The following is a 48,581-nucleotide window of genomic DNA, read 5'->3' as shown; positions in this document are numbered from 1 at the left end:
AGGAGTTCTGAACTGACGGGCTTGCTCAGATAAGTCGTGAACCCGGCGGAGACGATTGCATCGTGGTCCTGCGTGCCGAATCCGGTTAAGGCGATCACAGGCAAGCTCGCGAGCCGGGTATCGCGCCGAAGGGCACGAACGAAGCCCACTCCATCGAGGACGGGCATCTTGATATCGCAGACTACGAGGTCCGGCGAGCTTTCCACCAATTTCTCCAGCGCATCGGCACCGTTTTGCGCTTCAATGACGGTGTAGCCCCAGCCGCGAACCATTTCGGACAAGAGATCGCGATTGGCGTCATCATCCTCAGCGATCATGATCGTGGGCACCAGGGTATCTCGTGATTAATTCGCGTTCGTTCCCGAAAAGTAGCACGTCTGCGCTGGAATGCAAGAAGGTTGTAGGCCGATTGGCCTGAACCATCCGGTCGGCGGATGTGCAAGCAAAGCGTCAAACCGGCGCGGCATGCATCGGCTATCGCCGGCGGTTTTTCTCCGCGCGTGCTTGTTTGAGACCTCGACGAAGATTCTGCAGTAAATCGCTATCACTTCCCTGTGTGATGTGGATTGCTTCGCGGGCTCCCGATTCTTTGCCAAGCCACCTGCCGAGTTCGTCAGGTGCGGCTGTCATGTAGCGGCCCTTACGTTGAACCGGCATTCCTTCTTTTGCCCAACGCTGAGCCACGACAACTGACTGGCCCAGGAATTTCGCAATCGCAGCCCAGCCGGTCAGCACTGCTGGTTCGGGTGCTGCTCTCTTCTTCGCCATCCAAATCGCTGTTATAGCAGAATTGCCTACCTATTTCGGGACGATCCACTTCAATGGCAGGCCTTGTGGTCGAAGACTTCGGCCATGGTTTCGTGAAGCGGCGGTTTGGGTGCTGTCTAAAGATCAGCTCTGTTGATGGCTTAGAAAACCCGCAGTAGAACACGCGGCATTCCTGACAATCATAGCTGTTGGCGGTGTTTGGCAACGTGTTGGTGCACTGAAAATGTTTTCGCGCGAAAAACTTTTCACTTCACCTTGCTATAGAAATCCGAGCCAAGCTCAGTTCTACACGATTGTTTTTTTTATTGAGCTTTCCTGCTAGAGCCTATACATCCCAGCACTTAACACTGTCTTAATGAGCGGGACAAAAACGGATTTAAGAGGGGGAGGCGATTTGGACCTCAGGCTGCATTGCGTTCGCCAGGTCCATTTTTTTCCGCGCGCGCTCTAGATGCATGCAAGAAGCTCTTGGTGGACATCACCAGGTCTTCCGAAACTGACATGCTCGTGCTCGTTGAGACTTGCGCGTTGATGTTCGCCCGTTTATGGAGGAGCCGATGCCCGTTCGAGCACGTAAGCGAGACTTTGTCCAAAAGCTATTCGATGACTCCACCCCTGGCCCATTCCGTGTGCATGCAGCTCCAGCAGTAATCGTTGCGCTGCTCTGCCTTGTGTTGAGTGCAGCGCAAATGTTTGCGCAAGCTAGCCTCGTGGGACAATGGCAGACCCTTCCTGCCACCATGCCGATCAATCCAGTTCATGTTGCGCTGCTGCGGACCGGCAAGATTCTCGTGGTTTCCGGATCGGGAAATGTGGCCTCGAACACCAATTATCAAGCCGGAGTTTGGGATCCGGCTACCGGCACAGTAACGACTCAGCCCCTCGCTTGGGACATGTTCTGCAATGGCATGGTCATTCTCTCCGACGGCCGCCCTTTCGTAGTGGGCGGCACGCTGGCATATGATCCGTTTCATGGTTACGCGAAGACTGCTGCCTACGATCCGTCAACTGGACAGTTCAACGATCTTCAGACCATGGCGCACGGACGCTGGTACCCGACGGTTACAACATTAGGTGACGGCACGGTGATGGCCTTTTCGGGACTCAATGAGTCCGGCCCAACCAACACGGCGGTCGAGATCTACACCATGGGCTCTGGTTGGAGCCCGGAGTTTCCATCTGGCTGGACTCCTCCTTTGTATCCGCGCCTTCACTTGCTGCCCAACGGAAACGTCTTCTATTCCGGTCCAACCAACCGCTCGATGATGTTCGATACAGGAACACATCTTTGGTCTTTCGTGGCAGCGACGAACTATGCTTCGGGGCGCACGTACGGCTCTTCTGTGCTGCTGCCGCTCACGCCGGCAAACGGATATCGGCCGCGAATCATGATCTTTGGCGGAGGAAACCCCGCAACGGCGACCACCGAGGTCATTGACCTTTCGGCGGCCGTACCGGCCTGGCAGATGGGACCCCCCATGTCGCAGCCGCGCATTGAGATGAATGCGGTGCTTCTGCCCACAGGCAAGGTGCTGACGCTTGGCGGGTCCACGAACGATGAAGACGCCACCACCGCCAGCTTGAACGCCGATCTCTTCGACGCTGATGGAGGAAGCATGACCTCGGCAGGTCAGAATGTATTCCCGAGGCTTTACCACTCAGTGGCGATTTTGCTGCCCGATGCACGCGTCTGGGTAGCAGGTGGCAATCCGCAGCGCGGAACTTATGAGCCGCACATGGAGATTTATTCTCCCGCTTACCTCTTTGCGCCTGACGGTTCGCCGGCGGCGCGTCCCACGATCAGCAATGTTTCTCCGGGAGTGATCAGCTATGGAAGTACCTTTCAAGTGCAAACTCCGGATGCCGCATCCATTACTTCGGCTGTGCTGATGCGCGCTGGAGCAGTAACCCATGCATTCGATATGGAGCAAAGGGTCGTGGGAGTGTCGTTCACTGCTGGAAGCGGCGTCTTGAATGTCACGGCGCCTCCAAATGGAAATACCGCTCCTCCGGGGTACTACCTCCTGTTCCTGCTGAACGCTGCGGGAGTGCCCTCCGTCGGCGCCTTCGTGCAAGTATCAGCCGCAGCTCAGCAGGACTTTTCGCTTTCGGCCAATCCGGCAACACAGACTGTGGTGGCAGGCATGAGCACAACGTACACAGTTAACGTCAGTCCGGCTGCAGGCTTCAGTGGGTCAGTGACCATGAGCGTGAGCGGCTTGCCCGCGGGCACGACGGCGAGCTTCAGTCCGCAGGCCGTTTCAGGTGCAGGTTCGAGCACGCTGACTGTGAGCACCAGCCTGTTGACGCCGCTGGGGAACTATCCCCTGACGATCACGGGAGTGAGCGGAGGAACCTCTCACTCGGCAAACGTTAATCTGATGGTAATAGGAGCTCCCCCGCCGCTCATCGGGAACTGATGGCAATGACATTCGTCGCGAACTGATGGATAGCTGATCGACTCGCGTCCCAAACTTGATCGACAATACAGCCAACTATTTTGTTCCCGCAAGGGCTATTGCTACGTCGTGCAGGTAGCTGGCGAATGTTTTCAAGCCGTCCACACTTGTACGTTCATCGTTTCCATGAACACGGCGCGCATCGTCATCCGTCTTGGGCGTGCTAATGCCATATGCCTGCACGCCTTTGGCGCGAAGCTGGGCTGAATCGGTTGCGCCTGTCAGCATGTCGGGAAGCGTTATTGCTTGCGGGAACATCTTGTGCGCGGTGCTTTCCATCGCGTGATAAAGGTCCGTATCGAGTCGGGATGGCACTCCGGCTGGTCGGTCATTGCCAGAGATCCTTTTGATCTCGATCGCCGGATCATTCACAACTTTGTTCATCTGCTCGATCAAAGCGGAAATGTCCTCGTCAGGCAGAGCGCGGACGTCAAGGGTTGCTTCGGCCTCGGCCGGGATCACATTGGTACGGAATCCTCCTTTGATAATCGTCGGCACAATCGAGGTGCGGAGCTTGGAGTACTCCGTCGGGTACTTTTGTTGCAATTTGTTCTGTGTTTCCCCGCTGTCTAAATTCGCCAGCAGCGCCTTCAGTTCCGGTTCAGCTATTTGCGACCGCTTCTGGAAATATGCGCGAGTTGTGTCGTTAAGCCGCATTGGAGTTTGCCAAGTTCCCAATTTGGCAATAGCGGCGGAGAGATGGACTACCGGATTGTCGGGCCTGGGAATAGATCCATGTCCGCTGCTTCCGTGAGCCGTCACAGTCATGCCGCGAGGGACCTTTTCTGTTGTCGCGAGCGCGACGTAATCGACGGCGCCGTTCTGGATATGGATCGCGCCGCCTTCGTTGATCACATATTCGCAGTCGATCTTGTCCCAGTGATTCTCGATCATGTACTCGATTCCATATTTTGGCGTCCCTTCTTCGCCTGCTTCAGCCAGAAGAATAATGTCGCGATCGAGCTGAACCTTTTCGCGATGGAGTCGAAGAAACACGGCGATGTTCGCTGCCAGCATGCCCTTGTCGTCGCTCGCGCCGCGACCATAGATGTATCCGTCTTTGATGATTCCTGCGAAGGGATCCACGGTCCACTTGTCGCGTTCAACTCCCACCACATCGAGGTGAGCCATCAGCATCAGGGGACGTGCCTTGCCGGTTCCTTTGAGCCGGGCCACGAGATTGCCGCGTCCCCCAGCTGATTCGAAGATCTCTGAGGAAATACCTTCTGCGGTCAGCAATCCTTTTATATATTGCGCCGCCTGGGTCTCATTGCCCGGCGGATTGCTGGTGTTGATCTTGATCAGGTTCACCAGGATGTCAGCGGGTTCAGAACTGGAGACGACCGCCTGCGCCCAACTTAGCGAAGTAGAGAGAGCTAGAGAAATAAGGACCGCTAACCGATTTCCGTTTACGAACATACGTTCCTTTGCTGAAAGAATGGTAATCTTCGCTGGGAATATACCAAAAATGGCGGCGATGATCTGGTGTGCGTGACAGGTTGACGCTGGTGTTTCGCCATGCGCGAATACGCTGTGCGATGAAGGTTTTAAATCGCGTAACAATTGACAAACTCCGCTCTAGCCGCGACAATGTCGAATCAGTGAAGTTGCATAAGCTCATCCCGTCCCCGCTCCCGTGCACCCCGCCGGTGTACCTGCGTCCGCGGGATTGGAATGAGCGCTCTCACGAATAGTTAATTAAACGCACTTATCTCCAAAGCCCACGGTCGCAAGACCGTGGGCTTTTTGTTTTTAGCCACTTCAGGAAGGAATCATGAATAGCAAAACAGAACTCATCAACCTTCGTCACCGGCTACGCCGGGCCAGGACGATCGTGGTCAAGCTTGGCACGAAAGTTCTCCTGCAGCCGGATGGCAGTGTGGCGACAGAAATAGTGAAGGAGCTGGTGAAGTCCATCGCCACGTTGCGAATGAGTGGACGACGCGTTCTGCTGGTCACCTCCGGCGCTATCGGCATTGGTTCCAAGCGTCTCAATGTCACTTCAGACATGGTGCCGGTATGCGCCGCTGCCGGCCAGAGCGCGCTTACGGCGCTTTATCACATGGAGTTTGGAAATCTCGGAATTGCCGCCGCCCAAGTGCTGGTTACCGATGAGGACTTCACAGATTCCGAGCGACACAAACGACTCCGCGAAACGCTGAACTATCTCACTGGCCTCGGTGTAGTTCCCATCATCAACGAGAACCATCTTGCCACCCATTCGGCGGAGACCGCGACTGAGCAACGCGTCTTTTCCGAAAACGATATGTTGGCATCCCTTGTAGCCGAGACTACGCGAGCCGATTTGCTTGTGCTGCTGACCGACGTTGATGGAGTTTATGCGGAGCATCCGAGCGGCGGGCGAGCGGCGCTCATTCCGGAGATCATGGGAGCTCCGCGCGAGATCGGATTGAATGAACAGATCAATGAATTAAGCCGTGGAGGCATCCGGGCAAAGCTCCACGCCGTCTCCAGAGCCATTGAGAACACGCGCCTCTTCGCAGTGATTGCCAACGGACGTACCCCCGAAGTCCTGGAGCAAATCGTGGGAGGACACCAGATTGGAACTCTGATCGCTCCTGCGGAGGTGCAGTGATGTCTTCGATTATCCAACAGGCAATTCGCGCGAAGAAAGCTTCCCGGCTGCTCGCCGTGCTTGATTCAGCCACTAAGAACGACGCCCTGCATCGAATGGCTGGCGTTCTCGAACACTCTTCCGATGTTCTTTTGAGCCTAAATCGGGAAGATGTGAACGATGCGTGCGAACAGCCTCTCGCCTCAGCCGCTTTGGCCCGCATGACGTTGACTCCGGAAAAACTACAACAAATGGCAGTCGGGCTGCGAGCAGTAGCGGCTCTGGAAGATCCGGTGGGAAAGACTCTCCTTCGCTCTGAACTCGACGACGGTCTTGAACTGAAGAAGATTACGAGTCCCTTCGGAGTGATCGCAGCGATCGTCGAAGCGCGACCTGACGCCGTAACCCAGCTTTGCGCGCTCGCACTGAAGTCGGGCAATGCGCTCATGATCAAGGCCGGCGCTGAGATCAGGCGCACTACGAGCGCAATCCTCGCGGCGTTCGTGAAAGCGCTCGAGTCAACGGCGATTCCAGCAAACGTATTCACAAATGTTGAAGGACGAGAGGCGACCCACGAACTTCTCGCGCTGCAGGATTATGTAGACCTCGTCGTGCCGCGTGGCAGTGCCGAACTGGTCCGCTTCGTTTTCGCCAACACGCGAATTCCGGTTATCGGACACGCTGAAGGCGTGTGTCACATATACGTTGAGAGCTCGGCAAATCAGGAGATGGCGATTTCCTTGATTCTCGATGCCAAGACGCAGGCTCCAGCAACCTGCAATGCTGTCGAAACAGTACTCGTGGACCAGGCAATCGCAGGTGAATTCCTGCCAACGCTGTTCGAGAGACTGCGATCTGCTGGAGTGAAAGTGCGCGGCTGCGCAGCAACTCGGGCTATCTGTGGACCCGATGTTGAGCTGGTAGACGCGACGGAATGGCACACCGAGTATGGAGATTTGACACTCGCCATGCGCATTGTGCCCGGCATCGATACGGCTATCGAGCACATAGAAAAATTCGGCTCACACCATACCGACTGCATTGTCACAGAAGATCAGCAAGCGGCAAGCTGTTTTCTGCGCAGCGTGGATTCAGCGGGAGTGTTCCACAATGTTTCCACCAGACTCGCCGACGGATATCGCTATGGCTTCGGTGCCGAAGTGGGAATCGCGACCGGCAAGCTGCATGCCCGCGGACCTGTGGGCCTGGAAGGGCTGGTTACGTACAAATATGTGTTATCAGGAAGTGGACAGTGCGTGAAGGAATACGTCGGACCGAATGCCCGCCGGTTCACGCATGAGGCGGCTGAGAGCAGCGTGATGGCTTAGGCGCCGGCTGCGATCCGATCTTGATTGCGTGGTTCCGGCCGCCTCGGCCGGATTGAGGAGTGCAATTTTCGTAACCGTTTACTCTGGCGAGAGATGACCCAGGAAATCCGAAAGCGCGAATTGCGTTGTTGCCGACCAAAGGCCAGGCCGCGGGCGGCCGGAACCACGTAACCCAAACGCCTAAATCGCTATTCGTCCGCTGCGTATGCCAATGCTCACCGCCTCAGTGCGCGAGGCTGCTCCGAGCTTTCCCAGAATAGAACTGATGTGAAACTTTACGGTGTGGGTCGAGATGTTCAGTCGTGACGATATTTCCTTGTTCGACAAACCCTCGGCGAGCATCGTGAGCACCTGTTGCTCCCGCTCAGTGAGCTCTTCCGGAGAAATTGCTGCACCCGGAGAATCAGAATCCTCCCGGTTCAACTTGGGATCAATGACATGCAAACCATCCTGCATGGCGCGAAGAGCAGATTGGAAGCGAGCCGGAGAAATGTCGAGTGAGACGACTCCCGCCACGCCGGCGCGCAGCAAACGGGAAACTGTGCCGCGTGGCGGAGCTTTACCGGTCCAGATTACGCAGGCGCATCCTCCTGATGGATTCAGCAGACTCAGAGCTTCAGTCGACGAAGGCAGCGGCGTTGAAGAATCCAACGCGATGAGAAGCACGTCAGACCGGTCGCTTTCGGCGCTCAGTTGTGCCCCGGAGCGTCGCGCAAGAGCCTCAATTTGTGCGCGCAAAGGCTCAGAACCGGCGCTAATCATTACCTTAAGCGGCGTTTTTAGCTGCGGTAGCGTCGTTTTGCGCGGCCAATCTGTTACAAAAGCAGTCCGCATTTGCTCTTTATTGATGTTTTAACGGCGCGGGCGGTCCGCCAAATTCACTTTAACGGACGCCAATTGGCCTCCGCGCACGTATCCAAGATCGACGGAATCGCCGCGTTTGGCCTTGTTAAGCATGCGCTGGACGTCCTCAATCCCGCTCACTGACTGCGAATTAATGCTGATAATGAGGTCTCCGAGCGTAATTCCGGCTCCTGCACTCGGGCTTTCTGGCTCAACTTGCATGACCATTAAGGCCGAGTCGTGCGCGATTTGTAGCTTCTTGGAGAGCTCCTGAGGCACCGAAACCGCCTGCATAGCCAGTCCTAGATACGGCCGAAACACGCCTCCGTGTTCCACAATCTCGCTCACAACGCGCTCGATAGTGGCAGCAGGCACAGTTATTGTCGCCGCACGAGCCAACGCAGAGGTGTTCATACCCAGCACTCGGCCGCGCGAATCGACCAGTGCACTGCCCGATTGGCCGGGATAAAGCGTTACATCGGGGCGCAAAAGCGTGTCTATCCTGCCCCCACGCCACGTTTGCCAAGGCGCTCCGAGGCGCGCAATGATGCCCGCAGCGGCTGCTAAGTCGCCCAGAGTCGAGCGTCCAACCGCCAAAACAAGCTGCCCGACGCGAAGTTTGCTGGCGTCGGAAAGCAGCTCCGGAGCGGCGGAATCGCGATTATCGAGCTTTAGAACGGCAACATCGGTGCCCGGATCGCGCCCTAAGAACATCGCTTTGTGCCGCGATTCGCCGCCAAAGGTGACCTCAACATCCTCAGTACGGCGCAGCATGTGACTGGCTGTAACCACGATTCCAGGCCGCCAAACAATACCGCTGCCCGCGACACGGCGTCCGCCATGCACTGCGACGATAAACTTGCCGCTCTGTTCCGCTATTTCTGCGAATTGATTCGAAAGGGTTTCCCACGCGCTATGCACTGCAACTGTCATATAACCTCAATCCACTTGAAGTATGGCGCGGAGGTGAGATGTGACACATCAGCCAAATGGGCAGGATAGTTGGCTGATTAAACCTGGAGCGCAAAACTAGTTCGTCTGACTCCTCCGGTGCGCAAAAACCCAAAACTTGTAACCGATGAAGTTGAAGCCCAGCGAAAACGCCGTCCCCACGAGCGCAGCGAATGAGGGCCATGCCTTCGCGTGGATTCCCCATCTGGGATGCAAATAGGTTGCGACAAACGACGAGGTGCCGACATTGACTACCGCACCCAACACACTGATGAACAGGAACTGAGCGCCTTCGACGATGTGATGCTTGTCGGTCACACGCCGAAAGGTCCACGATCGGTTCATCCAATAGCTATTCAGTACCGCGCAGACAAACGCGATGGTCTTGAACGCTGCGAACATCGCTCCCGTTTCTCCGGTGTGTGTGACGAAGATAAGAATGTTTAGAACGCAAAGATCGACGACGGTGTTAAAGATTCCGACTACTCCGAATCGAAAGATCTGGACGATGTGGGATCGAGGACTTGCAAGCCGGCGTTGCGGAGGATCCAAGGTGATCATATTGTCGGACGAACGAGTCACCTGGTCTCCTGATATTTCTTATTTTTTGTGAAACTCATCTGTTTCCATTCTAGCCAAGAACTTCAGTCACCTCTCGGCTGTGGAGTTACTCCAGTTTGTTGTGGCTGAAACTGAGGTACTGGCTGTGTGATTACGTCGTTGCCTCGAACCGCATAGGGAGCGTGAGGCATATGAGTTACGTTTCCGCTCTCGGCGTCTCCGATGCTGATTCCCAGAGTGTCAAGCAGGCGGCCGGTCACTACATCGAGGTTCAATTTCGATTGCTCATACGCCGACATGGCGTTCACCAGATTGGATTCTGCGGTCGAGACGTTCGAGATTTGTGTGAGCACGTTGTATGTTGTGCTCAAACCTTGCGCCAGCTTCTTCTGCTCAGCTTCGAGACTTTGGGTTGCGAAGTCTCGCGCCTTCAGAGCTGCATCGACGGCAGCGCGATTCTGCTGCACGGAGAATTGCGCGTTGCGTACGGCGATGGCGATTGTATTTTGCACCTGCTGCAGCCGGACTTGCGCCTGACGATATTCCAGTTCAGAACGAACCTGATCCGCCTGCGCGGCGCGATTGCGAATGGGAATGTCCACCGAGAATCCAACAAAATAAGTCGGATGGCTCACAGTCGCGGTGAGCGCGTCTTGATAGCCGCCGTTTGTCGCTGTAGTAATCGGCGAAGTTGAGCTGAAGTTGGGATTCAGCGCGCCTGCGAGTCCATTACCCCCATAGTTCCCCACAAGATCCACCGTGGGCAACAACGCATTGCGGGCCGACCGCTTGCTGATCGTGCGATTGGTGAGATCGATACGCGCCTGCGCCAATTCGGGACGCCTGGTGAGCGCGTCGTTGATCAGGTCCTGAGTCGGAAGCACGGGCTCAGCGGCAGGAAGCTGCATCCTGTCCGTGGGAATCACTCCAGCACTTGCAATCACTGGATCGTTTTCATTTCGGGTGATCGCGTTTTTCATGAGCAGCTGCTGCAGCTGGAGGTTCGTCTGCGATGTAATAAGGGCTTCCTGGCTGGCGGCAACCTGCGCCTGCGCGTTCACGATCTCGATCTGCGCGATCGTTCCCGCCTGTACCTGCTTGCGGTTGTTCGCCTCCAACTGCTGAGCCGACGCGACCGCACGCTCTTTGGCTTTCACATCCTCAAATGCCGTCACCAATTCCCAGTACAGTGTCTCTATCTGGGTGACGCTGAAGATCACTTGCTGGCGAAAAGCCTCATCGGCGATCTCACGATTATTTTTCGCAATAGTCATGAAGCGGCGGTTGGCAGCAAGTCCAAATCCTTCGAGCAAATGCTGCCGCAATTGGAACAGGAAGTTGGAATTGAGCTGGGGAACCAGAAACGTGCGCGTACTGTTTGTCGTTACACGCGAATTGTTGAAGGTGACATTGAACAGAGTGCCGGTTGGAAAGCCTTGCTGATATCCGAAATTCACAGTTCCGGTGTTTTGAAGAAGCGCGGGAACGCCTGAAGTAACGGTATTCGACTGGGGAATGTCGCTGTGCTGTATCCCTAGAGTCGATGTGAGAGCAGGATCGAAGGAATCGATTGCTGGTCCAACGCCGAGTGTCGACGAGACCAGGCCCCCGGTCCCGGTTCCTGCTCCGCCGGCAGCAGTCACTGTGCCGCCGGCGCCGCCGCCAGCGGCGCCCCCTCCAAGCCCACCGATGCCTGCCCCGGGAGTGCCTTGCACGATTCCTGTGTTTACGCCTCGAACGTTGGCCCCGGACTTTGTGCGGAGGATGTCGGTATCGGCGATAGGAAGGTTATATCTCGCGATGACCAAATCCAGGTTGTTCTCAAGTGCAAGGGCCATGGCATCGTCGAGCGACAGCATTATGTTCCCATTTTGAACCAAGCCGTTCAGGCGTACCGAGTTCGTCAAATTTGGCTCCGCCACTGTCCGTGACTTGTACGGAGCGAGCACATTCGGGAATATCTGCGCTCCATGAGTGATATCGTCGGTGTCCGGCTGTTCAGGCCACGCTCTCGAACAAAGCACCAGAGCAACTGCCAGCGACATCAAGAAAGCGCGCTGAAGAGAATGAGTGAGGTGGTACATCTGCTGTCCTCCGAAAGACTTTGGGGCGCGAACTGCGCAAGAGAGCACCCTGGGGCATTCTGCATTGCCCGGCGTGACACGAGCAAACCAGGGCTCAGGAAAACGATACAAAACGTGTGGCTGGACTTATGTAAAGGTTTGTAGCGTGCAACGGGAATCGAGTTTGAGTTGCCGGGTCGAACAGTTTCTGCGAAAAGGGGACGCCTTCAGACGAGCCGTCCCCTTCAAAAGGAGCTCCGATTCATCGAACAGCGCAAACTATGCTGCTAAAGGTGCACTTCGTCGCCAATCTTGCCGGTCAGGCTGAGCGATCGGCACGCTGGCGGGCCATGGCTCTTCCACTCCAATCAATGCGAATGCGCTTCCGAGAAGAGCCATATTCTTGGCAAATTGAATCATCTCCGTTTGGCGCTGCTGCGGATCCTGCTGTTTCCAGAAATTGTGCATCACGGGCGACACTCCCGCAAGAAAACCTGCAATCGCCATCCCTCCCATTTTGGGCTTTATACCGAGAAGGAGACTGGCTCCGCCGAAGATCAACGCAGCTCCAGTTGCCGCCACCGCTACCTCCGGCGCAGGAACATTCTTGGCTTTAGCGTATTGGGCAAGGTTTCGTCTCTCCTTGAAGTGATTAATACCGTTGTATAGAAAGAAGCCTCCGAAGAGTAACCGTCCAATCAGGAATGGAGTTTTCATCGCTCTCTCCTCCGAGAATCTGATTCAGGGCGATTGGATTCGATAGAAGAGGACAGGGTGGTCTTGCACTTGAAATGGGAGGAGCGTCGATTTCCGGTGGAGCAGAGCTTTAGGGAGAGGCATCGGCCTCAGCCGTGCCGCTGAGAGAACCGTGTATCGGGCTTTAGCCCTGAGGTAATACTGTCGTGGGCAGATGCGAATTCGCTGCGCACCGCACACCAGCGGCTAAAGCCGGAAGTATTTCAGCGATGACTGACGGCACGGCTGAAGCCGATGTGCGGACTACTGCGGAGGAATGCCGGGGCCAGAAGGCTGCTTCTGCGGCGGCGTGGAATTGTGCTGCGCGTTCGCTACAGCTACCCCAACCGCAGCTCCCGCCGCGACCGAAGCCACAGCAATCAGCACAGTTCGCAGGATGCTCGTTCCTGCTTGAACGCCAACATTCGTTCCCGCAGCCAATCCTGCCCGGCTGATGGCTGTTTGCTGGATCGATTGCTGAATTGCCTGTTGCGTTACCGTGCTCACCGGACCAACACCGGTTGTCGTCACCTCGACCTGCTGCCCGGCATTTACATTCACTGATTGCGATTGATTCGGAGCTCCGCCAGCTCCGTTCAGCGGCGTGATCTGTACCACACCGCTAAACACGATCAGCGTTGTGCGCTCGGCAGTCGCGATCAGAAGAAAGTCGGTTCCGATCACGCCTGCCACCGAAGTCGGCGTGCGCACTTCGAATTTAGAATTCGGTTGTGTCAGCTTGACTACCTGGCTGCGCAGACGTCCAAAGAGCAGCTCCAGAGTGGTTTGTTGCGCAGCCGCGTTGTGTTGAACCACACGCATCTGGCTGTTCGAGCCCAGACTCAGAATGGAACCATCGAGAAGGTTCAATCGCAGACGCCCAGAATTGTTGGTCTGCAACTGGTCGTTCCACTGCACTTGATCGCGAACATTGAGTCCAGCTCCGTTGCGAGTCGCGGCCTGATCGAGTGCTGTTACATTACCGGCGGACTGCCCGGAGCTTCCCGCCTGGCAGAAACCCGGCAAGGGAGAGAGCAGGAAACAGAGCGCCACCGCGATGGCACGGTAAGAGTTACTTCTCAGCTGCATGCAATGGATCATCAATCTTGCCTCGTTTGCACTGCACTACTGAACAGTCAGATTTACGGTTGTAGAAGCCTGCATTCCGCTGGCGTTGCCCACCACGATCACGGTGTAAGTGCCCTGCGGAGCAGGCGTGGGCGTGGTGGAGCGACTCATGCCACCGCCGCCTCCGCCGCAGCTCGCCCAGACGCCAGTGCAGGCAACAATCATGCCAAGCCACAGCATGGAGCTACGCCGGCGTCGTGGAGACCGGAATCCAACCAGCACAATCGCCGGCACCATACCAATCCACGTGGCCAGCATCCAAGGCGAACTCGGACGCAGTAGCGACGCCGTGGTAGTCCGTGTGATCGTGAGCGTCGCGGTGGTTGTCGTTCCCACCGCGCCTAGCGTGATACTCGGCGGAGTGAAGGAGCACGCTAGTCCGGGCGGCAGATTCGCGCAGGAGAGAACCAGCGTGTGTCCGGCAGCCGCCGCATTGGGAGCGAAGGAGACGGTGAATGTGGCCGATTGCCCCGTGGCCAGAGATGCACTCTGGGGCGAGGTTGCGATATTACCTGCGTTCCCTAATCCTGCCACGTTCAATCCGGAGCCCGAGATAGCTAGGCCAAAGACGGTTCCGCTCGGTGTTCCCGAATTGAACTTAGCCAGCTGTTTTCCCGAATTGAGATCAAAGCGGTAGATATTCGAACTGCAGTAATCGCCGGCCCAGAACGAGGTGCCGTCCTGGTCGAGGGTGATCGAGTACAGGCACTGATCGCCCGGAGCCGTATAGGTCATCACCTGCTGGCCCGAAGCGTTGAAGCGAATGATGTCGCTCAGGTCGGCAACGATGACGCCTCCATCGGGAAGAATGCGCAACATCAGCGCCTTCTTCAGCCCGGTGGCAAACGCCGCCAGCTGCTGATCGCGGCAGACGTCGTAGCGCAGGATCGAGGATCCCTCCGAGGTGTAGAGCAGCGTGCAATTGTCGGCGGAGAGATCGATGTCGTCGCTGCCTTGTCCCTCATTAGTGACGGTGAACGTCGTCAGAAGCTTGCCGCTCGAATCGAACTTCAGAATCTGATGTGAACAACCTTGCTGCCCGACATAAGCATTGCCGGCGCCGTCAAAGACAATCGTCTCCGGCTGGCAGTTAAAGCCGCCTCCGAAGGTTCCGAGCAGCGTTCCGGTCTTCGGATCGAACTTGCTGATGTTGCCGGCAGTGAAGTCCGTTGCATACAGGGTTCCGGCTTTATCGAATCCCATTCCGGAAACCGTGCCGCCGAGACCAGTACTGAGTGTCTGCGTTAACGTTCCGTCCGCTGCGAATCGCTTGATCGTACCCGGACTGATTCCAACGAATACGCCTTGCGGGAAGTTGTTTACCGTAACCGTCACAGTCTGTGACGCGGAGCCGGAGAGCCCCAGCGCGTCGGTTGCGGTGACCTTCACGGTAAACGTGCCCGCTGCGTTGTAGGTGTGGGTGCCGCTAGCAGCGTTGACGGTGGTGGCATCGCCGAAGTCAAGAACAGTGGTGGAGATATTGTTCTCGGCATCGACGCAATTACCAGTCGCGGTAATTGGCAGGGGAACTATGCCGCTCGTCGGATTAACAGTGAGCGTGCAGCTAGGCGCAGTGTTGCTACCAACCGTGACGCTTTGCGTTGCCGTACTTTTCTGGCCAACCGCATCGGTTCCAGTGAGCGTCACCGTAAATGTTCCCGCATTGGTATAGGTATGCGGCCCGCTCGGGGAGGTTTGTGTGGTGCCGTCTCCGAAGTCGAGCAGCGTGCTCGAGAGAGCTTTCTCAGGATCACTGCAACTGCCGGTTGCCGTGACGGGCAATGGCGCGAGGCCGCTCGTTGGAGCGACCGAAAGCGTGCAGGCAGGCGGTTGATTCACTGCGACTGTGACCGTTTGAGTTGCCGAACCGGAGAGGCCGTTAATGTCTGTCGCAGTTACTTTGACGGTGAATGTGCCAGCGGAATTGTACCTGTGAGTTCCGCTGGATCCATTCTGGGAAGCGGAGCCGTCGCCGAAATCAAGCGTTGTGCTTGCTATCGGGCTGGTGCCAGCCGTGCAGCTGCCGGTTGCAGTTACGTCGAGTGGAGCAGGACCACTGTTCGGTGCGACTGTAAGAATGCAAGCCGGCGCGACCGCTGGGGTCACCGTCACAATTTGTGTCACCGTGCTGGAGAGACCGCTTGTGTCTATCGCAGTGAGTTTTACCGTGAACGTGCCGGCGGTCGTGTATTTGTGAGTTACGCTCGCTCCACTTTGTGCGGCTGAGCCGTCGCCGAAATCAAGGGTTGTGCCCGCTATCGGACGCGAGCCCGGAGTGCAGTTGCCAGTCGCGGTTACGCTGAGCGGAGCGGCGCCGCTGTTGGGTATGACGCTCAGCGTGCAAGCGGGCGCTTGCGCTGGGCCTACAGTTACGCTCTGAGTCGCCGATCCCGAGAGAGCATTGCCGTCTGTGGCAGTGACGGTGACTGTAAACGTTCCAGGTGAATTGTAGACATGCGAACCGCTGGCTCCGCTTTGGGCCCCGGAGCCATCTCCAAAATCAATCGTAGAACTCGCAATTGGACTAGTTCCGGCGATGCAGTTGCCGGTGGCAGTCACGGTCAAAGGTGCAGGACCGCCAATTGGAAGAACGCTGAGCGTACAGGCCGGCGGCTGAACTGGAGTAACGGTGATCGTCTGCGTTACCGGCTGACTCGACGCGCCGGTGTTGTCGATCGATGTCAGCGTCGCGTTAAACGTTCCAGGCGATGTATAGGTGTGGCTTCCATTGAAGAGGCAGTTGCCGTCGCAGTTCAACTGAGTGGCCGCGGTACCGTCTCCCCAATCAATCGAGGCGGAGCTTACGCTACCGTCAGAATCCGAGCAGCTAGCGATGACACTCACTGCTAGTGAGGCGACACCGCTGGTTGGATTAATCGATAGTGAGCAAGTCGGCGGCTGATTTGGCTGGCTAACGTTCACTACTTGCGTGGCTGTGTTGTTGGCCAAGTTCGGATCAGATTCAATGCCGGAAACGTTTGCAGTGGCCCTGATCGTTCCCGAGTTGCTGGGCAACATGGTGAAGCTAGCCGAGGCCGCCTGACCATTAGCGGGAAGAGTGCCGATCGGACAGCTGATGTCTGTACCCTGGCCCGTGCTCATCGATGTGCACGTGTTCGGAGACAAGCTCACGACTGTGCTGTTCGGTATCGAGGCCGTGAGCGTGACGCCGGTGGCGTTGAGCGGGCCGGCATTGCTGACGTTCACAGAGTACGTAACGTTGGCGCCGGAGCTAGCCGTATCAGGCGCGCTCAGGGTGATTCCCAAATCGGCACCGCCGGAAAGCGCCTGGCCGAAGACCGCGATGCCTCCGATGCCTTGCGTAAACACCCTGGAAATTGCGGCAGGGCCAAGTTCAGTGGGGTAGCCACTTCCGTTCATCACAGCGCCGGTCTGGATGTTGATGCGGTAGAGCCTTCCCGTGAACTCGTCGTTTGTCCAGAAGCTTTGGCCGTCCGGATCGAGATTCAAGTTCTGGAAGATCGGTTCACTGCTGGGAATTGTGTAGGTCTGAAGGATATTGCCGTTCTGATCAATTCTCACCACGCGGTCGGTATCGGCAACAAGCAGGGATTCGTCGGGCAGCTCGCGAAGCGCAAACGCGCCATGGAGCGTTGTAATTATGTCCGGATGCTGCACCTGCTCGCCAAGGTCGTACTCCTGAACGGTTGATCTTCCGGTTGTGTAGGCGACGGTGTCGGCCGAGTCGAGCAACTCAATCCAACTGACCCCGTTGAAGCTGAAAGAGTCCGTAAAGGCTGGATAGAAAGTCGCAGTCGGGACGGTCTGCGGCGTCGCTCCCTGAGGAATCTGGAGGAACGTGGGAAACACCAATCCCCCGTCGCCTGTGAATCCTGGCTGTCCCACCAGAACGTCTCCGGAAGGTTGGACGAGTAGCGACCAAGGTATCTGGTAGTTCGTCCCGAAAAGAACCGGTCCTGTGCCGTTGACCGCGAACTGCTCTACATGGCTGAACCGAGAGTCAGCCAGATACAGATTTCCAGCAGCATCGAAGGTAAGCCCCTGACCTTGACCACTCGCGTCGCCAGAGCTAAGGACTTGCACGGTGTTGCCGGTTTTCGGATCGATCACGAAGACCATTCCGAAGTCTGTGCTTAGGAAGACTTGTCCCTGTGCAAACTGCTGAGCTGGGCCGGTAAAGACCGCGCCTAGTACCACCGTCTGCCCAGAGGCACCTATTGTGCAGGTGTTCTTGTTATAAGGCGAGCATTCGCCACCCAACCAACCTACGAATGTTGTCGTGCTGTCGCCTACTGCAGCAGTCAAGTTAACCGCCGTCTGCTGCCCTGCGGGGTACTGGATGGAACAGCTGTCGGGATTGGAAGCCGTACCGTTCACAATCTTGCAGTTCAGCTTCGCGCCATCACTCACAGTTGCGTTTCCGCTGCCCAGTCCCACTATCGTGATAGTCGTGGGTTGCGGATCAGGTGGGGGCGGCGGTGGCGGCGGCGTTCCAGTGAAGGTTGCGGACACGCTCTGGTCTTGATCCATCGTCAGTTGGCAAATCGGCCCGTTAGCTTTCGGGCAGCCGGTCCACGCTACGAAGTTGAAACCGGCATCGGGAGATGCGACCAGAGTTAACTGGGTACCGGTCGGATAGGAGCTCGTGCAGGAGGAACCCTGGCTGTTTGATTGGCACTCAATTTGGAAGAATGGCTCCTCCAAAACGGTTCCACCCGGAGTAAAGCTGTTGGCCGGAGGAGTTAGTGTAACGACCAGTTGGTTTGTCGTCGGTGTGGCCGTACCGGTCAGTGTGTAAGTGAGGTTTGGGTTTACGGGATCGTTTGTAGTGAAGGTAAGTGTGGCCGTAAACGTGCCGCTCGCGTCCGCGGGGGGCGCAAACTCCAAAGAAATGTAACAGAGCCCACTGAAACGGCCTTCTGGCGGCGGGACAACATTGTTCCCATTTCGGGAACAAGACGGAGTGGCTGTGAAGCTGTTCGTCTGATCGCCCGTCACTGCAAGATTGCTGATGACGAGATCATCAACCCCGGAATTCTGGACGGAGATATACTCCGAACTGATATTGCCGTCCAGAGTAATGGGGAATGCAATCGTGCTGCCACTGCCTGAAGACTGGAAAAACGAGCCGATCGGCGCGAGATTTATCTTGCGAATGCGATTACTTCCCGAATCGGCAATAAATAAGTCGTGTACGTTCTGAGAGCTGCTGAAGACCGTCAACCCGGTGTTCTGGATCATGGCCTGATTTGCCGGCCCACCATCACCTGAAAATCCGCCGTTCAGGTTGTTCACATCCCCGGCGACCGTGCTTACCGCGTGAGTAAAAGCATCCACGCGGCGAACCACATTGTCGAAACCGCCGCCGATGTAAAGGTTCCCGAGATTATCGACCGCAACCTCTGCGGGAGCCTCCATGGAGGCGTCGCGAGGATTTTCGAAGAAGAGTCCATCTCCACCGAAGGTGGGCAGACCATTGAATGCATAGGTTGAGATCGATTGGGAAATTACCCCGTCATTGGAAGTGGTGCTGATCTGGCGAATCACGTTGTCGCCGCTGTCCGCCACAAACAAGTCGGTTGTTTGCGCGTCAGGAGAGAAGATCGCAAGCCCTTGGGGAGCATTTAACAGGGCCAAAACTGGTGATCCGCTATTGCAATTACCCGAACTGTAGTCGCTGCAGGCCTGACCGGGAGTTCCTGCGAATGTGTTTATCGTCCCGGTTGTATCGACAACGCGAACAGTGTGCAGATCCTTGTCGGAGATGTAGATGTTTCCGCCCGCGTCTACAGCTATGCCTACGGGTATGTCAAGACTCGCATTAATTGCCGGACCATCATCGCCGCAGCTTGGAAATCCGGGTCCCGGCTGGCACTGGACTCCGTTTCCTGCTACCGTCGCGATCTGCCCAGCCGGAATTGGAATGTTCGCGACCGTAATGTCAGCATCCTGGTTGTTGACCACGCGCACGACCGCGGCTTTGGAATCGACGATGTAGTAGTTTCCCTGAGCGTCAACGGCAACTCCTTCGGGTTTAACAAATCGAGCTGACGTCGCCGGCCCACCGTCGCCGTTGCAATTGGGTTGCGCGCAATTCTTCGTAGCACCGCCGAACCCGGCCCCGACCACGGTGCTGATGTTGCCTTTTGTGTCGATACTTCGCAGACGTTCTCCGGCAGTTTCCGATGCCAAAACGTTCTCGTTCGCATCCACCGCAAGGTTCTGCACAAAGCCCAGAACTGCACTCGTGGCAGCCCGGCCATCCCCCCCTGAGCCGCCACCGGCGAGATTCGCGATCGTCGCGTTCGCCGCGCTGACAACGCGAACGCGCATGTTGAAGGTGTCGGCGATGACGATGTTGTTGTTCGAATCAACAAACACGCCTTCAGGAAAATCAAAAAATGCTCTGGCTGCCGGCAGGCCGTCACCGCATCCCGGCTCGTTGCTGCAGATCGTTCCGATTCCAGCTACGGTCGTGATGACGTGGTTCGCTGATGTATCCACCTTGCGGATAGCCGGATTTCCCGAATCGGTGATGTAGAGATTGCCAGCAAAGTCGACTGCTAGTCCCGTCGGGCGGTCGATCTGCGCTGAAGTGGCTGGACCCCCATCCCCGTTCTGACCCGGAACGCCCGGCGCGTTCAATGTGCCGGCATAGGTGCTGATGTTCCGCGATGCATCCACTTTGCAGACGATATCGAGCGAAGTATCAGAGACGAAGAGATTCCCGGAACCATCTATGGCGACGCCCGTGGGCTTTAGTAGAAGTGCTCTTGACGCGGCATTACCGCTGTTGCAACCGAACCCCACATCAGCACCAGGATTCGTTCCGGCATACGTGATGATCACCTGCGTAGTCGCGTCGACGCGCCGTACTACTGCGTTTCCCGTATCCGCGATAAACAAAGTTCCATTGCCATCGACGGCCACGCCGGTCGGAGTATTCAGGCGAGCATTGGTCGCCGCGCCGCCATCACCGCCATAAGCACCAAAATAAGGGTCCTCGCTTCCGGCAACCGTAGTGATGATGTGAGACGACGCGTCTACACGGCGAATTCTCTCGTTGTTCTGGTCGGAGATAAAAAGGTTGTCGTTCTTATCGATCGCCAGGCCGGTTGGGAAATTGAGTTGCGCCTGGGCGGCTGCGCCGCCGTCGCCGGAAAAGCCCGCTATTCCGGTTCCAGCGTAAGCGGTCAACGCGCCGCTCGTGTCTACCACGAACACCGTATTCAGTGCCGGAACAGCGATGTAGGTGTTTCCGGAGCTATCCCTCACCGCAGAAGTAGGTTGCGGCAGGTAAGCATTGGTCGCAAGGTTGGGCTGTGGGCCACCGCCGGCGATGGTGTTGATGGTATTTACATTTACTTGTCCCGCGGCACAAAGAGTGGCCAGCGACACGACAACCAAAAGCCTGAGCGTTCGTCGCATTCTTCGATTTCCCTGGAATGTCAGTCTCGGCAACGCAGGTGAGGCAAAGCGTTGTTATTAATGGAGTTACTTGCTGCCGGGCTTTTGGGGGGAAGAGGCGCGGCGGCGTGATCCAGCAACTCAGCATTGCATAGTACGACAATTCACGCCAAAGCTAGTGTTGAAAAGTTGTTAAATAGCGAAAAATGAACCCCAGCTTCATTCCAAGATCGGGAGCGCCTACCCGGGGCGAATATTTGACAGATTCGCTATATATTCGCTATACTGCAACCCGTAGAAGCGCACGCATAGCAGGTAATACCAGTCGGCCGCAGCAGTTGCTGTGCATGCGCCTCAGTCCGCGAGGCTTTGTTGTATTCGGGCCGTCAAGTTATGCCTCTCACAAAAGTGAAGAGGTTCCAGGAGATCTTTCTTATGAGCGCCGTCGATCTACTCGCAAAACGCATTCCACCCAAATCAGCCAATCATTCCGCAGAGTCTGCCTCCCGGTGCGCTGGTAATCCCTTCCAGGAATCGATGCTTCGACTACTGCAAACGCCGGCTCCGCCGCTGGAAGATCCGGACGATATTGCGATCGATCCGCCGCCTGCGATTGATCCGCAGAAGCTCGCCGACATTCCAAAGATCGGGTCCTTGGGCGAGGGTGTCGAACTGTTTCAAGCCCTTAACCGGAATATCGAGCTGCTCGAAGGACTCGACGAGCTCAGGTATCGCGCGCAGAAGCTCGACTATCTGAAGAAGGCCAATGAGGCAAAACGCTGCGACCATCTCAAGGCCAATGGCGTTCGCTGCGGATCGCCGGCGCTTGCGGGAAAGGAGCACTGCTTCTTCCACGCTCAGTTTCACAACGCGGAATATACGCTGCCTTTGATCGAGGACAAGCGCACTCTGCAGCTCGCCTACATGGACTTGGCAAAAGGTGTGAGCATGAAGACGATCTCCATCGACCACGGCAGGCTTTTGCTGCAAATTCTGCAAAGTGCAGGCAAAAATCTGCCCGACATCGATTGGCAGGATGGCTACCAGGAATGATCGGATGGGATACCGCATGCGATCCTTAGGGATCCGGATGCGATATCGGCAGGGATCGGATGGGATTTTCAGGGATCTTATGGGATTTTGAGCCTTCTCTTCGAGGAGGACTCGGGGAGTGAACAGCCAGGAGCGCGACGGCTGCTAAAATGAAGGACAACTCTGCCCAAAGGGCAGATACGACTGCTTTTTGGCGCGGAGAGGTGCGTGAGCGGTTGAAACGAGCCGCCTCGAAAGCGGCCATACCTGAAAGGGTATCGGGGGTTCGAATCCCTCCCTCTCCGCCAGACACTTCCCTTCTCCCCGCTTCCCTGATATTCCATCAAGTGGCTATTTACTTGGGTTGGTGGATCTGGCTCCAGCCATACCTCGGCAACATTTGTCGCAGCGGAGTCTGGATCGATTTCGTGAGCAGATCCTTACCGAAGCAGCTCTTCCAGCTCGATCGACTGATCGGTCTTGTCGTCGCGATACTTCACGATCACCGGAGTGTAGAGCGAGAGCCCCCATTCCTGTCCTTTGCCGCGAGTGACCGCGCGTGATCCGGGGACCACGACAGCTCCTTCGGGAATTTCCAGAGGTTTTGTAGAGGAAGAGCGAAGAACATTGCCTTTTATCAGGTCATATACGGGAGTTGAGCGAGTGAGGATCGTGCCTGCGCCGAGTACAGCGCGATTGCGAACGAGGGTGCCTTCGTAGATTCCACAATTGCCGCCGACGAGCACATCATCTTCGATAATCACAGGCGAGGCATTCACCGGCTCGAGCACTCCGCCTACTTGCGCGGCTGCGCTCAAATGCACTCTCTTCCCAATCTGGGCACAGGAGCCAACCAGGGCATGAGAGTCGACCATCGTGCACTCATCGACGTAGGCTCCGGCATTGATGAACATCGGAGGCATGCAAATCACCGAGGGCGCCACATAGGCGCCGCAACGAACCGAGGATCCGCCCGGAACCAGGCGAACGCGGTCCGAAGCTTCGAATTTGCGGGGAGGATAGGTGATCTTGTCCACGAACGAGAGGGCTCCTGACTGCCACTCATGCAGGGTGCCGATCCTGAATCCGACAAGAATGCCCTGCTTTACCCAGGTGTTTACGTGCCACTGGCCATCTCTTTTTTCGGCTGCGCGTATGTCACCATGGCTAAGCGCTTCGCGGAAGCGTTCGAAGGTTGCGTGCGCCAGCGGAACTTCGTGAGCACGCGATCCGGCTTCGAAGAGCCGCTCGATTTCTTCCTTCATGTTGGCAGTTGACGTTGAGCTATGGGACATTTGCAGTGGAGTATAAACGCGAAGCGCTCCCAGATCGTGGGCTGACGGCGCCTGAACAGAGACAGAATGGATTTTTCTAAATTAGCTCCGCTGCTTGGCCGCACTCTGGTGATTGTTGCCCATCCTGATGACGAGACCATTACCTGTGGCGGGCTCCTTCAGCGCATGCGCGATCCTTGCGTGGTCTTCGCTACCGATGGTGCACCGGAAGATGCTTATTTTTGGAGCCGCTTTGGCTCGCGCGAACGCTACGCTGCGATCCGTGAACAAGAAGCGCAGGCAGCGCTGGCGGCCGTAGGGGTAGACAATTTCGAATTTCTTTCCAAACACTCGGAGAGTCCGCTGGTTGACCAGCTTCTCTATCGAGCCTTGCCGGCTGCGTTCGCCGCGCTGTCGCAAATCGTAGAGCGTCGCAGGCCGGAGTGCCTGCTGACCCTCGCTTATGAGGGTGGACACCCGGATCACGACTCAGTCAGCTTTCTTGGCGCGCAATTGGGGCGCGCGTTTTCTGTCCCGATATGGGAGGCGCCTCTGTATCACCGGAACTCCGAAGGCGGAGGAGTGTATCAGCGCTTCGTGGAGGAACACGGAGAGATAGTGGACTGTGTGGTTGGTGGCGCGGAGCTCCAGGCGAAGAAGAGCATGCTGAGTTGCTACAAATCTCAGTTCGATGCGCTTCCTTCGTTCAATGCGGAGCTTGAGCGTTTTCGGCCGCAGGTCAACTACGAGTATTCTCGCCGTCCCCATCCGGGAAAACTTAATTATGAGCATTGGCAGTGGCCGATGACAGCCGACGATGTGAGCAACGCCTTTGTTGCCTTTTCGAAAGTTGCCGCTTCCCGGAAATGAACAGAACGACGACTCACACGGGAAACTCCTTTCGCGTGCTGTACATTGCCTATCCCCTATTGCCAGTCTCAGAGCACAGCGCTGGCGGCGCCGAACAAGTGCTCTGGACGCTTGAACGGGAGTTGCATGCCCGCGGATTCAAAACCACGGTCGCTGCCTCGGCTGGTTCGCAAGTCGCAGGCGAGTTGTTTGCGACCGGCGATCCCGCCGAATCGGTCAATCAATTTGAGGCGCGGCTGCAGGAACAAACGCAGAGGATCCAAGAATGGCTGCGCTCCGGAGCCGCAGCGCACTTCGATCTCGTGCACGACATGAGCGGTTGCTTCTGGCAGCACGCGGCAGGCATTGAACTGCCTGTGTTAGCCACTCTGCATCTTCCCCGCTCGTTATATAAGCAGGTTAACTTTGCGCAGATTCCAACCAACGTTGTCTTCAACTGCGTTTCCCAAAATCAAACATCGGAGTTCGAGGACATCGCTGACCGCGTGATTGGCGTGGCCCAGAACGGTATTGCGCTCGATCGGTTTCCTCCAGCGCCTGTGACGCAGCGCGATTATCTGCTGTGGCTCGGTCGCATTTGCGAGGAGAAAGGAACGCACACCGCTCTCGACGTGGCCTACGCAGCGGGAGAAAGGCTGATCATCGCCGGAATGGTTTATCCATTTCTGTATCACCAGAAATATTTTGCGCGCGAGGTGATTCCGCGATTGAAGCGAGCGGGCAGCTTGGGAAAGTATATTGAGCGTCCAAGCTTCGCAGAAAAAATCGACCTGATTCGCAACGCCAGGGCACTGCTGATTACCAGCGACATCAGCGAAACCAGTTCCATGGTGGCGATGGAAGCAGCTGCCTGCGGTACACCGGTCCTCGCCCTTCGCCGTGGCGCGCTGCCCCAGATCATCCGCGAGAGAGTCACGGGCTTCTTAGCGGACTCTGTTGAGGAAATGGTCAACACGATTCCCAAAACGGTAGCGTTGGATCGCGCGCGCTGCAGACGATACGCTGAAGAAAATTACTCTGCGGAAAGGATGGCGGATTGCTACCAGTCTCTCTATTCACGGGTAATGGCGAGAACAAGGTGAATCTGGATCTGGTGGATCCACGTCAGCGCGCGGCTAATCTTTCCGCGTGCAAACCCACCTCGGCGGCAATCTTCTCCAGCTTCTTTCGCGTTTCTGCAGTTACCTGGAGCATCGGCAAGCGGTAGCTTTCTTCGATGCGTCCCATCATTGCGAGCACACACTTCACGGGCATGGGATTGGATTCCAAGAAGAGGCCCTGCATCAGTGGAAGATATCTGCGGTGCAGTTTCCGCGCACTGACCCAATCACCATCCAGCGCCGCTTGTGTCATTTTGGAAAGTTCCGCAGGAATAACGTTCGATGCGACTGAGATGATCCCTCGCCCACCAAGGGAGATGACGGGCAGTGTGACGGCATCGTCACCGGAGAACACGATGAAATCGTCCGGAACTACGTTCAACACTTCGGCGATCTGAGTCATGCTCCCGCTAGCTTCTTTTACAGCGATGATGTTCGGAATCCTTGCCAGCCGCGCGAGCGTAGCCGGTTCAATATTCGCGGCTGTTCTTCCCGGAACGTTGTAGAGCACCACCGGCTTCTCCACGGCTTCAGCGATCGCCTTGAAGTGCTGATATTGGCCTTCCTGCGTGGGCTTGTTGTAGTACGGCGACGCGGTAAGAATCGCGTCTACGCCTGAACGTGAAGCAACGGTGCGCGCTCGTTCGACTGCTTCGGCGGTGGCGTTGGAAGTTGCGCCTGCAACGACCGGCACGCGGCGATCAGCGACTTCAATCGTGATGTCGATGACGCGCAACCACTCATCACGATTAAGAGTTGGAGTCTCTCCTGTAGTTCCGCACGGCACAAGGAAATGCACGCCCGAGCCGATCTGCCATTCGAGCAGCGACCGCAATGCTGGTTCGTCGATGGCGCCGTCTCGGCGGAAAGGCGTCACCAGAGCGGTGCCACAACCGCGAAGTTTCATGTTTACAGCATAACGCCAACAAGCGCGTGCTTGGCCAGCAATTGCACGGCAGCTTTCTTCCGCTCACTTCGTCCCCGGAGATGCCGAACTTGCTTCCGCCCTCAAACGCTTGCGTTCGCGGCGAGTCCATTGATAGAGCAGCTCTACGTCAGCATCGCTGAGCTTTGCCTCTGAATGCAGAAGAAGGTATTGCGGGAGCGGCATTTTGCGATTCCGAACCATAGGTCCAATCTGGGACAAAATGTCCTGGCGCTCGTCGCTGCTGTATCGATCCCAGTTCGACATGTTCCAGTGGCTTCTTCCGTCTTGCACGTCTTTCTCGATGAGCCACGAAATGGGAGCCATCCGGCTGTACAACGGCCACACGGTTTGTTCGGAATGACAGTTCTGGCAGGAACGCTGCATCACGTCGAGTACGGAATGCTCAACTTGAGCCGATGCCATAAGGGGCCTAGCCGGATTTGCGACCTTCGCATTCCCAAATGGATGCACAAACGCCAGCGCGAAGAGGAAAAGAAACGCTGTGACGACGAAAACGCCGATGCGTCTTGAGTCCCAGCGTGGTTTTTGCATTATGATCTTGCTGCTCACTGTTATCGGATCTCCATATTCAAACCGCTGCTACTTGCTTGATAGTTGTTTGAGATATGCGATGACGTCGGCGCGCTCGTCAGCCTTCTCCACGTGGAAATCCATATCAACATCGGGAATGAATTTGTCGGGATCGGTCAGCCATTTGTCGAGGCTGACCTGATCCCACGTGAGCCCCGACTTCGCAAGCGCGTCTGAATACTTAAAGGTGGAGACGGTGCCCGCCTTTCTGCCATAAACAGTGCGCAGGCGCGGACCTTCCTTTTCGTTGTCGAGCGAGTGGCAGCCACCGCACCTTTTGTCGAAGAGTTGGTGACCGCGGCTCGCGTCGGCATCTTGCGTTACTACGGCCGATGATGTTGGAAGAAAGAAGACTACCGCGAGCGCGAAGACGCTCAGCGGAATCGAGAGCAAGCGCGTCGGCGTGACTCTGTAGCTACGAATATGAATCGACTTCAACATGAGATTGATCTCTGAAACGTTTATCGAAGTTGAAGTTCTGTGCGCAGCAGATTCGCGGATGGATGCGTCTCTGCAGAGTCGGCAGCCGCAGTCATTAATGGTGAATCAACGATTGCGAGATGGTTGTTCTGCTGTAGATAGTGCACGTCCGCCAGCCCGAGCAGAGTTCGCAGCCGTTCGGCTGGAACCTTCATTGGTCCTGGCGCCGGCGCTGTACCCGGCGCAGGCTGGGGAAAGGCTGTGGACATGGCCGTGTGAAAGGTGAGGTTGCCCTCGACCTTTTGCATTACCTGATGAATGTGTCCATTGAGCACAGTTACGGAACCGAAGCGCCTTAAATGTCCCAGTGCCTGCTCGCTATCCTTTGTTCCCCAACCCCAGTCCGGATAGACGCTCCAAAGAGGAATATGGGCGAAGACGACCACCGGTGTACTCGCCGAAACTGCGCTCAGGTCGTCTTTCAGCCAGGCGATCTGCTCTTCGCCAAGCTGTCCCATGCCTTCGAGCTGCAGTACGTTGACGAGTCCGACAAAGTGAACGCCTTTGTGGTTCAGGCTGTACCATCCCTTGCCCTTCGTGTCTTTCCCATAACGGTCCAGATACTGCTTGCCGTCGTCGATCGAAGTGTCGTGCTCGCCGGGCACATAGAAGATCTGCCTGGGCTGAGCGCTCTTTAATATCTGATCGAGGGTATCGAACTCACCCGGCTTTGACTGGTGGCTCAAGTCACCGGTATGGATGATGAATTCAGGTGGTTCCGAGAGGCTGTTGATGCGGTCGATGGTCGCCTGGAGTGTCGAGACCACATCGGTATTGGCTGGTTTGTTAAATCCCATGTGACTGTCACTGATCTGGACAAAATGCAGACCGGATTCGGCTTTTTTGCCGTTCTTTGCGCCAAAAATGTGAGAAGTAGGAATGCCCTCGGCGGTGATGGTCCAAAGTAGTCCCGTGCCGGCCCAGGCCATGCATTTCAGAAATCCTCGGCGGTTGATGCCGTCGTTGCTTTGGTTTCCATCAATAATTTTTGGATCGCTCTCTCTGCTCTTCACAGACATATACTTCCTCCTGCGATTCACTCGCCTGCATGAAGGGGAACCGACGCGAGTGCTCGCTTATTCCCGAGCGCAGCTGTTATATGGGACGAAAAGTTGATCGCATTTCGGGAATCAAACTCGAATGTCGCGAGTCTAAGACTGAGAATGGAAAGCTCCGCAGATTCCGGCGAGAAGATTCGGCGATTCGAGGCCCTGGTGTTGCCCCATCTCGATTCGGCTTACAACCTGGCTCGCTGGATGACGCGCAACACGGCCGACGCAGAAGACGTGGCTCAGGAAGCGATGATGCGCGCCTATCGCTTCTTGGATACCTTTCGTGGTGAAGAAGCGCGGGTATGGCTGCTGACCATCGTGCGCAACACCTATCTCACGTGGGTTCGACGGCAGATGCCACAACAGAACTCGGCCGAGTTCGATGAGCGCTTGCACACAGACATCGAGGCGGCGCTTACGCCGGAATCAGAGTTTCTCCGACAAGCGACAGCTGAGCAGGTTCGACGCGCTATCGAAAATCTGCCGGCGGAGTTTCGAGAAGTTATCCTGATGCGGGAGCTTGAGCAGCTTTCATACAAGGAGATCGCAGCAGTGACGCGCTCGCCGCTGGGAACGGTGATGTCGCGAATTTCACGTGGCCGTAGCATGTTACGGCAGTTGATTGCGGGGGCAAGACGCCAGGAGGTGAAGCAACATCATGACTAATCATGCGCAACGCAACCTCCTCCACGCGTATCTCGATGACGAGCTCGATCTGGTTCGCAGTATGGAGCTCGAAGATCATCTTGCTGAATGCGGTGACTGCGCAAATGAGATGGCCAGCTATCGAGCTCTGCGCGAGGGTGTGCAGGCCAACGACTTGCGCTATCAGGCTTCCGCCGAATTTCGGTCACGTCTGCTGACCGAGTTGCGCAAGAAGGAAGAACCGCAGCAGGTGATGGTGGTCCATCGTCGCATTGCGCGGTGGAGCTGGGCTGCGGTTGCGGCTTTGCTTCTGCTGGCCTCTGCGGCTTTGATGTTAGATCTAAGCCAGCGTTCCAAGCGAACACTGGCGAACGAAATTGTCGCCGACCACGTACGCTCGTTGATGGCTACTCATCTGACGGACGTAGCCAACTCCGATCAACACACAGTGAAACCGTGGTTCACTGGCAAGCTCGACTTCTCACCGCAAGTGCGTGATCTCTCGGCCGATGGATTCGAGTTGATCGGTGGGCGGCTGGAATATCTCGACGGTCACACCGCTGCTGCCATCGTTTACCAGCACCGCAAACACATGATCAATCTGTTTACCTGGCCAGCTTCGGGTGGGGACGAAGAGCCGAGCGCGACCTCGCAGCAGGGATTCAATCTCGTGGAATGGAAGCAAGCGGGAATGTACTACTGCGCAATCTCGGATTTGAATCGTCAGGAACTAACCGAGCTGGCCTCGCTGCTGCGAAAGTAGATTGTCCGTCACGGAGCGCCGGATTTGCGCTCCGTCCTCGATTGCGATACTAACGACGTACATTGCCAGCCGTTGTTGATCCGGCAGCCGCCTGATCCACAGGCAGAGGCTGAGCCAGAATCAGATTCGCGCTGGCCGGCAATTTGTCCGCATTTGCCAGCAGCAGGCTCACTTGCCACATTTGCGTATCCGAGAGCGATTCGTGGAATGAGGGCATGCCGGTCATGCGAATTCCGTTTGAGACTTTCCAATAACTTTCGCCCGGCGGATCGTCGGTCACCATGTGTCGAGGATCGAGGAGCTGCGGCGGCCTGGGGTACATTCCCTTAGCAACCGATGTGATTGGCTGCCCGGCTACGCCATGGCAAACCGCGCAATGTTCGCGATAAATGTGGGCTCCAGCTGTGTAGTTCTCCTCAGTTCCTTGAATGGGCGGGTTTCGCGGATACTCCTTGTCCATCCGAGCATGTAATCCCATTCGCGCAAACGTTTTCTCGAATGGCATCGCTGCAGCACCGGTGGCGACTGGCGCATATCCATATCGGAAGTAGCAATAAACCGTGATGGGAACAATGATCAAACCGATGATCAAGCCCAGAAGAAAGGCAGGAAAGCGGGATGGTCGCATGGGGATGATTGTAGCCAGCCCGTGCTGGACTGTTGACTGAAGTGCCTGCTGAACTACTCTACGCCGTCGCGAGCGCCGGCGTTGGCTCAGTCTTGACTTGCCGCGCCTTTCACAGCATTAGCTGTATTTTTTTGACTGAGAGCGTGACTAAGCACTCGTAAGTTTTCGCAGAATCCATGCAAATCGCGCGAAATAAGGCTTTCCTCAGGCCGTGCTCTGCGCCATAATCGCGGGCACGCTTTCCCAGGGGCCCTGTCATGGTTTTGTTTTTGCCCGCTACACCTCTCGTTTTTCTACGTTTCGGTCGACCGGTCGAATACACGCATAAGAATTCTCGGCGAAGCGGCTGCATTCTCCTCGTCGCTCTCTTAGCTGCGCTAACCGCGTGCGCACAAACGAGTGACAACGTTCATATTGTTCCGCACACCAAGGCGGAACACGGAAAGCACGGATCGGCGCAGGGCGACTCCAATCGTCTTCGTGTAGATGTCGAGATGGTTCTGGTTCCGGTAACAGTGACTGATGTGAAGAACCATCCGGTAGTCGATCTCAAACGGCACAATTTCACGTTGTTCGAAGGCAAGAGCGAAGAGAAGATTCAGTACTTTGGCACGGAAGATGCCCCGCTTTCAGTGGGCATTCTGGTCGATCTCAGCAGCAGCATGGCGAACAAGATCGACGCGGTGCGCGACGCGGCCTCGGAATTTTTCGTCAATGCCAATCCCGAGGACGACTACTTTGTAATTACCTTCGCCGATAAACCCAAGGTAATTGCTGACACTACGCAGTCGTTTGTCGATATCCATGCCGCGCTGGCGGCCGCCCAGCCCAAAGGCAACACCGCGCTGGCGGATGCGATTTACGCGGGTCTCGCCAAACTGCGGCATGCTAAGTACTCTCGCAAAGCACTCCTGATCATCTCTGACGGCGGAGACAATAACAGCCGTCATAGTCTGCGGCAAATCAAGAACCTAGCGCGGGAGTCGGATGCGGAAATTTACGCGATCGACGTTTGCGACGCGCCGACTCTCTTGATCACCAAGAAGCTGGAAGAACGCTTTGGGCGGCAATGGCTCACCGACGTCACCGAGTCCACGGGAGGACGGACGATCGTCATCGACAACCCTGCGAATATTCCCGCTGCCGCAGCGCGCGCCAGTCTCGAACTGCGCAGCCAATACGTTCTGGGATATCGGCCGAGTCGGGCGGTTGAAGACCACAAGTGGCGCAAGATCAAAGTGAAGGTCTCGCGATCAGAGGATTTTCTGCCGTTGCAGGTTTATTACCGCACCGGATATGTGCCGCGTCGTGACTGAACCAGCCCATGCGACGTGCTCCGGCCGCTCTGGGCCGGAAGATCGTCTGCATAATCAGAACGTGTTGGGGGCGGCCGGACCACGTTTGCTTTTTCGGGCGCTTAGGGCGTGTCGAGGCCAAACCCCTGCTGCGAAACACTTTGGTAATGGCTTCAACGACCTACGCTCCCGACTTCCGGTTTTCTCCGGGTTTTGTATGTAGATTTTCGCTATTCACCCTGCTGGTTCCTGTCCTTCTGGTAATTGTTACAGGCTGTCGTTGCGACCTATAATCGACCTACTCTGGATGTATTTCTCCGTCAGGATTTGGGTTGGGTGACGACTGCATTGGAAGTGCGCTCACTCGTCGGATCGAAACGTGGACTCTCGAGGAGCACTTTTAAGTGTGGCGAATGAGGTCCTTGTCGGACCCTGCGAAGGCTTTGGCAGTTCGCTCTGAGAACTTAGATGCGTAAACACCTGATTTCGATCCTGTATGCAGGCTTGGTCCTCGGCCTCCATCCCACCATTCACGCGCAGACGATCGTCGCTACGCATGACAGCGACGGCCGCCTTGTTTACGAGAACGCGCCTGAGAAGCACGTACAGACTCCGCCTCCGCTGGACTCCGGATACTTTTATTGGAGCAACCGCGAGCACCGCTGGAAGCCGGTGCCGCCGATGTACTCGCATTCGCGTAAGGCAGCTCAATCTGCGGCGCAGGACGTTCGCCGCTTGCTGCGCCAGGCGGCCTTGAAGAATCCTCAGTTTGCGGCCAACGGCAATGCGCTGCAGCTAGCCTCTCAGCAAGTCCAGAATTCGCCGGCCGCCGCGTCGCGCAACTATGCAGTTCCCGGTCGGGTTTACAACACAGAGTCAGCGCTGCTTCCGAATGGATCGGAATGGATCGACAAGATCGTGGAGCAGGCGGCAACCGATCATTCTGTCGATCCCAATTTGGTACGCGCGATCATCAAGGTTGAGTCGAACTTCAATCCGCACGCCGTCTCCCGCAAAGGCGCCATCGGATTGATGCAGCTCATGCCGCGCACCGCTCAGTCATTGAATGTGCGGAATCCCTACGATCCCGCGCAAAATGTGGACGCCGGAGTGCGCCACTTCAAAGAGTTGCTCGATTCCTATAACGGCAATGTAGAGTTATCGTTAGCCGCATACAACGCCGGGGTTGGGGCAGTGCGCCGCAGCCGCGGAATTCCGAAATATTCAGAAACTCGGAATTACGTGAAGCGCATCACAGGTATATACGGGTCGAATACAGCACGGCTCTACACACCCGGACATCCTCTGCAGTTAAAGAAGGATGCCGAAGGACACTTGTCGGTCAGCGATATGGAGTAGGGTTCGCACCTGCAGCCCCTCGAACTGCCCGGCATAAAACGTTGAATTGCACCTGATGCTGGGTGCCACAGGGATGCAGAGAATGTCCGGCAGGTCAGCCACTCGCGCGACTTTTCACTTCACAATCTGGACGCTTGTCACTGCGGGTCTCCTGCTCCATGGCGGACGTGCGGAGGCGATGAGTGTCGCCAGGAAGAAGCACATCGCGCTCGACTACTACCACAAGGCCGTGCAGATGCGCGAGGCGCTCAACGGACGCCCTGAAAGCGATCGCGATACCGAGGACTACAACCGGGTAATCGATTCCTTTCGCAAGGTCTATCACCTGGCCCCAACATCCACGCGCGCTGATTCGAGCGTGCTCGCAGTTGCCGAACTTCTTGCCGAGCAGGCTCGCCTCAATGACGACAAGACGGGATTCAAGTCCGCGATCGGACAATATGAGTTCCTGCGCCGCGAATATCCGGGCAGCAAGTACCGTTTTGGAGCCCTGCTCAGCATCGGCCAAATCTATCGCGAGGATCTGAACGAACCTGCAATCGCGAGGGAGACATTCGAAGGTTTTTTGAATCGCTATCCCAACCACGAACTCGCGCAGCAAGCTAAGGCCGCTCTGCGTGAGATGGACGAGGAAGCCAAGCATCCAAATCGCAAGGAAAAGGACAAGGAAAAGAACTCCGTCGCAACCACCAAAAAGCGTGAGAGCACTAAGCGCGAAGCAGCTAATGACGAAGACGACCAGGAAGAGGCGAGCCCTGCTCCGCTGACAACGGTCACATCAAAGCAAAAGGGATTGCCGCGCATTACCAGCCTCCGTTACTGGTCCACGCCTGACTACACGCGCATCGCCATCGATCTCGAAGACGAAGTAAAGTACGAAGCCGGGCGAGTTCCCTCTCCCGATCGCATCTTCTTCGACCTGCACGACAGCCGGCTCGCGTCGGAGCTGATTGGCAAGAGCTACAACATTGAAGACGGTCTGCTGAAGAAGGTACGCGTCGCGCAGTACAAGGCGAATATGGCGCGCGTGGTGCTCGAAGTCGATAACCTCGCCGAGTACTCGGCCTTCATCCTGCCGAATCCTTATCGGTTGATCATCGACGTTCACGGGCGCAAGGCTGCGCCGCAGTTAGAGACAGCTGGGTCGCAGAATGCGGCTTCGGATCCTCGCTCCAATTCCTCCACCGGCGTGCCGCAAATTTCACAGACCAGGCGCGCTGAGCCCAAGACCGTTGCGGCAAATCGTAAGAATCCTTCGCCGTCAGATGATGATGACGAGGAGTCAGTCGACACAACGAGTGCCAAAGCGCCTCCCAGGAAACCTGCTCTTGCCAAGCGCGCTGAAGTGCCGCTTGAAGATAGCAACCTCGGTCTAGCCGAGATCGCATCGCTCAGCGAGGATCCCAAGCAGGTGAAGGCCACGAGCAAGCCGACGAGTGGCGCTGTGGTCGACAATGTGGCGAAGCGCGAGCTGCCACAATCAGCGGACAGCAAACCCGCTGAACATCCATTCGCCGCAAGCAAAAGCCAGAAGAATCGCAATGGGAAAGCGCCTGTCACCATGGCAAGCGTAACTCGGCAGGCCAAACCAACTGCGGACGGTGATTTGTCGCTGGTCCGCGCGCTGGGATTGAAGATCGGCAAGATCGTGGTCGATGCCGGACATGGCGGCCACGACACCGGAACGATCGGTTCAACTGGATTGCTCGAAAAAGATCTTGTACTCGATGTCGCGCTGCGTTTAGGCAAACTGCTGGAACAGAAGCTCGGAGCCGACGTAGTCTACACGCGCCACGATGACACTTTCATTCCCCTCGAGACGCGTACGGCTATAGCGAATCAGAATCAAGCGGATCTGTTCATTTCGATCCACGCAAACTCAAGCTCCGATTCTTCGGCGCGCGGCGTGGAGACTTACTACCTGAACTTCACCTCATCGCCTGAGGCTCTAGAAGTAGCTGCCCGTGAGAACTCGGTCTCTGAAACCTCTGTGCACGACTTGCAGGACCTGGTGAAGAAGATCGCGCTGAAAGACAAGATCGACGAGTCGCGCGAGTTCGCTGCCAATGTGCAGAAGGCGCTGCATGCCGGAGAGGCTGCGAAGAGCCCCGGCGTTAAAAATCGTGGAGTGAAGAAGGCGCCGTTCATCGTGCTGATTGGCGCTAACATGCCTTCCATCCTCGCGGAGATCTCGTTCGTGAGCAATCCCACTGACGAACGCAAGCTGCGTACTCCTGAGTACAGGCAACGCATCGCGGAATCGCTCTATCGCGGCATCTCCCATTACGCCCAGGGGCTCAGTGGGATTAAGGTCGCAAGCGCGAGACAGCCTGCTACGGCTGGGCAATAGCTGCCAAATCCTGGAGGTAGAGACGCAGTATGCTATAGGCTTATCCAAATTAAGGACAAGCCTGCAGCATGCTGCGTCTCCTCCATGCAGCGTCGAATGACGGCACGGCCGGGACCTCCATATCCGAAATAGCTGGCACGATTTAGCCCTGCAGCAGTCCCACGCAGGAGACGCAAGCATGCTGCGTCTCTACCGGAATCCCGCAATGTGGCGATGGTGTCTAATAGACTAGATTTGTCGATTCCAGCTTTGTACATGCCATTGTGCACCAGACTCTTTGCTTTAATCGTCTCACTTGCCTCGGCAGCGTTGGCGACTGACTCAGCGGTTCTCCCTAAAGCCTTTGCTGGATGGCAGCAGGAGCCTGCTGCCAGGACCAGCACGAATCCCGCGGACGCCGATGCCGGCAATGCGGCGGTGCTCAAGGAATACGGCTTCACCGATTTTCAATCCGCAAACTACGCAAAGGGCGATCGCAAACTGAGCATTCGCGCGGCGCGCTTTGATGATGCTACAGGCGCTTACGGCGCATATACGCTTTACAGCCAGCCCGGCATGCGCACCGAAGAAATCGGACGCCACGGTGAATCAGCTGGCGATCGCGTGCTTTTCATGCAAGGCAACATCGTGGTCGAAGCAAAATTCGACTATGTGAACGCGATGTCAGCGGCCGAACTGCGTGAACTGGCTGAGGATCTTCCGCAACCAGCAGGAAACCTGGGGCAACCGCCTAGTCTTGCACATTGGCTGCCGCAGCCTGCGTTCATCGAGCATTCAGTGAAGTTCGCGGTTGGACCGAAGTCATACAATCAGGTGGGATCGCCCTTCCCTGCTTCTGCCGTCGATTTCTCCAAGAGTGCTGAAGTTTTGACTGCTCTCTATAAGAGCGACGAAGGAGAAGCCAAACTCACGCTGATCTCGTATCCCACACCGCAGATCGCCGGAACGCAACTGCGAAACATCGAGCAGAATCATGCAAATCTCGAAGCGACTGGGTCAGGAAGTTTTTCTATTAAGCGCACCGGACCGCTTCTCGTCATCGTCAGCGGTCAGGCTTCGCAATCCGAGACACGATCGCTGCTCGCTTCAGTGAACTACGAGGCTGATATCACCTACAACGAGCCGACGTTTCTCTCGCGCAAAGACAACATCGGCAATCTGATCATCGCTGTCTTTGGACTCATCGGATTGATTCTGGCAGTTGCGCTCGCATTCGGCATTGCCTACGGTGGGCTGCGCGTGGTGCTTAACAAACTCTATCCGCACCGCTTTTTCGACCGTCCAGAGGACGCTAACGTCATTACCCTGAATTTGCGCGACGAATCTTCAAAATCGAGGTAAGTTGCTGAAACAGCAGCTCTTACTAAGTGCAGTGGGGAAAGTGCGGCAGCAACTGCCACATTTTCGATGCAGGGTACATTTTTCCTAAGTGCTTGATTTTTAAGGCATTTGCGTCAGAAAATTCGCTTGACACCCCCTGTGCACGACCATAAGATTTCGTCCAGAAAGTTCTGATGGCTTTGCCTCCGTTGGAACTATTCTCCCTTGAAAGAAAAGGCCGCCTATTTGCCGGGCGGTCTTTTCGTTTTGGCGCGACAAAAAAAAGCTGAAGACGGAGGGCACGGAGCACGCAGAGGAACGGCTCGCGTTTCTTCTTTCCTTGAAAATTGGATCCTGCCCTGGTTCGCAGATGTCGGTTTGCGTTTCTCGTTTTTTAGCAGTTTTCCTGCGCGACCTCCGTGTCCTCCGTGTTCATTCCCGGTTTTTTTCTCCGAGGCTCCTGGAGAGGCAGCCATCTTTTCAAATCAGGAACTTCGAATTGTCTTGGTTTTGCTTATCGCCTATGGCCCTATCGCTTATTGTCTGGTTCCTCGCTGCTTCCCACGCCTTGGCGTATTTCCAGCTGACATACACATTGTGATAAAGATGCAGCAGGTATCCTTCGCGTCCGTCGAGAAAGCCAAGGCGAAAAAAGTAGTTCCAGGAAAAATTCAGAGCTGGCCGATAGTAGACGTTAACGAGAAACGACAGCCAGGAATCACTGACTTGTCCTTTCTGCAGCGCTACTTCTGCTCCTAGCGAAGAATAGCGGTTCATGCTTTCGATATAGGCAGTTAAAGTTGGATAAGCGTTGTGAATCAAGTCGCCTTCGAGCGCGGCTGTAGGGCCCTCGACGCGCATGGTCTCGTGCACCGCACGTTCGACGAACTGTCCTGTGCCGCGCCGAGACAGTCGCAGCTTGCGATCGGGATAGAAGCCGCCATAGCGAATCCAGCGGCCAAGAAAAAGATTGCGCCGGGCGATGAAGTACCCCGCCACGTTCGACGTCGGATCGCTCACCACACGTCTTATGCTCTCGGCTAGTTCCGCAGAGACTTCCTCGTCTGCGTCGATCGAGAGTATCCAGTCACTCGAAGCTTTCGCGATCGCGGAATTCTTCTGCTGCGCATAGCCTTTCCACGATTCTGCAAAGACCTTGGCGCCCTGCTCGCGAGCAATTTCGAGCGTGCGATCTGCGGAGCCAGAGTCCACGATGATTCGCTCATCGGCCCAGGCGACACTTGCCAGCGTGCGTCCGATGTTCCTCTCTTCGTTTCGCGTGATGATCACAACCGAGAGACTCATGCCGGGTCAGGATAACTTTCGCGAGTCACGGGCACAAAGAAAAACCCGGAGCCATCTTGCTGCTCCGGGTTCTCGCTGCTGGATTTGGACTATTTCGGAGATTGCTGTGCTACCGGGGCGCGCCAGGATTCTGCACTGCCCCTTGCGGAGCTTGTTGCTGTTGCGTAGGCGTCGTGTCCGTCCGCGGCATGACGTAGGGCACCACGGGCTGCTTTGTCACCGTTCCGTTAAAAGCATCGTCGAGCACGATGCCGTTGCGAACAAGCGTGTATCCGGTGACGCGGTCGAGTTCCACGCGTGACTTTGCGTAGGCGGAGCGAGCCTGCACGCGATTGCTGTCTGCCGTCGCCAGATCGCTTTCGGTTTGCAGGACAGCGAAATTAGTCGACGCGCCAAGCGCGTACTTCTTCTGCTCGGCGTCGAGACTCTGTTGCGCCAGCTCAAGCGCTTTGTCCGCGGCTTCAACCTGGGCTCGATTCTGCTGGACAGCAAATTGCGCGTTGCGCACCTGGATGGCCACCTGGTTTTGCAACTGCTGCAAGCGCATCTCAGCCTGGCGCAGTTCGAGCTCGGAGCGCATCTGATCGGCCTGTGCGGAGCGGTTCCGGATCGGGATGCTCACTTGCAGCCCCATACCCTTGTCCGGAGCCGTGCTATTGAACAAGTCCCCAAAAGTGTTGCCGAATCCGTGTTGAGGGATAGTTCCCGCAGGAGTGCAAAAGAGCGGATTCGAATTGGGACCGCACGCCGACAAGGCATTCTGCGTGCCTCCTAAACCGCTGGCCCCATAGAACGCCACCAGATCCACGCTGGGCCGCAGTCCGTTCGCAGCAGCCTTGCGGTTTATCTCACGATTGGTAAGGTCGATGCGTGACTGCGCGAGATCAGGACGATGCGACAGCGCATCATTGATGAGATCCTGAATCGGGGTTACCGGCTCTTCGCTCGGAACCGCCATGGTATCGGTTGGAATTACCGGAGCAGCGGCCAGAATCGCATCCGACAGGCTTCGGGATAACGCATTCTTCATCAGGAGCTGCTGCAGTTGCAGGTTGGTTTGCGCCACGATCAGCGTCTGCTGATTTGCTGCTACCGTGCTTTGCGCGCGCACTACTTCGATCGGAGCGAGTGTCCCGATTTGAACCTGCTTCTGATTATCGGAAAGCGTCTTCTGCGCCAAGCCTAAGGAGCGCTCCTTTGCCTTCACATTTTCATAGGCGTTTACAAGATCCCAATAGATATTTTCAATTTGGGAAACAGTTTCGATCACTTGATTGCGGAAGGCGACGTCAACGATCTCGCGGTCATTGCGGGCAACACGAATAAAACGCGTGTTGAGCCCGAGTCCGAAACCCTGCAGAAGATGTTGAGTGATGGTCGCGCGGAAACTCGAATTTAGCGTTGGATTCAGAGTGTTGAATCGGCTGTTCGTAGTCTGCCGGTTGTTCTGAAACCCCACGGACAGATTCGTGCCTGGCGCAAAGCCCTGGTTGTAACTGAAGTTCACGGTTCCGGTATTCGATTGCAGATTGGGAACACCGGTGAAAACCTGATTGGCTTGCGGTGAGATCGCGTGTTCTTCAGAAAGGTTGCTGGTTACCGTAGGATCAAATTCGGGCACACCAGGGCCAGCCCCTGCAGTCGACAGCACAATTCCGGAGGTACCAGTGCCCGCGCCGCCCGCGGCGCTCGTTGTACCACCTGCTCCGGCTCCCTGACTGGCGGTGCCAGTCCCGGTACCGCCCTGTCCACCCGGCGTGCCCTGAACCAATCCAGTGGCGACGCCACGCAAATTCTGTCCGGCCTTGGCGCGCAGGATGTCGGTATCCGCAATTGGCATGTTATAACGCGCGATTGCGAGATCGAGGTTGTTTTCCAACGCTAAAGCGACCGCATCCGACATAGAGAGATAGATCTTGCCGTCGCGTACTAACTGATCCATACGAGGAGAGTTCGAAAGATTCGGCGCGGGGACCTCCCTCCTCTTGTACGGAGCTATCGGACCTTTGAGAAAGCTGTATCCGTTGACATAGTTCAGTCCGCCAAAGGATTCTCCACGGCTGCTTTGCGCGGTACTGGCAGGCTGCGGAACCGGCGCGTTGGGCGCTTCTTGCGCGAAGAGCGAACGTCCCAGCAGCAGACCGCCGGTTAGCGCAACGCCTGCGGCTATCCGGCGAATACTCTTTTTACTTCTTTTAAAACACAACACACACATGTGCGATCTCCAATTGCTCTGGAAATGAATGAGATTGAGACTGCCGCGACCGGCGAATTGTCACCACGAAACGTTGTTCCGCGTCAAACCTGAAATACGATCCACTGGACCGATAAGTTCCATCAGCAGCCCGAGCACAACGCCGGCCATGATTCGATATGGGAAGCGGTTAGTATAAATCATGCAATGGACCCAAATGGCGCTTCCGCAGAATTACGTTACGATTGCGTTCGATGAACAGGCGAACATTTCGATTCATTCTTAGCCACTTTTTTACATTTCTCGAGCTTAAAAAAATCTTGCCAGCATAAGTAAGACGTGCGACAGGACACCAAAACGACAAGGACAAGGAACGGATCGCAAGAAACTTCAAAATCACGCTTGCGTACGATGGAACCGATTTTTGCGGATGGCAGGTACAACCGCAGCGGTTGACCATTCAAGGCACGCTTTCCGATGCCGTTGAACGCGTAACCGGAGAGCGCGTTCTACCTCAGGGTTCAGGGCGCACTGATGCCGGCGTGCATGCACTCGCGCAGGTTGCGAGCTTTGCGCTGGAGTCGCCGATCCCAGCGGAAAATCTGCTCATTGCGCTGAATCACACACTTCCGAATTCAATTCGCTTGGTCGAAGCGAAGGAAGTCGAGCCCGAATTTCACGCGCGTCACTCGGCCAAGGCTAAGACTTACGAGTATCGAATTTTTCGCGGCAACGTTTGCCCGCCATTTGCAGCGCGGTACGTTCATCATCATCCGTATCCGCTGGACCACGATGCGATGAACAGGGCGGCATGGCTTGTCCTTGGACGTCACGATTTCACCAGCTTTGCCGCCGTCGATCCGGAGCGTGGCAAAGATGATGACCTCGACAACGTCCGCACGATCTTTTCTTCGGAATGGAGCAGGCAGGGCGATCTGCTCGTTTACAGAGTGCGCGGAGACGGCTTCCTGCACCACATGGTGCGAAATCTGGTAGGAACGTTTCTTCTCGTCGGCAAGGGCAGCGTGGCGGTGGATTCAATAACTCAGATCTTGACAGCGCGCCGTCGTGCCGAGGCTGGACCCACGGCCCCGGCTGGCGGACTGTTTTTGGTCAGCGTCGAGTATTAGCTCTTTGCCGGTCGCACTTCACTCATCAGGCCTAGTATGTTGCCTTCGCTGTCGCGAAAGAATGTCATCCATAAATCGTGATCCGGCAATCTTGCAATTACGTGTGGATTATCCACGAACTTGACGCCTCGCGCCTTCATCTGTTCATGCGCTTCGCCAATGTCGGCAACTTTGAAATAGATAATCGATGTTCCCGCTTCGGGCTTTTCCGGCTTGTCAAGCATGAGGCGAATACCGCCGCAATCGAAGAAAGCGAGGTTCCCTGCGGAGAACAGGTACTTCATCGCAAGCTTATCGCGATAAAACTCGGTTGCTCGGGAGACATCCTTGACCAGGATCGCGATCTGCCCAATCTTGTCCAGTGCTATCTGGGTTCCAGCCTGCATACGAACCTCCATGGTTATGCTAGGATCGAAATTTAGTTAGCTATGCTAACTATCCCATGCAAGAGATGTCAACTGCCCAGGCCAAACGCGAATGGGAGCTTGCTGACAGGCTGCATTCGGCGGCCATTCACCTGCTACGCCGGCTGCGGATTCAGGACCTCGCCAGCGGTATCGGGCCGGCAAAACTCTCTGCCCTGTCCGTGCTCGTATTTTCAGGACGGCCACTCACGCTGGCCGAACTCGCCTCGGCCGAGCAGGTGAAAAATCCGACTATGAGCCGTCTGATCGCTGGCATGCAACGCGAACGGCTGGTCCGGGTCACGCCAGCGAAGGAGGATGCGCGCTCAATTTTGATTACTCCTACGAAACTAGGCAGAGACCTTTTGCTTGCGGGCAAGCAGCGCCGCGTAGAGTCACTGGCGAAGGCCCTGAAGCAGTGTGGCGACCCTCAGTTGGAGAGCTTGGAGCGCAGTGCGGAGGTGTTGGATCAGGTGATTCGGCGAATTGCGAACGTCTGAGTCTCGCCCGGCTCCGGGATCAGGCTCCGCATTGTGCGGATTGAAGGCATTAACGCAATCGGAAGAGCGCTAGCCGATCTGCTTCACATACTCGATCAAAGGCATGCCAAAGAAATCCGAGGCGCGGCCAGAACGGGAATAACCATGCTTCTCGTAGAACCTCATCGCGGTGATTAGCGGCTGAGTGGTATCGAGAGTTACATGAGTGCAGCCGCGCATCCCCAGCCAGGCTTCAATTGCACTCAACAATTCGGCGGACACGCCGGAGCCTTTGTACTGGGGTAGCACCGCCATGCCGCGAAGATGTCCTTTGCCGGAATGCGGGCCGCCTCCCGCGACTGTTCCAATAATTTCTCCGCTAGAGACAGCAACCAGCACGTGCATCGACTGCATGCGCGTGCCGAGGGAAGCATCGTCGAGAACCGTATCAGCGTAAGCTCCCGCAGTGTATTGCTCTCGATATGGTTCGAAGGCTTCTGCCAGGCACTTGAGGATGCGCTGTTTGTCCCCTTCTCTCGCCGGCCGTATTTCAATTGCGATCTTAGAATGTCCCCTTGGTTTGCTCATCCAATTCGAGGCTATCTCAACCGGCACTATCGGATGAGCTGCGGCGTGCCAGAGTCTCAGGAAAAATCGAATGCACTCTCGTTGCTTGCAGACGTTTCTGCTACGCTCTGCCCATGTCGTTCTCGGGAAGTAAACGAAAGCGCACGCTCACTGATGTCGAGCTCTACGACTACGCGATAGGCTCGCTGGCGCGCAAGATGCGTACGGTCGCCGAACTGAAGCGATTACTGCGGCAGCGAGTCGAGGCTAGCGAGGAGGGAGCCTTGGCCGTAGAAGCAGTGATCGCCAAGCTCAAAGAACAAAAGTACCTCAACGATTCTCGTTACGCGTCCTCGTACTCCCAATATCGGCAGAGCAACGAGAAGTTCGGACGACGACGCGTAGTGACCGATCTCAAAGCGAAAGGTGTTCACAGCGAGATTATTCAGCAGGCTGTTAGCGCCGCCTATAACGATGTGAATGAGGAGCAGCTCGCGCGCCAGTTCCTTGAACGCAAGCGGCTTAAGAAGCCACAAAATGAACGCGAATCCGCGCGCATTTTTCGCAGGCTCGTGCGAGCCGGATTCTCGGCTGGGACAATTTTCAAGGTCTTAAAGCGGTGGGATGTGGAGGACGAGGTTCTCACCGCATTGTCATCGGAAGCCGAAGAGTCTTCAACCGAATAGCAGCGCTGATTACTCAGGATTGACGGAGGACCATTGCTTCCTTGACTTCGCTTCGCGTGCAAGTTAACTTCGCGCAGCTTCCATGCCTAGCTCAAATTTTGAGGAACGCTCTTGCCCAACCGACTAGTCACCCTCACTACCGATTTCGGACTCAACGATCATTTTGTCGGCGCCATGAAGGGCGTGATCGTTAACATAAATCCGCAGGCGCAGATAGTTGACATCTGCAATGCGGTGAATTCGTTTGACGTCCTCGATGGGGCTCTGACCATTGCCGCGGCGGCTTCATATTTCCCTTCTGACACGCTGCACGTCGTAATCGTGGACCCCGGGGTGGGATCGCAGCGCCGGCCCATTCTCGCGGTAAATGAGAGACATGCTTTTCTGGCTCCCGATAATGGAGTGCTGTCTCTGGTCTACGAGCGCTCCGAACGGCTGAGCGTAAGACACGTGACCTCTGAGCACTATTTTCTGCAGCCCGTGAGTCAAACTTTTCACGGACGCGACGTATTTGCGGCCTGTGCTGGTTGGCTTAGCAAGGGAGTCGAGATCAGCAAGTTCGGAGACGAGATTACGGACTATATTCGCTTCGCTGCGCCCAAACCAAAGCCCGTCGATGGCAAGAGTTTCAAAGCGGTAGTCCTCAAAACGGACAAGTTCGGCAACCTCATCACCAACATCACGCCCAAAGACGTTCCACAACTCTTTGAGGACACGCCGCCTGCGTTCAAGGTCGCCGTGGGCAAAGCAGAAGTTACGAAGATGAAGAATGCCTACGCCCAGGCCACGCCCGGAGAGCTGTTCGGAATCCTCGGCAGCATGGGCTACCTGGAGATCTCAGCCAATCGCGCTGCGGCGAACCGCTTGGCGGGTGCGGACAGAGGCAGTGAAGTCACTGTGGTGTTGGGTTGATTTCAGAACGCACTTACACGTGTCATCCAGAGTGCAGCACCAACGTAGTTCCGGCTGCCCTCGGGCGGTAGGACGTTTGTTCGGGACGACGATTCCATCTACTTGAATATCAGAAACGGAATTGGGAGCACCTTTTTCGAGTCGACGGTGAACTGAAAATACGGTACTAAGGATTCTTCGGTCTAGGCCGCGCATAATCCTCCATAGTTGCAGTCCACTCCAAGAATCTTTTCAGCTCCCGCCGCTCGCGCCAAAGAAATCCCCAGAATTCAATGAATCCGATTTTGTCCATTTTGAGACCCGTGTAAGTCTCGATCCTCCAGCGCAGGTACGGGCTGCGCCAGGGAGCCAGCCGATGTCCACGACTGGCAATCCAAATGAATCGCAAAACTTTTTTCATGAGCTCTCGATTGGCAGTATAGCGGTTCAAAACTGCTAGACTTTTTTGTTCATGTCCGACTCCAGGCAGCAGGCTGAGGATCACTACTACGCGGCGCTCGATCTCTTCGGGGAGGGCAAGCACGAGGAAGCCGTCGCTGAATATGAAAAGTGCCTGGCGATCGATCCTCGCCACGCCGAGGCGCTGCACGGCTTGGCTCGTGCCTATCAGGACGCGAATCGGCTGGACGAATCGATTCAGATTTCGAAGCGACTAGTCGAACTCGATCCTGACGACATTCTTGCTCACACCAGCCTTTCGATCGCGTATCAGAAGAAAGGCATGATCGCAGAAGCGGAGGCCGCCGCGAATCAGGCGCGAATTCTTGGCTGGAAGCAGCAGCTCCGCGAAGGCAAGGACAAGTCGCTCTAGCGAGCAACACCTTAAGACGAGACTAAGGAGAACCGGCCGCCTCGGCCGTGTTTTTTGCATCCACCTCCAAAAAAGCCTGGATAATCGCAGTTGGTGGTGGAGAGAATTAACTTTGTAGCAGTTGCAAGCAAAACACGCCGAGGCGTCCGGTTCTCCTTATCTCTTCGCTCTTCCGGCTCTTTGTTAAACTTAAGATTCCATGTCTCAGATTCAGCGTAGAAGTACTCCGACAGTCCACATTGGCAATGTGCGCGTGGGCAGCGATGCACCGATTGTTGTGCAGTCAATGACAAACACCGACACTGCCGACGTTCCCGGCACAACCAAGCAGGTTGCGGCACTCGCCCGCGCCGGCTCGGAGCTAGTACGCGTCACGGTCAACAACGACGCCGCCGCACAAGCTGTGCCGCATATCGTCGAAGGACTGGAAAAGATCGGGGTCAACGTTCCGGTGATCGGCGACTTTCACTACAACGGACATCTTCTGCTGAAGAAGTATCCCGCCTGCGCTCGCAGTTTGGCGAAATACCGCATTAACCCTGGCAATGTCAGCATTGGCAAGAAGGATGACCAGAACTTCGGCGCCATGGTGGAAGTGGCGGTCGAGAACCAGAAGCCGGTACGTATCGGCGTGAACTGGGGATCGCTTGATCAGCAGCTGCTTACACGCATGATGGACGAAAACTCTCGTCTTCCAGAGCCGCTTGACGCGCGCGAAGTGACCATGGAAGCCATGGTGGTGAGTGCGCTGAACTCTGCGGTCATTGCCGAGAAGTATGGATTGCGAGCAGACCAGATCATTATTAGCGCCAAGGTTAGCGGCGTGCAGGACCTGCTGGATGTCTACCGCAGCCTTGCCTCGCGATGTTCATACGTTTTGCATCTGGGCTTAACCGAAGCTGGAATGGGAATGAAGGGAGTTGTTGCGAGCGCAGCAGCATTGGCTCCCCTGCTTACTCAAGGTATCGGCGATACCATTCGGGTATCGCTTACGCCAGCTCCGAACGGCGATCGCACGGAAGAGGTGCTGGTCGCACAGCAGATATTGCAGTCACTCGGAATCCGCAGCTTCACGCCGCAGGTCACGGCATGTCCTGGCTGTGGACGCACGACGTCTACCTTCTTCCAGGAACTCGCAGAGCAGATTCAGAGCTACGTACGCAGCAGCATGCCGGTATGGAAAGAGAAGTATCCGGGCGTGGAAGAGATGAAGCTCGCCGTCATGGGTTGCGTGGTCAACGGACCCGGCGAGTCGAAGCACGCCAACATAGGCATCTCACTGCCGGGAACGTTTGAAGAGCCAAAGGCTCCCGTATTTGTGGATGGAAGATTGATGACGACATTGCGCGGCGATCACATCGTCCAGGAATTCATCGGGATTCTCGATGAATATGTCGAAACCCGATACGGCGCCGCTGCCACATCCGCTGCGAACAAGGCCGAGTTCGCGACCAAGGCCTAGGTTCGCTATTACATCAGCGGAGACGCCCTGCCTTCGCCTGACTATTCGTCACCCCAAAACGGGCGGCTAAACTTGGCGGCCGGTTAGCCGCCCCAGATCCCGTCGCAAGCGATCAGGACCGGTTATGAATGCGGAGTATTTGTACTGCAGGGTCCTCACAACTAAACCCAAGAACCTCGTACAAACACTACTTGGCTGCCAGCGATCCAAAAGTTACCCCAGCCCATACCGCAAACACGGCGCAATTCACGGCGATGCGGAACCATGCGTTGTCGATCAGTGAGTTGTATTTTGCGTCAAACATTGTATTTTCTCCTCTCGCATCTATAGACGACGTTTTCGCGTTGTCGTTAGTGAGTACGCGGAAAAATGTTCTCGGGTTCCATTGCGGGATGATTATTTTTTTGTTCTCTGCCTGCTAACCGCGAACACTATTTATCGTCAGGGCTCCCTCAGGTCTTCCACTCAACTGGTAGGAGTCATCGACAGATACGAATTTTGACTAGTGCAACTGCGCGACTTTTGGATTAACATTCTGCGACTTCCCAAGAAGCTGAAACGAAGGTCCCGGTTGGCGTGTGGCCGGAAATGTGCACAGGAGTCCCGAATGATCTCCCAGAGTCGTATTCCTCTATTCGTGCTTGCCATTCTCCTGATGACAGGCGTTGCTTTCTCTCAAACCCAGATCACAACCGGCGTAATTCAAGGAACGGTGCTCGATCCCTCCGGCGCAGTCATACCCGGCGCATCTGTCGAAGCGCACAACCTCGACACGCAAATAAGACAGGCTGCCACAAGCGACGAAAACGGCAGGTTCGCTTTCCTGGCGTTGACTCCCGGCCGATACGAGGTCATTGCTAAAAAGGAAGGCTTTTCGACAATAGTCACGCAGGGGATCGACCTAACCGTCGGCCAGGCAAGAAGCCTGAGCATGACGATGAAGGTATCGACAGCCGGAGAGACGGTCACCGTCAATGCCACAACCACAATCGATACCACCGCAACCGAATCAAGCAGTACGCTGAACAACATAACCATCGATCAAACTCCCATTCTGGGAAGGAAGTTTGAAGACCTGCTGACGCTTACACCCGGGGTCAGCATCGTACAAGGTCCGGACGGGGACGAGATCAACTTCGCCGGCCAGCGCGGAATTTACAACAACATCAGCCTCGACGGCGGTGATTACAACAACGGATTCTTTGGCGAACAAGTCGGCGGACAGCGTGCGGCCATTGACATTACGCTCGATGCCGTAAAGGAATTCCAGGTGGTTGCCACCGGAGCCACAGCTGAGTTCGGACGCACTGCTGGGGGCGTTGTGAACGTGATTACAAAATCAGGTACCGACCAGCTGCACGGGAGCGCCTTTCACTTTCAGCGTCTGGAGGCACTCAGTGCCGATACCTCCGACGGTAAGCCGCTACAGGACTTTCATCGTGAGCAGTTCGGTGGAACGGTCGGTGGTCCAATCGTTAAGCAGAAGATGTTCTTCTTTGGCGCCTTCGAACAGATTCTGGAAAACCTCAATCGCCCGAATTTGAGTACTGCTCTGGGTACATGTTCAGGGACTCCAGTGGTTGGAAGTGGTGACACATTGATCGGAGGCAATGCAGAATGCCAGCGCGTGGCTCTGCTCAACTTCTTTAATAGCAGCCGTAACCAGAACGAAGGCCTACCGGTACAGCACGAGATTCACAACACAGCCCTACTCGGCAAATACGACTGGAACGTGAACCAGGCGAATAATCTGAGCGCATCTTATAACTTTGATCGGTCCAACAATCTCAATCAGACCTTCGACGTACCCACATATGGCACCTCGGCCAACGGAATTGAAGGTCCATCGAAAATCAACTCCGTCAATTTCAACCTGTTCACCACGGTCTCGGCGAAGAAGCTAAACGAAGGTCACTTCACCTTCTCGCGAGAGGATCGGCCTCGCTCGGCGGTTACATCAAACGTGCCGGCCGATACGGCGATGGGCTTCGGCGGGCCGACTTCACCAACCTTCCGTTTCGGAAATCCATTCTTTCTTGGACCTAATATTGATGAAGTATTCAAGCGTACTCAGGTGCGCGACAACTTCTCCATCGTCTCCGGAAATCACACCATTAAGTTCGGTGGAGAGTTCCTGCACAGCA

40 protein-coding genes and 1 tRNA gene (1 of these 41 cut by a window edge) are annotated in these 48,581 nt (G+C 56.0%); 20 read left to right on the top strand and 21 right to left on the bottom strand.

The window, feature by feature from the left end:
- Together DMG62_04745 and DMG62_04740 are read right to left on the bottom strand one after the other, a co-directional pair.
- The coding region (locus DMG62_04745; protein ID PYY24316.1) for a response regulator at positions 1-329 on the bottom strand (329 nt) is incomplete at its 3' end.
- 145 nt (positions 330-474) lie between these two features.
- Complete coding sequence (locus DMG62_04740) at positions 475-768, bottom strand: hypothetical protein (protein ID PYY24315.1); 294 nt, start codon at positions 766-768, stop codon at positions 475-477.
- A 545-nt stretch (positions 769-1,313) separates the two neighbouring features.
- Between DMG62_04740 and DMG62_04735 the strand changes: the two genes are divergently transcribed.
- The gene (locus DMG62_04735) at positions 1,314-3,188 is read left to right on the top strand and encodes a galactose oxidase (protein ID PYY24314.1); all 1,875 of its coding nucleotides are present in this window, start codon (positions 1,314-1,316) and stop codon (positions 3,186-3,188) included.
- A 75-nt stretch (positions 3,189-3,263) separates the two neighbouring features.
- Here the strand turns inward: DMG62_04735 and DMG62_04730 are convergent, their stop codons facing one another.
- Positions 3,264-4,646: a peptidase M20 gene (locus DMG62_04730; GenBank protein ID PYY24313.1), complete on the bottom strand. Its 1,383-nt coding sequence runs from the start codon at positions 4,644-4,646 to the stop codon at positions 3,264-3,266.
- A gap of 355 nt (positions 4,647-5,001) precedes the next feature.
- Here DMG62_04730 and DMG62_04725 point away from each other — a divergent pair, with 355 nt between their 5' ends.
- A complete protein-coding gene (locus DMG62_04725; GenBank protein ID PYY24312.1) occupies positions 5,002-5,823 on the top strand; it encodes a glutamate 5-kinase in 822 nt (273 codons plus the stop codon).
- Entirely contained in the window at positions 5,823-7,130 is a 1,308-nt protein-coding gene (locus DMG62_04720; protein ID PYY24311.1) for a glutamate-5-semialdehyde dehydrogenase, read from the top strand. Before DMG62_04725 ends, DMG62_04720 begins: the two co-directional genes overlap by 1 nt.
- Positions 7,131-7,310: 180 nt before the next feature.
- Here the strand turns inward: DMG62_04720 and DMG62_04715 are convergent, their stop codons facing one another.
- From DMG62_04715 to DMG62_04685, 7 genes are all read right to left on the bottom strand, one after another.
- Complete coding sequence (locus DMG62_04715; GenBank protein ID PYY24310.1) at positions 7,311-7,892, bottom strand: hypothetical protein; 582 nt, start codon at positions 7,890-7,892, stop codon at positions 7,311-7,313.
- Between the two features lie 90 nt (positions 7,893-7,982).
- Positions 7,983-8,906 carry a LuxR family transcriptional regulator gene (locus DMG62_04710; protein ID PYY24309.1) on the bottom strand — a complete coding sequence of 308 codons (924 nt, stop codon included), beginning with the start codon at positions 8,904-8,906 and terminating at the stop codon, positions 7,983-7,985.
- Between the two features lie 96 nt (positions 8,907-9,002).
- The gene (locus tag DMG62_04705; protein ID PYY24308.1) at positions 9,003-9,485 is read right to left on the bottom strand and encodes a hypothetical protein; all 483 of its coding nucleotides are present in this window, start codon (positions 9,483-9,485) and stop codon (positions 9,003-9,005) included.
- Positions 9,486-9,568: 83 nt separating this feature from the next.
- Positions 9,569-11,569, bottom strand: a complete 2,001-nt coding sequence (locus tag DMG62_04700) for a TolC family protein (protein PYY24307.1) — start codon at positions 11,567-11,569, stop codon at positions 9,569-9,571.
- Between the two features lie 258 nt (positions 11,570-11,827).
- The gene (locus tag DMG62_04695) at positions 11,828-12,265 is read right to left on the bottom strand and encodes a DoxX family protein (protein PYY24306.1); all 438 of its coding nucleotides are present in this window, start codon (positions 12,263-12,265) and stop codon (positions 11,828-11,830) included.
- A gap of 282 nt (positions 12,266-12,547) precedes the next feature.
- The gene (locus DMG62_04690) at positions 12,548-13,384 is read right to left on the bottom strand and encodes a hypothetical protein (protein ID PYY24305.1); all 837 of its coding nucleotides are present in this window, start codon (positions 13,382-13,384) and stop codon (positions 12,548-12,550) included.
- Positions 13,385-13,408: 24 nt separating this feature from the next.
- On the bottom strand, positions 13,409-20,821 hold the full coding sequence (locus DMG62_04685; protein ID PYY24304.1) for a hypothetical protein: 7,413 nt from the start codon (positions 20,819-20,821) through the stop codon (positions 13,409-13,411).
- Positions 20,822-21,235: 414 nt separating this feature from the next.
- Between DMG62_04685 and DMG62_04680 the strand changes: the two genes are divergently transcribed.
- The gene (locus DMG62_04680) at positions 21,236-21,853 is read left to right on the top strand and encodes a hypothetical protein (protein PYY24303.1); all 618 of its coding nucleotides are present in this window, start codon (positions 21,236-21,238) and stop codon (positions 21,851-21,853) included.
- A 197-nt stretch (positions 21,854-22,050) separates the two neighbouring features.
- Positions 22,051-22,140, top strand: a tRNA-Ser gene (locus tag DMG62_04675).
- 132 nt (positions 22,141-22,272) lie between these two features.
- On the opposite strand, the gene DMG62_04670 is transcribed toward DMG62_04675, so the two are convergent.
- Positions 22,273-23,097, bottom strand: coding sequence for a 2,3,4,5-tetrahydropyridine-2,6-dicarboxylate N-succinyltransferase (locus DMG62_04670; protein ID PYY24302.1), 825 nt, complete (start codon positions 23,095-23,097; stop codon positions 22,273-22,275).
- 96 nt (positions 23,098-23,193) lie between these two features.
- On the opposite strand from DMG62_04670, the gene DMG62_04665 reads away from it, so the two are divergent.
- Both DMG62_04665 and DMG62_04660 read left to right on the top strand, forming a co-directional pair.
- Positions 23,194-23,976 carry a hypothetical protein gene (locus tag DMG62_04665; GenBank protein ID PYY24301.1) on the top strand — a complete coding sequence of 261 codons (783 nt, stop codon included), beginning with the start codon at positions 23,194-23,196 and terminating at the stop codon, positions 23,974-23,976.
- Positions 23,973-25,058: a hypothetical protein gene (locus DMG62_04660; protein ID PYY24300.1), complete on the top strand. Its 1,086-nt coding sequence runs from the start codon at positions 23,973-23,975 to the stop codon at positions 25,056-25,058. Before DMG62_04665 ends, DMG62_04660 begins: the two co-directional genes overlap by 4 nt.
- A gap of 22 nt (positions 25,059-25,080) precedes the next feature.
- Here DMG62_04660 and DMG62_04655 read toward each other — a convergent pair whose 3' ends face one another.
- The 4 genes from DMG62_04655 to DMG62_04640 form a co-directional block, all read right to left on the bottom strand.
- The gene (locus DMG62_04655; GenBank protein ID PYY24299.1) at positions 25,081-25,983 is read right to left on the bottom strand and encodes a 4-hydroxy-tetrahydrodipicolinate synthase; all 903 of its coding nucleotides are present in this window, start codon (positions 25,981-25,983) and stop codon (positions 25,081-25,083) included.
- A gap of 63 nt (positions 25,984-26,046) precedes the next feature.
- Entirely contained in the window at positions 26,047-26,556 is a 510-nt protein-coding gene (locus DMG62_04650) for a hypothetical protein (GenBank protein PYY24298.1), read from the bottom strand.
- Positions 26,557-26,604: 48 nt separating this feature from the next.
- A complete protein-coding gene (locus DMG62_04645) occupies positions 26,605-27,036 on the bottom strand; it encodes a class I cytochrome c (GenBank protein PYY24297.1) in 432 nt (143 codons plus the stop codon).
- A gap of 20 nt (positions 27,037-27,056) precedes the next feature.
- Positions 27,057-28,094, bottom strand: a complete 1,038-nt coding sequence (locus tag DMG62_04640) for a metallophosphoesterase (protein ID PYY24296.1) — start codon at positions 28,092-28,094, stop codon at positions 27,057-27,059.
- A 144-nt stretch (positions 28,095-28,238) separates the two neighbouring features.
- Here DMG62_04640 and DMG62_04635 point away from each other — a divergent pair, with 144 nt between their 5' ends.
- Both DMG62_04635 and DMG62_04630 read left to right on the top strand, forming a co-directional pair.
- Positions 28,239-28,793 carry an RNA polymerase subunit sigma gene (locus tag DMG62_04635; protein ID PYY24295.1) on the top strand — a complete coding sequence of 185 codons (555 nt, stop codon included), beginning with the start codon at positions 28,239-28,241 and terminating at the stop codon, positions 28,791-28,793.
- Positions 28,786-29,535 carry a hypothetical protein gene (locus tag DMG62_04630; GenBank protein PYY24294.1) on the top strand — a complete coding sequence of 250 codons (750 nt, stop codon included), beginning with the start codon at positions 28,786-28,788 and terminating at the stop codon, positions 29,533-29,535. Before DMG62_04635 ends, DMG62_04630 begins: the two co-directional genes overlap by 8 nt.
- A gap of 49 nt (positions 29,536-29,584) precedes the next feature.
- Here DMG62_04630 and DMG62_04625 read toward each other — a convergent pair whose 3' ends face one another.
- Complete coding sequence (locus tag DMG62_04625) at positions 29,585-30,163, bottom strand: hypothetical protein (GenBank protein ID PYY24293.1); 579 nt, start codon at positions 30,161-30,163, stop codon at positions 29,585-29,587.
- A 257-nt stretch (positions 30,164-30,420) separates the two neighbouring features.
- Here DMG62_04625 and DMG62_04620 point away from each other — a divergent pair, with 257 nt between their 5' ends.
- The 4 genes from DMG62_04620 (at position 30,421) to DMG62_04605 (ending at position 36,508) form a co-directional block, all read left to right on the top strand.
- The gene (locus DMG62_04620) at positions 30,421-31,479 is read left to right on the top strand and encodes a VWA domain-containing protein (protein ID PYY24292.1); all 1,059 of its coding nucleotides are present in this window, start codon (positions 30,421-30,423) and stop codon (positions 31,477-31,479) included.
- Positions 31,480-32,139: 660 nt separating this feature from the next.
- Positions 32,140-32,817, top strand: a complete 678-nt coding sequence (locus DMG62_04615) for a lytic transglycosylase (protein PYY24328.1) — start codon at positions 32,140-32,142, stop codon at positions 32,815-32,817.
- 55 nt (positions 32,818-32,872) lie between these two features.
- Positions 32,873-35,167, top strand: a complete 2,295-nt coding sequence (locus tag DMG62_04610; protein PYY24291.1) for an N-acetylmuramoyl-L-alanine amidase — start codon at positions 32,873-32,875, stop codon at positions 35,165-35,167.
- Positions 35,168-35,401: 234 nt separating this feature from the next.
- Complete coding sequence (locus tag DMG62_04605; GenBank protein ID PYY24290.1) at positions 35,402-36,508, top strand: hypothetical protein; 1,107 nt, start codon at positions 35,402-35,404, stop codon at positions 36,506-36,508.
- Between the two features lie 459 nt (positions 36,509-36,967).
- Here DMG62_04605 and DMG62_04600 read toward each other — a convergent pair whose 3' ends face one another.
- Both DMG62_04600 and DMG62_04595 read right to left on the bottom strand, forming a co-directional pair.
- Complete coding sequence (locus DMG62_04600) at positions 36,968-37,792, bottom strand: glycosyltransferase family 2 protein (GenBank protein ID PYY24289.1); 825 nt, start codon at positions 37,790-37,792, stop codon at positions 36,968-36,970.
- Between the two features lie 109 nt (positions 37,793-37,901).
- On the bottom strand, positions 37,902-40,007 hold the full coding sequence (locus tag DMG62_04595) for a TolC family protein (GenBank protein ID PYY24288.1): 2,106 nt from the start codon (positions 40,005-40,007) through the stop codon (positions 37,902-37,904).
- 356 nt (positions 40,008-40,363) lie between these two features.
- Between DMG62_04595 and DMG62_04590 the strand changes: the two genes are divergently transcribed.
- A complete protein-coding gene (locus DMG62_04590) occupies positions 40,364-41,116 on the top strand; it encodes a tRNA pseudouridine(38-40) synthase TruA (GenBank protein ID PYY24287.1) in 753 nt (250 codons plus the stop codon).
- Here DMG62_04590 and DMG62_04585 read toward each other — a convergent pair.
- The gene (locus DMG62_04585; protein ID PYY24286.1) at positions 41,113-41,502 is read right to left on the bottom strand and encodes a glyoxalase; all 390 of its coding nucleotides are present in this window, start codon (positions 41,500-41,502) and stop codon (positions 41,113-41,115) included. The two genes, DMG62_04590 and DMG62_04585, sit on opposite strands and share 4 nt — an antisense overlap.
- 65 nt (positions 41,503-41,567) lie before the next feature.
- On the opposite strand from DMG62_04585, the gene DMG62_04580 reads away from it, so the two are divergent.
- A complete protein-coding gene (locus DMG62_04580) occupies positions 41,568-42,020 on the top strand; it encodes a MarR family transcriptional regulator (GenBank protein PYY24327.1) in 453 nt (150 codons plus the stop codon).
- Between the two features lie 69 nt (positions 42,021-42,089).
- On the opposite strand, the gene DMG62_04575 is transcribed toward DMG62_04580, so the two are convergent.
- Entirely contained in the window at positions 42,090-42,587 is a 498-nt protein-coding gene (locus DMG62_04575) for a hypothetical protein (protein ID PYY24285.1), read from the bottom strand.
- Between the two features lie 113 nt (positions 42,588-42,700).
- Here DMG62_04575 and DMG62_04570 point away from each other — a divergent pair, with 113 nt between their 5' ends.
- Positions 42,701-43,252, top strand: coding sequence for a RecX family transcriptional regulator (locus tag DMG62_04570; protein ID PYY24284.1), 552 nt, complete (start codon positions 42,701-42,703; stop codon positions 43,250-43,252).
- 111 nt (positions 43,253-43,363) lie between these two features.
- Positions 43,364-44,164: a hypothetical protein gene (locus DMG62_04565; GenBank protein PYY24283.1), complete on the top strand. Its 801-nt coding sequence runs from the start codon at positions 43,364-43,366 to the stop codon at positions 44,162-44,164.
- A 166-nt stretch (positions 44,165-44,330) separates the two neighbouring features.
- On the opposite strand, the gene DMG62_04560 is transcribed toward DMG62_04565, so the two are convergent.
- Entirely contained in the window at positions 44,331-44,564 is a 234-nt protein-coding gene (locus tag DMG62_04560) for a hypothetical protein (GenBank protein PYY24326.1), read from the bottom strand.
- Positions 44,565-44,615: 51 nt separating this feature from the next.
- Between DMG62_04560 and DMG62_04555 the strand changes: the two genes are divergently transcribed.
- The 3 genes from DMG62_04555 to DMG62_04545 form a co-directional block, all read left to right on the top strand.
- Entirely contained in the window at positions 44,616-44,975 is a 360-nt protein-coding gene (locus DMG62_04555) for a hypothetical protein (protein PYY24282.1), read from the top strand.
- A 199-nt stretch (positions 44,976-45,174) separates the two neighbouring features.
- Positions 45,175-46,437: a 4-hydroxy-3-methylbut-2-en-1-yl diphosphate synthase gene (gene ispG / locus DMG62_04550; protein PYY24281.1), complete on the top strand. Its 1,263-nt coding sequence runs from the start codon at positions 45,175-45,177 to the stop codon at positions 46,435-46,437.
- 607 nt (positions 46,438-47,044) lie between these two features.
- On the top strand, positions 47,045-48,581 hold the 5' portion of the coding sequence (locus tag DMG62_04545) for a TonB-dependent receptor (protein PYY24280.1). Its footprint extends 1,634 nt past the window's final position; 1,537 of the gene's 3,171 nt are visible here — the first part of the coding sequence; its start codon is at positions 47,045-47,047; its stop codon lies off the right edge, out of view.

The sequence above is a fragment of the Acidobacteriota bacterium genome, from assembly GCA_003225175.1.
Lineage (GTDB): Bacteria > Acidobacteriota > Terriglobia > Terriglobales > Acidobacteriaceae > Gp1-AA112.
This window is presented reverse-complemented; position numbering and strand designations above follow the sequence as displayed.

What these genes read in the sequence shown, in the direction of transcription:
- DMG62_04700 (PYY24307.1), bottom strand. Translation starts at nt 11,569, where the DNA reads ATGTACCACCTCACTCATTCTCTTCAGCGCGCTTTCTTGATGTCGCTG.
- DMG62_04610 (PYY24291.1), top strand. Translation starts at nt 32,873, where the DNA reads ATGCTGGGTGCCACAGGGATGCAGAGAATGTCCGGCAGGTCAGCCACT.
- DMG62_04630 (PYY24294.1), top strand. Translation starts at nt 28,786, where the DNA reads ATGACTAATCATGCGCAACGCAACCTCCTCCACGCGTATCTCGATGAC.
- DMG62_04715 (PYY24310.1), bottom strand. Translation starts at nt 7,892, where the DNA reads ATGATTAGCGCCGGTTCTGAGCCTTTGCGCGCACAAATTGAGGCTCTT.
- DMG62_04720 (PYY24311.1), top strand. Translation starts at nt 5,823, where the DNA reads ATGTCTTCGATTATCCAACAGGCAATTCGCGCGAAGAAAGCTTCCCGG.
- DMG62_04655 (PYY24299.1), bottom strand. Translation starts at nt 25,983, where the DNA reads ATGAAACTTCGCGGTTGTGGCACCGCTCTGGTGACGCCTTTCCGCCGA.
- DMG62_04555 (PYY24282.1), top strand. Translation starts at nt 44,616, where the DNA reads ATGTCCGACTCCAGGCAGCAGGCTGAGGATCACTACTACGCGGCGCTC.
- DMG62_04730 (PYY24313.1), bottom strand. Translation starts at nt 4,646, where the DNA reads ATGTTCGTAAACGGAAATCGGTTAGCGGTCCTTATTTCTCTAGCTCTC.
- DMG62_04620 (PYY24292.1), top strand. Translation starts at nt 30,421, where the DNA reads ATGGTTTTGTTTTTGCCCGCTACACCTCTCGTTTTTCTACGTTTCGGT.
- DMG62_04635 (PYY24295.1), top strand. Translation starts at nt 28,239, where the DNA reads ATGGAAAGCTCCGCAGATTCCGGCGAGAAGATTCGGCGATTCGAGGCC.
- DMG62_04660 (PYY24300.1), top strand. Translation starts at nt 23,973, where the DNA reads ATGAACAGAACGACGACTCACACGGGAAACTCCTTTCGCGTGCTGTAC.
- DMG62_04725 (PYY24312.1), top strand. Translation starts at nt 5,002, where the DNA reads ATGAATAGCAAAACAGAACTCATCAACCTTCGTCACCGGCTACGCCGG.
- DMG62_04625 (PYY24293.1), bottom strand. Translation starts at nt 30,163, where the DNA reads ATGCGACCATCCCGCTTTCCTGCCTTTCTTCTGGGCTTGATCATCGGT.
- DMG62_04685 (PYY24304.1), bottom strand. Translation starts at nt 20,821, where the DNA reads ATGCGACGAACGCTCAGGCTTTTGGTTGTCGTGTCGCTGGCCACTCTT.
- DMG62_04670 (PYY24302.1), bottom strand. Translation starts at nt 23,097, where the DNA reads ATGAAGGAAGAAATCGAGCGGCTCTTCGAAGCCGGATCGCGTGCTCAC.
- DMG62_04650 (PYY24298.1), bottom strand. Translation starts at nt 26,556, where the DNA reads ATGCAAAAACCACGCTGGGACTCAAGACGCATCGGCGTTTTCGTCGTC.
- DMG62_04595 (PYY24288.1), bottom strand. Translation starts at nt 40,007, where the DNA reads ATGTGTGTGTTGTGTTTTAAAAGAAGTAAAAAGAGTATTCGCCGGATA.
- DMG62_04710 (PYY24309.1), bottom strand. Translation starts at nt 8,906, where the DNA reads ATGACAGTTGCAGTGCATAGCGCGTGGGAAACCCTTTCGAATCAATTC.
- DMG62_04575 (PYY24285.1), bottom strand. Translation starts at nt 42,587, where the DNA reads ATGAGCAAACCAAGGGGACATTCTAAGATCGCAATTGAAATACGGCCG.
- ispG (PYY24281.1), top strand. Translation starts at nt 45,175, where the DNA reads ATGTCTCAGATTCAGCGTAGAAGTACTCCGACAGTCCACATTGGCAAT.
- DMG62_04690 (PYY24305.1), bottom strand. Translation starts at nt 13,384, where the DNA reads ATGATCCATTGCATGCAGCTGAGAAGTAACTCTTACCGTGCCATCGCG.
- DMG62_04560 (PYY24326.1), bottom strand. Translation starts at nt 44,564, where the DNA reads ATGAAAAAAGTTTTGCGATTCATTTGGATTGCCAGTCGTGGACATCGG.
- DMG62_04580 (PYY24327.1), top strand. Translation starts at nt 41,568, where the DNA reads ATGTCAACTGCCCAGGCCAAACGCGAATGGGAGCTTGCTGACAGGCTG.
- DMG62_04695 (PYY24306.1), bottom strand. Translation starts at nt 12,265, where the DNA reads ATGAAAACTCCATTCCTGATTGGACGGTTACTCTTCGGAGGCTTCTTT.
- DMG62_04640 (PYY24296.1), bottom strand. Translation starts at nt 28,094, where the DNA reads ATGTCTGTGAAGAGCAGAGAGAGCGATCCAAAAATTATTGATGGAAAC.
- DMG62_04705 (PYY24308.1), bottom strand. Translation starts at nt 9,485, where the DNA reads ATGATCACCTTGGATCCTCCGCAACGCCGGCTTGCAAGTCCTCGATCC.
- DMG62_04645 (PYY24297.1), bottom strand. Translation starts at nt 27,036, where the DNA reads ATGTTGAAGTCGATTCATATTCGTAGCTACAGAGTCACGCCGACGCGC.
- DMG62_04585 (PYY24286.1), bottom strand. Translation starts at nt 41,502, where the DNA reads ATGCAGGCTGGAACCCAGATAGCACTGGACAAGATTGGGCAGATCGCG.
- DMG62_04680 (PYY24303.1), top strand. Translation starts at nt 21,236, where the DNA reads ATGAGCGCCGTCGATCTACTCGCAAAACGCATTCCACCCAAATCAGCC.
- DMG62_04570 (PYY24284.1), top strand. Translation starts at nt 42,701, where the DNA reads ATGTCGTTCTCGGGAAGTAAACGAAAGCGCACGCTCACTGATGTCGAG.
- DMG62_04665 (PYY24301.1), top strand. Translation starts at nt 23,194, where the DNA reads ATGGATTTTTCTAAATTAGCTCCGCTGCTTGGCCGCACTCTGGTGATT.
- DMG62_04600 (PYY24289.1), bottom strand. Translation starts at nt 37,792, where the DNA reads ATGAGTCTCTCGGTTGTGATCATCACGCGAAACGAAGAGAGGAACATC.
- DMG62_04740 (PYY24315.1), bottom strand. Translation starts at nt 768, where the DNA reads ATGGCGAAGAAGAGAGCAGCACCCGAACCAGCAGTGCTGACCGGCTGG.
- DMG62_04615 (PYY24328.1), top strand. Translation starts at nt 32,140, where the DNA reads ATGTACTCGCATTCGCGTAAGGCAGCTCAATCTGCGGCGCAGGACGTT.
- DMG62_04735 (PYY24314.1), top strand. Translation starts at nt 1,314, where the DNA reads ATGGAGGAGCCGATGCCCGTTCGAGCACGTAAGCGAGACTTTGTCCAA.